Here is a 55,173-nt window from a genome sequence, read left to right as displayed (position 1 = left end):
TTATCTATGACGTACTTCGCGCAGGTTTCTTGATCGGTTTTTAGATTTTCTACTAAGCTAGTAAAGGCGGTTAGTCCGTGATCGGCTACTAGTTTAGCCTCTAGCATCCTAGTTGCGGTTCTGCCTAGCGTAGAAAATACCGCCTCAAGCGGAAGTCCCGTGTCTTTTAAAAATTTATCTACGATCTTCACCACGCGCTCGTTACCTTTGGCGTAGTTTATGACGATGCTGGCTATCGGTCCTACCTGCATAGGTTTGCCGTCATAGCGAGGGGCTTTGATCCAGCTATACTTGCCCTTTTCGTCAAACACTTTGGTATCCACCTCTTTACCGTGGCCGTCTAGAGTTTTCATATCTTTTAGGCCGGTGTAGTTTGGCTCGGTCTCGCCGTCGTACGGATGCAGCGGAGCCGAGTTTTTATACCATGCGCGAGTGGCTTCCTCGGTGATCTTGTCGCCGTTTACTTCGTAAACCTTACTGATGTCGCCGTTTAGGATAACTCCGCCTTGGATCAAGTACTCGTTTTTGCCGACTAAAAACTCGTCGTAAGCGAATAAATTTGATACGCCGACGTCTTTTAGTACGCTTGGCTCGCTGCCGTATGCTTTAGCGGCCATAACTAGATCTGGATAATACGCTCGGTTGATAAAATCTGCCGCTTCTTGAAATTTGGTTAGATATTCGCCTAGTCTTGCAGGATCTAGCAAGTCCATGACGCAGGTCACGCCGCCTACGGTGAGGCTTTGAGGATGAGGCTGTTTTGCGCCGAATATCGCCATCATCTGCGCTACCGTCCTTTGTATCCTTAGGCACTCTAAATAGTGAGAAAGCGCGATCAAATTTTGCTCGGGCGTAAATTTATAGGTCGGATGTCCCCAGTAGGCGTTGGCAAAAGGCCCTAAATTTCCCTTTTTTACGAAGGCCTCGACGCGCTCTTTTACCTCTTTTAGCTTATCTGCGCCCGTAGCGTAAGGCGTGTCGCAGTATTTAAACGCCTCATCGCTAGCCTTGTGCACGTCCGCGCTTAGAGCCGAGACCACGTCTACCCAGTCAAGTCCGTGAAGCTGATAAAAATGCACGGGATGATCGTGCATATAAAGGGCGTTGTTCATCAAGGTGCGCGTTAGCTGCGCGTTTAGCGGAGGCGTGATACCTAGCGCGTCCTCGACGGCCATGATGCCCGCGCGGTAGTGCGAAAACGTACAAACGCCGCAAATCCTCTGCGTGAAAAATCCCGCATCCCTCGGATCGCGCCCCTTTACGATCTGCTCTATACCGCGCCAAAGCGTCGAGCCCGAGTAGGCCTCTTTAACTACGTTATTTTCATCTACGACGACCTCTACGCGCAGGTGGCCTTCTATCCTAGTTATGGGATCAATTACTATTCTTTGCTCGCTCATTTTTACGCCTCCTCTTTGTCTTTAGCAAAAATGCTTATCGCGGCGTGCGCTGCTATACCGATGCCTGCGAGCGCCAGCACTCCGATGCCGATTTTATCGCTGACGTTATCGGCGCCTAGACCCAAAACGGTGTTAAACAGCCTATCTGCCATCGGCTCCTCAAAAGGCCCCATCGTATCCCAAAAATCAGGCTCCGAGCAGCCTATACAGCCGTGGCCTGCTTGCACCGGCCAACTGGTGTGCTGATTAAATCTCTCGCGGGAGCAGTTATTAAACGTATATGGGCCTTTGCAGCCGACTTTATAGAGGCAGTAGCCGTTTTTCGCGCCCTCGTCGCCAAAGGTCTGTACGAACTCGCCCGCGTCAAAATGCCCCCTTCGCTCGCATAGATCGTGGATCCTAAGCCCGTAAGCCCATTTTGGACGGTTAAATACGTCAAGCGCTGGCAAAGTGCCAAAAAGTATGTAGTGAAGGACGTTGCCCACGATATTTTTCTCGCTCGGAGGACAGCCCGGGACGTTTATGACCGGTTTTGAGGTTACCTTTGATAGGCCGACGGAATTTGACGGATTTGGCTTTGCGGCTTGTATCCCGCCGAAACTCGAACAGGTGCCGATAGCAAATATCGCCGCGGCGTTCTCGCTCGCGTGCTTTGCGTGATGAAGGCCGCTAAGCCCCAAAGGACCGACGGTTAGATAGTTCTCCGTATCGCCCGTAGGTATGCCGCCCTCGACTAGCAGGATGTATCTGCCTTTGTATTTTTCGATCGCGCTTTCTAGGTTTTCTTCAGCCTGCCATCCTGCTGCCGCCATCACGGTTTCGTGATACTCGAGGCTGATGTAGTCAAAAATCAAGCTATCTATACTCGGCGCATCGGTACGAAGCAAGCTCTCGCTACATCCCGTACACTCGGCCATGTGTAGCCATATCACGGGCAATCTATCGCTAAGCTCGGCGGCTCTAGCCACTGTAGGCGCCATCGACGCAGGTAGCGCCATAAACGCCGTCATCGCGCCCGCCCATTTCATAAAATCGCGCCTGCTAAATCCGCTTTTCTTTAAAGCTTCGCCGATCGATCCGTTTTTTAGAGTCGGAAGCGCGGCAAGCACGTTAAGCCTTTCGTTTATCCTAACTAGGACGTCATCTCTCATGCTCTCTCCTTTGGGGTAAAATATGCATTTTTTGCATATTTGATAACGGATCAAATTTGGTCTTGATTATTATCAAATAGCTTTAAATATTGAAATATTACAACTAAAATTTAAAATTCTATATTTAGTAAAAGTATTAGTCTCTATAATTAAGAGTATTATTACTTTGGTATTATTTTTGCTAGAAAAGTCCAAAAAATAATTAAAGTATAAAAAGATAGATTTGACAAATTATTTTTAAATTTTGATATTTTAAAATTAAAGTAGCAATATTTCATAAATTTACTAATTTAGTTTCAAGGCATTAATTTTTTGCGTTTTTAAAATTTCAAATGCAAATTTACGGCGTCAAATTTTACCCTGGCCGCCTTGCATTTCTAAAATTCGCGCGCTTATTTGCATTATCTGAGCAAATACCGCTCCCTTTTGCGTCTCAAGCGAGGCCGCCATATCTTTTGCGTATGGATTTTTGCTCGCTTTTACTCGCTTTATCGCGGCTTCAAGCTCTTTTAGTCGTTTTTGTAGTTTTTCTAGCTGCTTTTTTAGGATATCGGCGCTGCTTTCGCCGCTAGGAGAATTTGACGCGTCGCTCAAAATATCGCCCCTATCGCCGCTTTTTAAATTTAGCGCGCCCGCGTTTAAATTTGCCGCGCTAGCCGCCGCTGAGCTTTTGCCGACGCTAATCAAATTTGAGTTTAAATTTATGTTTAGTTTTACATCCATCGCCGTGCCTTTAAATTTAAAAGTATATCGGCAAATTTGAGTAAAATTTAAGGCGCAACCGTAAATTTCGCTCTTAAATTTACGGATTTTACTTAGGCTCAGCAAAATCGCCCAAATCCCGCCGAGCCCAAAAACTCAAGCGACCGAATTTATTCCTTCGGCGCGATCATATCCTCAGGCACCACCCACGCGTCAAATTCCTCGGCGGTCAGTATACCCGATTTTATCGCCTCCTCGCGCAGCGTCGTGCCGTTATGGTGCGCGGTTTTGGCGATCTTGGCGGCATTTGCGTAGCCGATGTGCGGATTTAGCGCGGTTACGAGCATCAGGCTCTCATGCAGCAGTTTGTCGATTTTCGCGGCATTTGCCGTGATGCCGCAAGCGCAGTGTTTCTCAAAGCTGTTCATCGCGTCGCTTAGCAGGCGGATGCTTTGGATGAGGTTGTACGTGAGCACCGGCTTAAAGACGTTTAGCTCGAAGTTGCCCTGGCTTGCAGCGACGCAGATCGAGACGTGGTTGCCCATCACTTGCGCCGCTACCATCGTGACGGCTTCGCACTGCGTCGGATTTACCTTGCCCGGCATTATCGAGCTTCCCGGCTCATTTTCGGGGATGTTTATCTCGCCGATGCCGCATCTTGGCCCGCTTGCCAGCCAGCGCACGTCGTTTGCGATCTTCATCAAATTTGCCGCCAGGCCGTTTAGCGCGCCGCTTAAAAACACCTCGGCGTCGTGGCTGGTTAGGCCGTGAAATTTATTTGGATGGGATTTAAATTTAAACGCCGTGCTCGTTAGCGCGTTTAGCTCGTCGCTTACCATCTCGCTAAATTTCGGGTGCGAGTTTAGCCCCGTGCCCACCGCGGTGCCGCCGATGGCAAGCTCTTCTAAAAACGGCATAGTAGCTAGGATCTGCGCCTTGCTCGCCTTTAGCATATGCGCGTAGCCGCTAAATTCCTGCCCGAGCGTGAGCGGCGTGGCGTCTTGCAGGTGAGTGCGGCCGATCTTTACGATCCCCGCAAACTCGGCAGTCTTTTTATCCAGCGTCGCTTCAAGCTTTTGGATTGCGGGTAGTAGCTTTTTTTGAAGCTCCAGCACAAAGGCTATTCGCATCGCCGTAGGATAGGTGTCGTTTGAGCTTTGGCCTTTATTTACGTGATCGTTTGGGTGTACGAATTTTGCGTCCTTAGCGTCCAGCGCCGCCTTATCGCGAAAATTTAGCCCCAAAATCTCCATTGCGCGGTTTGAAACGACCTCGTTTAAATTCATATTCGACTGCGTGCCCGAACCCGTCTGCCACACTACTAGAGGGAAATTTCCATCCAGCTTGCCGTTTAAAATTTCATCGCACGCCTGCGCGATCGCTTCGGTGCGAGGCTCGTCTAGGCGGCCCAGCTTGCGATTAACCAGCGCGCACGCCTTTTTTAGATAGGCAAAACCCTCTATGACCTCCCTTGGCATCGTCTCCAGCCCTACTCCAATCTCGAAATTTTCATGGCTGCGCTGCGTCTGCGCACCCCAATATTTCTCATTCGGAACCTTTACCTCGCCCATCGTGTCTTTTTCTATTCTATACTCCATGCCTTTATCTCCTTTACTTAAATTAGTATTTGAAATTATATATCAATTATCATAAATTTAATCTTTCGAGATTTTACGCGCAAATTCGATATAATCGCGAAATGAAAAGAGTTTTAGCTAAATTTATCAAATTTTCCGCCGCCTTTGCCCTGCTTTGCTTCGTAGCTTTTTTGGCGCTTGACTTTGCTTATCCGCTCGACGTCAAAGCGCTAAAGCGGGAAAATTCGCTCATACTTTTCGATAAAGACGGTCGGATCGTCGCCCTTCGGCCTAGCAGCGACGAAATTTGGAGATTTGAAGCCAAAAACATCCCGCAGACGCTAAAAGATAGCGTTCTTTTGTTTGAGGACAAATTTTTCTACTACCACATCGGCGTAAATCCATTCGCCATGATCCGCGCGGCTGCGCATAACCTCACGCATAAAAACCGCATCGGAGCCTCCACGATCACGATGCAAGTCGCGCGCATGATGAAGCGAGAGGAGCGCACCTACGCGAATAAATTTAAAGAAATCTTTACCGCGCTTCAGCTTGAGTGGCATTACAGCAAGGACGAGATTTTAAATTTTTACTTTAATCTCGCTCCATACGGCGGAAATATCGAGGGCGCGGCGGCTGCGGCGAGGTTTTATTTCGGTAAAGAGCTTGGCGAGCTTAGTATCGCCGAGTGCGCACTTTTAAGCACGATCCCAAAAAACCCCAACGCCAACCGCCTAGATAAAAAATCAAACATCAACGCGCTAAAAAACCGCGTCGCAAAGCTGCTTTATAAAGCAGGCGTAATAGATCAAAGCGCATTCCAAAGAGCGCAAAGGGAGCCATTTAAAAACAAACGCTACGATGCCGTTTATAAGGCTAAACACTACGCCGCGCAAGCTCTAAAAAACGGCGTTACGCACTCGAATTTAGATCTAAATTTGCAAATTTTACTCGAAAACGCGCTAAAAAATACGGCAACCTCGCTAAAATCAAAAGACGCCTACAACGCCGCGGGGATAATCATCGATAACAAAAATATGAGCGTGGCCGCATACGTGGGCTCGCACGACTGGCACGCTCCGCAGGGACAAAACGACGGCGTAACGATGAGTAGAAACGTGGGCTCGACGCTAAAGCCGTTTATATTTTCGCTAGGGCTTGACGAGGGCTTCATCACGCCAAAAAGCCAGATGATAGATACTGAAATTTTCCTCGGAGAGTACGTACCCAAAAACTACGACAGCAGGTTTTTTGGTATCATCTCGGCGACCGAGGCGCTGGCACTTAGCCTAAATATACCAGCCGTTAGCCTAAACAACAAACTAGGCAAAAATTCGCTCTACGAGCTGCTTTCTAGAGTGCATTTGGTGAGCAATTCAAAGGATTTTTACGCAGATAGTATCGCGCTTGGAAGTGCGGAAATGAGCCTGCTAAGCTTAGCCCATCTCTACACTATCTACGCAAACGGCGGCGAGCTAAAACCGCTAGAGGTTGCCGGCAAAACGATACTAGGCTACGGACGGCTAATCAGCCCGCAAAGCGCGTATCTAACCTCAAAAATGCTCTCAAGCGCGTCAAGAAGCTATCTGGGCGTCGCATGGCAATACGCAAAAGACACGCCTCAAATCGCCTTTAAAACCGGCACCAGCTACGGCTCGCGCGACATCTACACGATCGGCGTAAATAACGACTACACGGTCGCGGTGTGGTTTGGTAACTTTAACGGCAAAAAGACGCAAAATTTAAGCGGATTTAGCGACGCCTCGCGCGCAGTTTTTGACGTCTTTAAACTGCTGGCTCAAAAGCAAAAATTATCTTTCATGAGCGCGCCAAGCGGCATAGAGAGCAAAAAAACCTGCCTTGACGCGTTTAAATTTAAAGAGTGCAGAGACGAGGAAGACGACTGGCGGATAGAGGGAGTAGAGCTAAAGGATATCTGCGAGAGTATCAGGGGCGATGAAGTAGGATTTTTGCTCAAAAACGGCGCGATCACTCAAGAAGATATCAAAGATAGTCCTTGTTACTATAAGTTTAAAAGCTATAAACCTCTCGTTGCAACGCCGTCAAATAATCAAATTCTGCTAAGCGATGAAAATTTAACTAAAGTTATGCTAAAATGTTACGCATATATCGGCGATGAGATATATCTCAAGATCGACGAAAACGAATGGGAAAAAGTAAACAACGCGAGCGAAAATACATTAAATTTAACGCAAGGCAAACATAAGCTCGGGTGTCTGGACGAAAATTCGAATTTAAGCGAAATCAATATCGAAATAAGGAGGTTTTAATGCGTTTCAAGTTAGTCGGCTTAAGCCTAAGCTGCATTTTGGCAGCAAATTTAAGCGCCTTTACGCTTGACGGTTCAAGCAGGACATTAGACGACGATTCGGTGAGTCTTGGCGTCAAATACGCACAAAGCGAACAATCGCTCATCGGTAAAGTCACGCACAAAAAGATAATCGAGTGCTCTCCAGAGGTAACCGGAGCCTTTGAGTACGGCTCAAACCAGATTTTCTTTTACCCTAAAAAGCCTCTAGCAAAAGGCGTAAGCTACTCGTGCAAAAAAGGCGAGAGCAAGGCCAAATTTTACGGCGGAGACTTCGTACTATCAAATATGATCGAGTACTCCGGAGATACCTTTTTAGCGGTATTTAACGATGATGTTAGCGAGGATGAGTTTGCCGCAAATTTTAAAATTTACGACAAGCAAAATTTAGCTAAGCAAAATATCAAATATAAAATCGTAGCCAAAACGCCTAGAAGCTTTCAGATAAAGCTACTTGAAAGCGGCGACAATTTGGTATTTGCGGTCTCCAAAAATCTCAAAAACGCTTCGGGCGTAAATTTAGCCGACAACTTTGAAGTCGTGCAAAAAGTAGCCGGCCCGGATGAAAATTTCGTCGATAAGCCAAAAGCCAAGACTATGTTTTTAAACGAGGTCGAGGGCGTTAGCTTAGATAACGGCAAACTAGCGGCCAGACTCTATCTTAAAGATTGGGTAGACTCCGACAATATTAAAAAATTCATCAAGGTCGAGGGCGTAAATAGCTTTGAAGTGAGCGATATGGAGTACACCAGCCATCAGGATGCCGACGGCGAGTATTACTACTATTATATAGACATTACCAGCAACGACTTCAAACCGCAGACAACATACAAAGTCACTTTCTACAAGGGCTTTGGCGACGACTACTCGATGCTTCGAGAAAACTCTATCTTTAACGTCGCATTCGGCGATCTAAAGCCGTTTTTAGAGTTTACCGATAGCGGCACGTATATGTCTAGCCTAGGCGAGATCGGCGTAAAAAGCGTAAATACAAACACCGCTAAAGTCGTCGTCGAGAAGCTAAAAGAGCAAAATTTAAGATACTTTTTAAATTTCACCGAGACTCCTTTAGATAACTATGCCGAAGAGGTCGCTAGCAAAAACTACGAGATCGGCGGCGCTCAAAACGAAATGCAAAAAAGCAAGATCAAGCTTGACTTTGCCGAGGGCGGCGACGGAGTTTATCTAGTCACGATCTACTACGACAAAGATAAAAGCGTCCAAAAAGCGGTCTATCTAACCGATATCGGCCTAAGCATGAAGGTTTCAAAAGACGAGGTATTTTTATTTGCCAACCGCTTGAGTAAAAACGAAGTGGTCGCAAACGCGGATGTCAAAATCTACTCCGTCAAAAACAATCTCATCGCAAGCGGTATCACAAACGACGAAGGCGTGTTTAAATTTAACAAAAAAGACATCGGCAAAGACGTCTCAAGCGCAGTTTTAACGCTGGGCAAGGAGCAAAGCTTCATCGCTCTATCGCAAAATAAACGCTTAAACGAGGAGTCGAATTTAGACGCTAAAGATAGAAGCGAAATTTATAATGCATATTTGCATTTTGCTAGCAACATCATCCGCCCACAGGAGAACATAAAAGGCGAGATCATCATCAAAAACGCGCTGTTTAAGAGCCTCTCAAACATGCCAGTTAAGCTAAAAATCAGAGATCCGCAAAACAAAGTGATCCTAGATAAAAGCATAAATACGACCGAGCTTGGCGTAATAAATTTCGACGAGCCTGTAAACTCGGGACTAACGGGAACGTTTAAATTTGAAGTGATCTTTGCAAATAAAATCATCGATAGTTACGACTTCTCGGTCGAGTCATTTACTCCGCAACGCATCAAAAACGAAGTTAAGCTGGATAAGCAAATTTACGCTCTAGACGATCTAATAGACGTAAAACTGCAAAGCAACTACCTTTTTGGCGCGGCGGCGGCTAATCTAGAAGGCGACGTAGCATTAAATTTGTATCAGCTAGATTACAAAAACGATAAATTTAAAGAGTATAAATTTAGCAACGGCGAATACGCCGCAAACGGCCTAGATCAGTTTACTAAGCCCGTAACTCTAGACGGCGAAGGTAAAGGCGCAACTGCGTTTAAGCTGCAAAACAAAGGCAAAATCGCGAGCATTTTAAAAGGCACCGCGGTATTTACCATTAACGACGACGGCAAAAACGTGAGCGCTAGCAGCGACTTTAGCGTCTATCCTTTTGACGTGATGGTCGGCGTCAGAGCAAACGACACCTACATCGACGCAAACTCCAAGCTAACGCTAAATTTCGTCAGCGTCGATCCGCTCAAGGACGAGGAGCTAAAAGATAGACAAAAAGCCGTAGAGATCAAAAAAGCCATCTGGGACTACAACTACAACAAAGAAGGCTATCTAAAATGGAGCAAACGCTACGAGAAGGTATTTAGCGATACTCTAAGCGGTAGCGAGTTCGTTTATGACTTTAAACAAAGCGGCGACTACGTAGTCGTGGTTTCCGATATCCTAAGCGGCCACTCGTCAAATTTAGATATCTATGTTAGCGGCTGGGACTACGGCGGCACCTTGCAACCGACAAAAGAGCTAGCTAAAGCTAAAATCAAGCTAAACCAAAAAGTCTATAAAAAAGGCGACTCGCTAAACGTAGACGTTAGCTCCGTGCTAAAAAGCGGTATCGGTATCATCACGGTAGAGTCCGAAAACGTCAAAAAGTATAAAGTCGTAAATATCCAAAACAACGTCGCAAACGCTAAATTTGACCTTGATTTCGACTTTGAGGGACTTTACGTTACGGCATCTATCATGCGTGTAGCCGATAACGACACTATGCCGTTTAGAACCTACGACAAAGTTTATGTAAAAGCGGACAAATCATACCGAGCGACGAACGTCAGCATCGAAGCGCCTAAAGTCGTGAAGTCAAACTCCAAATTTAAAGCTAGCGTAAAAACCGAGCCAAACGCAGAGGTTACGCTATTTGCGGTAGATGAAGGCGTGCTTCAGATAACAAATCAAAAGCTAAAAAGCCCTCTTGATTTCTTTGACAAAATTTTAAACGACGGCGTGCTTGATTATGATATCTACTCAAATTTGAGCGGATTTAAAAAAGACGGTAAAGTACTAAGCTTCGGCGGCGACGCGGCTGCTGCTCTCATGGAGATGAGAATGGCAAAATTTGCCAGCCCCGTCGATAAGAAAAACGTCAAAACATACATCAAAATGCAAACCGCAAAAGCGGGCGCGGACGGCGTAGCAAACTTTGACGTAGAGGTACCGAGCGACTTTAACTCCGAGATAAATTTAGCCGCGCTTAGCGTCATCGGCGATAAGCTAGGCTTTAGCGTAAATGCCGTTAAGGTAAAAGACGATATCATCCTAAAACCTACGCAAACGGCCTATTTGATCCAAGGCGACCAGGTAAACTACACGCTAAGAGTGATAAATACGACTAAAGAGCCAAAAACCGTTGCTCTAAGCATAGATACGAACCTAAACGCACAACTAGCCGTCGATAGTATCGAGCTAAAACCTAACGAAAACGCGAAGTTAAATTTCACGATCGACGCTAACGCTACGGGTAAATCGTATATAAATTTCACCGCAAACGACGGCAAAAACGGCTATACCTACTCGCAAAAGCTTGACGTCATCCACGCCTATCCGCTTAGCACCTACGCTAAAAATTTCCAGGCTACAGTGGAGAAAACATTTAAGCTTGACAGCGAGTTTAAACGCATCAGGATCGACGCTTCAAGCTCTATAAAAGGCGTACTAAGCGCAAATAGCGACAAGCTCGTAAACTACCCTTACGGATGCGCCGAGCAGCGCTCAAGTAAGCTTTTTGAGCTAAATTTCCTAGTGCTTGGCGGAGATGATTCTAAAGAAGCTAAAGCAAAAGAAGCCGATAGAAGAAGATTCGTCGAAGCGGGCATACAAGACGTCGTCAATATGCAAAAAACAGACGGCAGCATTGGCTACTGGAATCAGCTAGGCTACACAAACAACTTTGCCTCTATCTACTCCATCGATATGCTATTTACCCTTGAAAAATCAGGCTTTGCACTTGATAGCCACGTAAAAAATAAAGCGATCGACTGGTTAAGGGCGTTTGGTAGCAACGACAACTTCCAAGCTCTTTACGCAGCCTACGTCCTAAGCACGCAAAAGAAACTCGATAGATCAAAGCTAAACGCTCTATACGATCAAAAGAGATACCAAGGCAGCGCGCTTGAGGGCTACTTGATGGCTGCGATCCTCAAAAACGAGGGGTTAAACAAAGAGAGCGAAAAAGTGCTAAAAGAGCTAAATAAATCGACCTATAACCGCGAAAAAGAGCTAGCAGATAACTTCGGTTCAGAGATCAGAAACAAGGCCTTTATGCTGCTTTTACACGCTAATCACTTTGAGAAAAACGCATTTAGCGACGAGCTAGCCGACTACCTGATCGCTCGCGTCGATAAGCTACATTCGACGCAGGAGCGCGCGTTTACGCTAAGAGCGCTAAGAGCCTATATCAAAGACGTCTCAAGCGAGAACAAATTTAAGCTTATCGCCGACGGACACGATCTAAATTTCGACGGTCGCGGAGCTATCAACATCGCTCCTAAAAAGCCTGAGATCACTATCGTACCTGAAAACGGAGCAGCCGTGTATCTAGGCGTTAGCGCGTCAGGCTACAAAAAGCTAGACGTAAATCACAAATTTGACAAAAAAGGGCTTGATATCTACAGAACCTTCGTCGGTAAAGACGGCAAAGAGATCGATATCAACGCGCTTAAGGTAAACGACGTCATCTACTCGAAGCTTTCTCTCAAAACGAATGAGTTTATCAGAAATGGCGTGGTAAACGAAACGATCAGCCCTTGCCTTGAGGTGGTAAACGAAAACATCGTACCTAACGTAAGAACGGAAGCCACGAAAAACTCTTTAACTCTCGAGCATCAAAACATCGAGGACGACAGAGTTTTGAGCTTTTACAGCTTGGACGCTAGCAAGGATGCGCACGTGCTCTACACGCCTCTTCGCGTCGTCATGAGCGGTAAGTGCATGCTACCTGCGGTCATCACGGAAAACATGTACGACGAGAGCATGAGCGACTACGATCTAGCTCAGCACGAATTTATCGTCAAATGATCCTTTGCGAAGCGGTTTTTTAGCCGCTTCGCTTTCTTTGCCTATTCTTAAAAACAACCTATTTTAAACATACTATTAGCAAATTTGTAGTAAAATCCGACATTTTTTAAACAATTATTAAGGATAAAATATGGCGGAATTTTACGACGCAAAAGAAGTAGAGGATAAATTTTATAAAATTTGGGAAGAACGCGGATATTTCGAGATAGACGCGAACAAAAACATCCGCAAAGATGGCCGTAAATTTTGCATCATGATGCCGCCTCCAAACGTAACTGGCTCGCTTCACATCGGGCACGCGCTAACCTTCACGCTACAAGACATAATGACGCGCTACAAAAGAATGGACGGCTACAAAACGCTGTGGCAGCCGGGCCTCGATCACGCAGGTATCGCCACGCAAAACGTCGTTGAAAAGCAGCTCCTAGCCCAAGGCATCAAAAAAGAAGAGCTCGGACGCGAAAAATTCGTAGAAAAAGTCTGGGAATGGAAAGAAAAAAGCGGCGGTATGATCGTGCATCAGATGCGAAAACTAGGTATCTCTCCGGCATGGTCGCGCCAAAGATTTACGATGGATGAGGGACTAAGAATAGCCGTCAAAAAGGCTTTCGTAAATCTCTACGAAAAAGGGCTCATCGTACGCGAAAACTACATGATAAACTGGTGTACGCACGACGGCGCGCTCAGTGACATCGAGGTCGAGCATAAGGAAAACAAAGGCAAACTTTATCATTTGAGATACTATTTTGCAGATAAGCCAAGCGAATATGTTGTAGTTGCTACCACTAGGCCTGAAACATATTTCGGCGACACTGCCGTCATGGTAAATCCAAACGACGAACGTTATAAAAATTTGATCGGCAAAAAAGTCGTCCTACCGATAATCGGTCGCGAGATCGAGATTATCGCCGACGAGCACGTCGATATGGAGTTTGGAACCGGTCTTGTTAAAGTAACCCCGGCGCACGATACTAACGACTATGAGGTCGGCAAAAGACACGATCTAGAGTTTATCACCGTTTTTGACGAAAAAGGCATCCTAAACGAGCAGTGCGCACAGTTTAAGGGGCTTGAGCGACTAGAGGCTAGAGACGCCATCGTAGCAGAGCTAGAAAAGCTCGGAAACGTCGAGAAGATCGAAGACTACGAAAATCAGGTCGGCTACTGCTACCGCTGCAAAAACGTCGTCGAGCCATACATCTCAAAGCAGTGGTTCGTCAAAAAACAGATCGCGGACGACGCGATCGCAAAGGTCGGCGAAGGCCTAGCTAAATTTTACCCGGCCCACTGGATAAACAGCTTTAACGCCTGGATGCGCGAGCTTCGCGACTGGTGTATCTCGCGCCAGCTATGGTGGGGGCATCAGATCCCGGTATTTTACTGTGATGAGTGCGGACACGAGTGGGCGGACGAAGGCGAACCGACGCAGTGCCCAAAATGCAAAAGCGCAAATTTCCATCAAGACCCGGATGTCCTAGATACCTGGTTTAGCTCGGGGCTTTGGCCGTTTAGCACGCTTGGCTGGGGCAACGGCGAGGAGCTAAAAAACGAGAAATGGTTTGACGGCGATTTGGCCGAATTTTACCCAAACAACCTGCTAATCACCGGCTTTGATATTTTATTTTTCTGGGTGGCCAGGATGATGTTTCAGGGCGAAAACGCGCTAGGCAAGCTGCCGTTTGACGACATCTATCTGCACGCTTTAGTTAAAGACGAGCAAGGTAGAAAGATGAGTAAAAGCCTAGGCAACGTCATCGATCCGCTCGTTAGCATCGATGAATACAGCGCCGACGTCCTGCGATTTACGCTTGCGCTACTTGCCGTGCAGGGACGCGACATAAAGCTAAGCGACGAAAAGATGAAGCTCGTGAGAAATTTTACGAACAAGCTTTACAACGCGAGCAAATATCTGCTGCTAAACGAGTCTAAATTTGCAAATTTAAGCGACGCCAAAATCGAAACAAAGCTTGGCAAATACATGCTAAGCCGCTTTAACGAGTGCGTGCGCGAAGTGCGAGAGAACATCGACGCCTACCGCTTTAACGACGCGGCAAACGCTATTTATAAATTTTTATGGGACGAGTTTTGCGACTGGGGCATCGAGCTTAGCAAAGCCGATAAAGGCAGCGTAAGGGAGCTTGGAGCGATATTTAAAGAGGCCATGAGACTACTAAGTCCGTTTATGCCGTTTATCTCAGAATACCTTTTCCACGAGCTTAGCGGCTCAAATTTAGAAAGCACGGGCTCGATCATGATAGAGGCGTATCCGCAGGCTAACGAGCGCGACTTGCAGATAGAAAAGACCTTTGAGCTGGTGATCGAAGCCATCGTCGCGATCCGCCGCGCAAAGGCGACCATCGAGCAAGGCAACTCAAAGATCGCAAAAGCCTTCATCAAGCTAAACGGAAACAAAAATTTGACTGAGGCGACAAACTACGTCTCGCTGCTAGCTAAATGCGAACAGATCGAGTTTTGCGACGCTAAAATAGAAAACGCCGCGCGCGACGTGAGCGAAAATTTAGAGGCATTCGTACCGCTTGAAGGCGTGGATATGAGCGCTGTGATCATGCGACTGCGGTCGCAAAAAACCAAACTGGAAAAAGAGATAGCAAAGCTATCAAGCATGCTAAATAACGAGAAATTCGTGGCCTCCGCCCCGCAAGCCGTAGTAGAAGCCAACCGCGAAGGACTGGCTAGCGCGACGCAAAAGCTAGAAAAGGTAGATAGCGAGCTAGCAAATTTGGGAGCGGTTGATTGATATTTTTTGGTTTTTGCGTTAGGACTTGGCAGATCCAAACGGTGCCTTGAGCGGTTAAATTTAAACTACGGCATGCCGTTTAATGCGCAAAAATTTTAAAAAATAAAAGGATAAAAAATGAACGAAAAAATAAAAATAGCGGTTTTAGGATATGGAAATTTAGGTCGCGGCGTAGAGCTTGCCGCGCGAAATAGCAAGGATCTGCAGCTTTCGGCCGTTTTTAGCCGCAGAAATCCGAGCGAAGTAAAGACATGCGGCGCTCCGGTATTTAGCGTGGACGAAATTTTATCGCACAAGGGCAAATTTGACGTTTTGGTGCTTTGCGGCGGTAGCGCGACGGATCTGCCGACTCAGACGCCAGAGTTTGCGCAGAGCTTTAACGTCGTCGATAGCTTCGATACGCATGCAAAAATCCCTGAGCACTTCGCCGCGGTAGACGCCGCAGCAAAAAAGGGCGGAAATGTAGGCATTATAGCCGTAGGCTGGGATCCGGGTCTGTTTTCGCTAAATAGACTGTTTAGCGAGAGCGTGCTAGAAAACGGCAGCAGTTATACGTTTTGGGGTAAAGGCGTGAGCCAAGGTCACTCAGACGCTATCCGCAGGATCGAGGGCGTCGTGGACGCGCGCCAATACACCGTGCCGATAGAAAGCGCCTTGGAGCGAGTTCGCGCAGGCGAAAATCCAAAACTTAGCACGCGCGAAAAACACCTGCGCGAGTGCTATGTCGTGGCCGAGGACGGCGCCGATAAAACGCGCATCGAAAAAGAGATAAAAACGATGCCAAACTACTTTGCCGACTACGACACGAGCGTGCATTTCATAGATCTTGCGACGCTTAAAAAAGAGCACGGCGGCATCCCTCACGGAGGATTCGTTTTGCGAAGCGGGGCGACGGGCGAGCGCGGCGAAAATAAACATCTGATCGAGTTTTCGCTAAAGCTTGACTCAAATCCCGAATTTACCGCAAGCGTACTCGTAGCCTACGCCCGCGCGGCGTATTGCCTAGCGCAAAGAGGCGAAAGCGGCGCGTTTAGCGTGTTTGACATCGCTCCTGCGCTTCTTTCGCCAAAGAGCGCGGACGAGCTAAGGCGCGAAATTTTATAAATTTACGCGTTTTCAAAAACAAGGAAAATTAGTGATAAAAATAGAAAATTTAAAGAAATTTTACGGGGCGACGCAGATCATAGATGACGTCAGCCTAACCGTAGAAAAAGGCGAAATTTTCGCCATCGTAGGCCACAGCGGCGCGGGTAAATCTACCCTACTTCGCTGCATAAACGGCCTAGAGGACTATCAAAGCGGCAGCCTAAAGGTATTTGACAAAGAAATCTCGGCGCTAAAAGATAGGGAGCTAAGAGAGCTTAGGCGAGATGTTGGGATGATATTTCAGCATTTTGCGCTGATGGCTAGAAAAACGGCGTTTGAAAACGTCGCGACTCCGCTTAAATTTTGGGGTTACTCAGACGGCGAAATCAAAAAAAGAGTGAACGAACTACTAGAGCTCGTAGGTCTTGCAAACAAAGCCGCAAGTTATCCCGGCGAGCTAAGCGGCGGACAAAAACAACGAGTCGCCATCGCCCGCGCTCTTGCGCTAAGCCCAAAAATTTTACTATCCGACGAGGCGACTTCGGCGCTTGATCCAAATACGACAAATTCGATACTCGAGCTTTTAAAGCAGATCAATCAAACGCTAAATATCAGCGTCGTTTTGGTCACGCACGAGATGGAGGTAGTAAAAAGCATCGCGCGCCGCGCAGTACTACTAGAAAGCGGCAAGATAATCGGCAGCGGCACGATCGAGGAGCTATTTTTAAAACCCGACGAAAAGATGAAGGAATTCCTCGGAGAGGATGAAATTTTGCCGAGCGAGGGCGTAAATATCAGGCTCTTTTTCCCAAAAGAAGTCGCGCAAAACAGCGTCATCACGCATATGGCGCGCACGCTAAATATCGACTTTAACATCGTCTGGGGCAAGCTTGAAAAGCTAAACGAAAACGTGCTTGGCTCGCTCGTCATCAACGTCGATCCTAAAGACGAAGCGCGCGTGACCGAGTACATCAAGCAAAGCGGCGTATTATGGGAGGTGGCGTGATGTTTGGCATAGATTTTTCTAAATTTCCCGACGTTTTCGAGCGTATTTTGCTCCCTGCTATCGGCGAGACGCTTTATATGAGCGTTGTTTCTACGCTTTTAGCGTTTTTGATAGGCCTAGTGCCCGCTATCTTGCTCGTCCTTTCGGCGCAGGACGGTCTAAAACCGAACAAACCGCTATTTATCGCGCTTGACATCACGGTAAATACGCTAAGAAGCTTTCCGTTTATCATCCTCATCATCGTGCTTTTCCCGCTCACGCGCCTGATCGTGGGTACTAGTATAGGCACTACCGCGGCTATCGTTCCGCTTACTATCGGCGCGGCGCCGTTTATCGCTAGGCTCATAGAGAGCGCGCTAAAAGAGGTCGATAAAGGCATCATCGAGGCTGCCAGAAGTTTCGGTAGCTCAAATTTTCAGATTATTTTTAAGGTGATGTTCGTTGAGGCGCTGCCCGGCATCGTAGCATCCATCACGCTCACGCTTATCGTTATCATCGGCTTTTCGGCGATGGCGGGTGCGGTCGGCGGCGGCGGACTGGGATCTGTTGCGATAAACTACGGATATCAGAGATTTCGCCCGGATATCATGCTCTATACCGTCGTGATTTTAATCATAATGGTTCAAATTTTCCAATCATTAGGAAATTTTATTTATAAGATCACAAAGAAATGATTTTTTACGTCTGATTTTATTTTCTTTTAAACTTTTTTTGCATAAAATCCCGAAATTAATTTTACAAAGAAAGGATAGAAAATGAAATCAGATATGTGCGAAATGCGTCGCTTCACTGAACTTAAGTCGTCGAAAGACTAACGCTAAGCGCAAAATTTCTTTTTAAGCGCTTAGTTTCGCTAAGCATTTAAAAAGAAATTTAAGCCTCCGCTCATATCCTTTTTTTAAATGCTAGCCAAATTTTAAAAAGGATATAAAATGAAAAATCTACTCAAATACTCTCTAGTTGCTCTAAGCCTAACAGTCGCCGCAAATGCCGCCGAGAAAATCGTCGTAGGCGCTACGCCGGTTCCGCATGCTGAAATTTTAGAAGTCGTAAAACCTATCCTTGCAAAAGACGGCTTTACTCTTGAGATCAAAGAATTTAACGACTACTCTACTCCAAATTTAGCCACCGAGGACGGCGATCTAGACGCTAACTACTTCCAGCACCTACCGTATCTTGAGGAATTTAACAAAAACAAAGGCACTCATCTAGTTAAAACGGTTGGCGTTCACCTTGAGCCTATGGGCGTTTACTCTAAAAAGATAAAAGATATAAAAGAGCTAAAAGACGGTAGCACCGTAGCTATACCAAACGACCCGACAAACGAGAGCCGCGCGCTTGACGTGCTAGCTAGCGCAGGTCTTATCAAGCTAAACGACAACCCTCTAAAAACTCCGCTTGATATCACGGAAAACCCGAAAAAGCTAAAGTTTGAAGAGATCGAGACCGCTCAAGTACCTCGCACGCTTGATGACGTTACTATCGCAGTTATCAACACGAACTACGCCCTAAACGCCAACCTAAACCCAACCAAAGACGCGCTCGTACTTGAGAGCAAAGATAGCCCGTACACCAACTACGTCGTGGTCAAAGTCGGCAACGAAAACAGCCCGAAAATCAAAGCTCTAGACAAAGCCGTCACGAGCCCGGAGGTAAAGAAATTTATCGAGGAAAAATATAAAGGCGCGATAATCCCGACGTTTTAATCAAATTTAGCCCCGCCCGCTCAAATTTAGCGGCGCGGGCAAATTTAGCAAAACGACGAATCCAAATTTAGTTTAGAGACCGCTCTTAAAACAAAACGGCGTAAAAGCTTTTACCTTTTTAGCGCCGTTTTTTATCAAAAAAGGAATAATAATGCAATTTTCAAAAATACTTCTGGGCGCGCTTTTGGCTAGCGGCCTGTATGCTAGCGACAAAACCATCACCGTAGGTGCATCTCCCGTGCCGCATGCCGAGATTTTAGAAGAGGTCGTAAAGCCGATCCTAGAAAAAGAAGGCTACAAACTAGACGTCAAAATCTTTAACGACTACGTGATCCCAAACATTGCCGTCGAAAACGGCGAACTCGATGCCAACTACTTCCAAGGCCTGCCGTATATGAAGTCGTTTAACAAAGACAAAGGCACTCACATCGTGCCGACCGTGGGCGTTCACGTCGAGCCTATGGGCGCGTATTCTAAAAAGATAAAAAGCCTAGACGAGCTAAAAGACGGCGATATCATCGCTATCTCAAATAACGCCGCAGACTCGACGCGCTCGATAAATTTGCTAGAAAAAGCCGGCATCGTAAAGGCTAAAGAGGGTGAATACAAATCCCCGCTAGATATCATAGAAAATCCGAAAAATCTCAAATTTAAAGAGATGGAGTCCGCGCAGACGCCACGCTCTCTCGACGACGTCGCGCTAGCGTTTATCAACGTAAATTACGCCCTGGACGTCGGCCTCAAACCGACCAAAGACGCACTGATCCTAGAAGATAAAGATAGCCCGTACACCAACTACGTAGCGGCCAAGGCCGGCAACGAAAATAACCCGAAAATCAAGGCTCTAGATAAAGCGATATTAACTCCCGAGGTTAAAGACTTTATCGTAAAGCGCTACCAAGGCGCGGTGATACCGAGCTTCTGATTGCGTCAAATTTGAGCGATTTAATATCGTAAAATTTAGCTTTAAAAATCGCCATAGACGCTTTTTACTTAAATTTTAGGGCTCAAATTTGAAAAACCGAAAATAGTCGAGAAAAATCTCCAAAAACAAAACGGCGTAAAAGCTTTTACCTTTTTAGCGTCGTTTTTCAAAATAAAAAAGGAAAATATAATGAAAGTTTTTAAAATTTTAGCAAGTTTGGCGCTAGCCTTTAACCTCTATGCAGCAGATAAAGATCACACTATCGTAGTAGCCGTCTCGCCTGTACCTCACGCAGAAATCATGGAGTTTATCAAACCAGTCCTAGCAAAAGAGGGCTACGATCTAGTCATCAAAGAGATAAACGACTACTCGATCCCGAATTTAGCGACGCAAGACGGCGATTTGGACGCAAATTTCTTTCAGCACTGGCCGTATCTAAAAAATCACAATGAAACAAAAGGCACGACTCTGATAACCGCCGCGGCGATACATCTTGAGCCGCTGGGCTTTTACTCAAAAAAGATAAAGAGCCTAAGCGAGCTAAAAGACGGCGCTAAAGTCGCGATCGCCTACGATCCGACTAACGGCAACAGAGCGCTAAATATCCTGCAAAAAGCCGGCCTCATCGAGCTAGATAAGAGCGCTGAGCTCGCCACGCCAAAAGACATCGTGAAAAATCCAAAACATCTAAATTTCGTCGAGCTTGAGGGCGCGCAGATACCTCGCACGCTAGATGAAGTCGATCTTGCCGCCATAAGCACGAATTTCGTCCTTGATATTGGTATGAATCCTAAAAAAGACTCGCTAGCTATCGAAGGTACCGAAAGCCCGTACGCCAACATCATCGCAGTCAAAGCGGGCAACGAAAATAGCCCGAAAATCAAAGCTCTCGTTAAAGCCGCTACAAGCCCTGAAACGAAGGAGTTTATCCTAAAAAGATACGACGGAGCCATCCTGCCAGTGTTTTGATTTCTTTTGGTTTGCGCTTTGACGCAGGCTGTGAATTTGGGTCGATTAAACTCGGCCAAAAAGTTGAGTCAAATTTCAGCTTTAAACATCAAATTTGACTCTCAAGCGGACGCGGTTAAATTTACAAATCAAATTTAACCGCTACGCGCTGTTTTACCCGTCCTAAAGCTAACCAAAAATGTAAAATTTAATCCTATCTAGCACTCGTCCCTCGCACCGACAAATTTGTTTTGCAGCCGCCTAAAGCTAAAAATTTAACGTAGTTTGCTAAAATCATAATTTTAAATTTAAGGAGAAAAATGCTAGGCGATTTTATAAATTTCATCGTCCAAACCGTCGGCGAGTGGGGATATGCGGGCATATTTTTGATGATGTTTTTAGAGAGTTCGTTTTTCCCGTTTCCAAGCGAAGTGGCGATGATCCCGGCGGGATATCTAGCGCATCAGGGACAAATGAGCCTAGTGCTAGCGTGGTGTGCCGGCACGGCAGGTAGCCTCGCAGGAGCCGTGTTTAACTACTATCTGTGCTACTTTTTCGGGCGCGAACTCGTGCTAAAATATGGCAAATACGTCGGCATCACAAAGGTAAAAATGCGAAAATTCGAGGCGTTTTTCAAAAGGCACGGCGAGATTTCGACCTTTAACTGCCGCCTGATCCCGGGCATCCGCCAGTACATCAGCCTGCCGGCGGGCCTTGCTAAGATGAATCTTTTTAAATTTAGCCTCTACACGACTCTGGGTGCTGGCATCTGGGTCGCTATACTACTTGCAGTGGGCTGGTATCTAGGCAAAAACTACGACAAGAGCGCGTTTAGCCATATCGTGGTCGCCCTACTCGCCGCAGTAGGCCTTCTCACTGCGCTTTATATTGTTTACGTAAAACGCCTAAGCAAAAAATCAAAAATCGGCGCAAAAGAACTAGAATAAACCGCCGAGCAAACCAGCCGGTAAAGCCGAAATTAAAATTCGGCTTTACGTTGTAAGCTCTGCTTTATCAAATTTAACTGCAAAAACATTAAAATTTTAACTTCACCGCTATTAATCAAAAAGCAACAGAGCGTTTTTTATCTCTCAAATTTACAAAAAAATAGCATTTTTTAGAGACTGTATAAATAGTTTATGTGTTCAAATTTTACGCCTTAAAGCAATAAATTTGATTACTTTTAAAGCTTCTTTGGTGAAATTAAAAAATGAAAATTTAGCCGTTTTTGCGTCTTTATTTTTCAAATAATACCCGCGCAAATCAAGCGCTAAAAGCGCAACAAGGGAAGGAAACATGTAGATGTTTATTGCGATAAGCACGATACGAAGCGCAACGGTATGCTGTAAAATAGCTTGTAAATTTAAGCTATTTTCGATACTGATATAATAAACGCCGATCACTGCAAAAAGCGCGGCGATGCGTAAAATTTTAGATACGATTTCGTTGCCGAGTTTTGAGATATTTTCACTAACGGCTAGCGATAAAAATAGCCAGCAAAGTATCCAAATAAGCGCAAAAACCACGTCTAAAAATAAATTTTCATCGTAACGCTCACGTACGACTATAGCAAAAGCGGGCGAAAAAATCAGGCTCAAAACAAACCAAAAAAGCGAACGAAACGCAAGCAGGACAAAGCACGCGTAGACAAAAGCGCTAGAGGCAAATAAAAGCCACTCGACCCTAAAAACGAGTGCGAGCCCGTAAACGCCGACGCAAAGCACAAATAGGCCGCAAAAGAGCGAATAGTAGCCCTCAAGCAGCCTCGTAGCTCTTAAATTTATATTTTCAAAAAAGTTTAGCACGCGTGGATCATGAAATTTTCTTTTGTTTCGGGCGAAAGACCTTCATCACGCTCTCGTCGGTCTCGATAAATGCGCCGCCGATCAGGTCGATGCAGTACGGGATCGCAGGAAATACGGGCTCTAGGCACTCTCTGATCGCCTTTGGCTGGCCGGGTAAATTTACGATGAGCGCGTGCCCTCTAATACCTGCGGTTTGGCGCGATAGAATCGCGGTGGGGACGTATTTTAGGCTAGTTGCGCGCATTAGCTCGCCAAAGCCGGGCATCATCTTTTCGCACACGGCCTCGGTTGCCTCGGGCGTCACGTCGCGAGGAGCCGGTCCCGTGCCGCCTGTAGTTAGCACCAGATCGCAGCCTAGCACGTCTATCATATGCTTTAGGCGCTCTTTTATGAGTTCGATCTCGTCAGGTATCACCTCGTAAAAATACTCGCGCTCGCTTTTTATCCAGCCGTCTAAAACCTCTTTTATCGCCGCGCCCGATAGATCGTCGTATTTGCCCTCGCTAGCACGGTCGCTCAGCGTCAATATGCCGATTTTCGCTTTCATTTTTTCTCCTTAAATTTAGTTGTAATACTCTTTTATTATCCTGCTAAGCGCGTCTTTATCTATACTCTCGTAAATTTCTATATATTCGCTGATGCGCTCCAGCTGCGTTTTCATCCCCGCTAGAAACGTCCCGACTTCGGCGTATGCCTCTTGCAGTAGCTCCTCGGCCTCCGCCGCACTTGGCGTAAGGGTACGCCCCATACCGTACTCAAAGACCATATTTTGCGCGATCTCGCGGGCCTTTTGGATGTCGGCATTGGAGTTTGAAAACGTATCGTCTTTGACCATCTTTAGCGCGCTCATACCTGCCAAACAGACCTTGATACGGGCAAACATCTGCGAGCGCGACTCTATCTCTCGCTCCGGACGCATAAACTGCTCCTCGACGAGCGAAATTTTTTCAAATTCTATCCCAAACCAATACGCCGCCAAGGCCTTTGCGCCCTGATATAGCGCTTGGATGCGCTTTTCCTCGTCGTTGTAGCTTAAAATCCTCTTTTTACCGAGCAGGACTTTGTTTAAAACGCTTTCAAAATCGCTAAATTCGATTATCTCGCCGCCGCGTCTTAGTGCATTTATCGCGGCTTCATTTACCAGCGTAGAAAGCGCCGCCCCGCTAAAGCCGACGCTGATACGCGCCACGTCCTGAGCCTCTACGCTCGTGTTTTTATCTTTTAGATAGGATTTTAAAATCTCGACCCTATCGGCAAAATCAGGCATCGAAAGAAAAATTCGCCTATCAAATCGCCCCGAGCGCAGTAGCGCCTCGTCTATCATCTCGATGCGGTTGGTCGCGGCGATCACGATGACGCCCGAGTTATCCTCAAAGCCGTCCATCTCGGTCAGTAGCTGATTTAGCGTAGCCTCGCGCTCGTCGTTTCGATTACCGCCGCGTACCTTGCCCACGGCGTCGATCTCGTCGATAAAGATGATAGAGGGCGCATATGTTTTAGCCTTTAAAAATAGCTCATGCACGCGTTTTGCGCCCATACCGACGTAAATTTGCACGAAACTCGCGCCGCTTTGGTAAAAAAACGGTACTCCCGCCTCGCCCGCGACGGCCTTTGCTACTAGCGTCTTGCCCACTCCGGGAGGCCCGACCATCAGCACGCCTTTTGGCATTTTGATGCCGAATTTTTTATATTTCGTCGGATTTTTTAGAAAATCCACTATCTCGCTTAGCTCAAATTTAACGTCCTTTATACCAGCCACGTCGTCAAATTTGACGTTTGAGATAGCAGGAGCAACCGAGCTAGCGGCGGCATTGTCATATTCGTAGACGTTTGCTTTTTGATTTTCGTTTTGAGCGGCGAGTCTTTGTTTTTTAAATCTTGCATAAACCGCAAGCCCCGCAAAACAGATAGCAAGCAGCGCTAGCACGGCTAAAATTTCATCCAGCACGGGCGTCTCTTTTTTTAGATCGACGGGCACTTTTTGCACCAGAGTGCGCATGTCCACGCCGTCTTTTACGATGATGTATTTGTTGCCGCCCTTAGTCGTGAGCTCCAGCTCGCCGCCGTTTACGGTCGCGCTTGCGATCATGTCGCCCTCTAGCAGCTTTTCGTAGCTTTCGTACATTATATTTTTAGGCTGGCTTCTGCCTACCGCAACGGCTAGCAAAACCGCCAAAATAGCCGTCAAAATCACGATGATCTTTTGTTTATTTAGCTTAAATTTGTGCATAGTCGCCCTCGCTTTTTACTTCAAATTTATCTATGACCGCCCACTCTTTTAAAATTTGCTTATCCGTTTTGATTTTTACTTTGTTATAAAACTGATCGAAACCTTCGTAAAATTCGCCGTTTAGCTGCTCGACGAGTACGTTTAGGCTCCCGCCTTTTTTAGCGTGCTCTTGCCTAAATTCAAAATTATTTTCCGCTACGATTTGCTTTAAAATTTTAAGCCTAGCCTTCGCTACGTCGCCGCTAACGTCCATTTTCATATCCGCCGAGTGCGTACCGGTTCGCGGCGAATATGCAAAGCAGTGCAGATGCGTGAGCGGAAATTTTTTAAAATTTACCAGCGCCTCGCTCCAGATCTCCTCGCTCTCGCCAGGATGCCCCACGATGTAGTCGGTTCCTAGCGCAAAGCCCATCTGGCTAAGCTCCAAAAACAGTTCCAAATCCCTAAAGGCTTGATTGCGCCGCCTCATGATGCGCAGCATCGCCTCGCTCGTATGCTGAAGCGCGATGTGCAGATGCCGCTCTAGCCAGCTCTCTTTTAAAATCTCGCGAAAGCTCTCGTCTATCTGGCTAGGCTCTATACTGCCTAGCCTTATGCGCTTTATGCCGCCTATTTTACCGAGCCTGCCTAGCAAGCGGCCTAGGCTTGAGCCCGTATCCTTGCCATAGCTGCCGATGTTTGTGCCAGTTAGCACTAGCTCGTTGTAGCCGTTGTAGGCTAAAATTTTGGCCTCTTTTAAAATCGCTTCCTCATCCATACTGCGCGCCTTGCCGCGAACGGCGGGGATGATGCAGTAACTGCAGGCAAAGTCGCAGCCCTCTTGGATCTTGATAAAGGCTTTGGTGTGATTTTCGTAGTTCGTTACGATATTTTTGTCGATACTTTTTAAATTTCCCAGCTCGAAAAACGGATCTTGCGACTTTAGCAGCGCGTTTATATCCTCTTTTTTACTCGCGCCTATCACGCCGAAAACCGCGCTTTTGTTAAACAGCTCCTTACCCTTACTCACCGCGCCGCAGCCAGTTAGTATTACTCTAGCGCCACGCTTTTTTATGCCGTTTATATAGCTGCGCGCGCCGCTATCTGCGGAGTTTGTGACCGTGCAGGAGTTTACCACTACGATGTCTGCTTCGTTTTCGTCGCTAACGATATCGTAGTCTTTGACGTAGCTTTTCATCAGCTCGGTGTCGTAGATGTTCGTGCGGCAGCCGAAGGTTTTAAAAAATACCTTCTCTCGGCGCGGCTCTTGCGGGGTCAAATTTGAGCTTGATTTCATATTTCCTCGCCGCCTTCGCCTATCGGCTTTGACTCGCCTGCTTTTACCCGTCTATCCATGTAAACGGTCTGCGTAGGATAGGCTATCACGATGTCGTCGTGGCTAGCTATAGCCTCCATGATCTCCGCGCTTATCGTGCTTCGCAAAGATAGCGTGGCGAAGGTGTTTGCCATATACCAGACCGAAATTTTCACACCGTAAGGCTCGATAAAGGTAAACACGCGCGGCTCGACGTTTGGATTTTTGATGCTGTATTGATTTCGTAGCTTGCTCATTTGTTTTTTGGCGATTTCCGTGTAGCCTTTTGAGTATTTTCGCGCGATATCTTTGATGATGTGAGCGGCTTTTTTGTGATTTGATTCAAAGCTGCAAACAACGTCGATACCGTCCCAGACGGTCTTCATGCCGTGGTGCGAGTAGTTTGCGATTAGATCGGTGAAGATATAGTTATTTGGCACGAATATAATTCGCCCCGCCCTGCGATTTGAGTTTACAGTCACGATCGTAACGTCCTCGTAAATAGTCATCCTAAGCAGCGAAATGTCGATGATGTCGCCCACGACGTCCTCTCCGTCTTTGCGTACCTTTATGCGGTCGCCGACGTGGAAACTACCGCCAAAAACCACCACCGTCCAGCCGAGCATACTCATGAACATATCTTTCATCGCGATAGCGATACCGGCAGACGCAAAGCCCAGCACCGTAACTAGATAGGTCACGTTTTCGATATAGGCAAAAAGCAAGATCATGATGATGAGCGTGATGTTTACGAGATTTATAAATTTATTCGCCGTATAGAGGCGCTCGTTGTCGGTGATCGTCTTTTTGATGATAAATTTGAACAAAAACGAAAGCCCGATCACGACCACGATAAATATACCGATGTCAAGCGCCTTTTTCATCTGCGCCTTGATGTCCTCGCTAGTGCGGTTTATCGCCTCGTTTACGCGCTTTTCATACACGCCGTAGGTTGTCTTTGCGATGTCGGCCGCGGCGTTAAATTCCGCTAGCTCCTGCCTAGCCTCGGCAAGCTCCGCTTGAAAGCGCGCGTCGTCGCTCAAATTTACGATCTGGGTTAAAATTTGCTCTTTTCTAGCCAGTTCATCGGTCGTCTTAGAAAGCCCGTCTAGTCGGCGCTTGTACTCGTCTTTTTCGCTTCTAAGCTGCTTTATATGCGAAAAACCCGAGATCACGGCGACGGGATTGGTTATCTTTTGTAAAATTTCTATCTCGGGAGCCGTTATCATGCTAGAAAATGGCGCTTTTTGAAACTCCCTTAAAAGCTCGATCTGCTCTTTTAGCGTGCTTTGCTTTTTTTGTAGCTCGAGTACTTTTTCGGTATTTTTAGCCTGTTTTTTTATCGCAGCTTCGATTTCGTCGAGCTCCGCGCTTAGCTTTTGAAAGGTGTTGTAGTTTGAGTAGCGAGTCGCCCAGATGTTATCTGCTAGCTCGTCCTCGATAAAGGCCAAAGATGCGTTTAGCTCGGATAGCTGGGCTTCTTTTGTCCCGTTAAAATCGCTAGGTATATCATCTAGCGCATGGGCAAAGATCGCAAAAAATAAAATAAATAAAATTTTTCTCATTCAAACTCTCTTAAAACGTCCATCACGAGCTCGCGCGGCACGTCTTTTCGTATCTCGTATGCGCCGATACCTCGCGGCAGGATAAATTTGATCGCTGAGTTTTCCGCCTTTTTATCAAGGAAAAACGCCTCGTAAAAGCTACTTGCGTCTGACACCTTGTAGCTTATCGGCAAATCAAATTTGACTAAAAGCTCCGCCACGCGCGCCTTTTGCTCTTCGCTCATGAGGCCAAGCTTCACCGCTAGCGCGTTAGCCATATTCATGCCAATCGCCACCGCCTCGCCGTGTAGATACTTTTTATAGTTCGTTTCGTTTTCTATCACGTGAGCGAAGGTGTGCCCGTAGTTTAGCACCGCGCGCACGCCCTTTTCGCGCTCGTCGGCCTCTACGGCGGCGGCTTTTATCTGCACGCAGCGGTAGATCAAATTTTGCAAATTCGCCTCATCCGTCAAATTTGCGCTCCCCATCCACGAAAATAGATTTTCGTCAAAGGTTATCGCCATCTTTGCCGCTTCTGCAAGTCCCGCTGTAAATTCGCGCTTTTCAAGCGTTTTTAAAAATTCAGTTTCGCAGTAAACGGCGCTAGGTTGATAAAACGAGCCGATTAGATTTTTGCCGAATTTGTTATTTACGCCCGTTTTTCCGCCTACGCTAGCATCTACTTGGGCCAGCAGAGTCGTGGGGATGTTTATAAATTTGATCCCGCGCTCAAAAATGCTCGCCGCAAAGCCCGCCATATCGCTCACTACGCCGCCGCCAAGCGCGATGATCACGCTACTGCGGTCAATGCGGCTGACAAAAAGCTGCTCTAAAATCGCCTCGATAGTTTGCATATTTTTATACTCTTCGCCGTCTGGGACGCTGATGATGAATTTTTGCGGACAGTCGATGCGCGAGAGTAAATTTTGCAGATAAAGCCCGCCTACCTTTGCGTTGGTCACGATTGCGACTTTAGCGTCAAATTTAAGCTCTTTTAGCTCGTTTATATAGACGCCGTAGCCTGGCTTGCCGTCAAATTTTATATCTATTTTCATCTTATTCTCCGCTTTTATTTTATCCAAAATAGCCTAATTTATCGGTATAAAAATTTGATAGTTATCGCTAAGGCGCGAGTACAGACGGTTCATGTCGTTTGAAAACGCCGCAAAGGCGTCTTTTTTGCTGATCTTTTTCGTAAACGGTACGAACTGGAGCAAATTTCGCTCTTTTTTTAGCCTTAAAATCGGATTTGAGTTTTTGTCCTCGACGACCTCGATCTTACGCCCGAAAATCTTAGCTAAACTATCAAAATGTTCCTCCATCTCCTCGTCTGCGCCGTTTCGGCCAAAGTGATAAAGCGTGATCGGCATATCAAGCTGCGAGCAGCAGTCCATGATGACGGCTGATTGGCTCTCTATCTCGTCGCCAAAACCGCTACTTAGCACCACGCCCTTTTTGATCTCGTCGATGTCGCTTTTACCGATGGCGGCGACTGGTTTTTTTAGCTCGAAAAGCAGCCTTTTGTGCGCGGCGAAAAATTTATTGTCCGTCACCACTAGCCCGACGTCGTTTTTAAAAACATCGTCTTTTATCTGCCCTACTCCGCCTCCGAAATAATCAAACATCACCGTCGCCATCTCGTCGTTTACGGATTTTAGCCTTTCGTAGGCTAAATTTAGCGCAGGATTTACGACCTTGACGAAAAGGCGCCTATTGTTTAGCTTTTCGTGCAGTTTTAGACTCTGCTCAAGCAGCCTTATGCACAGCTTTTCGCCCATCTTTTTCATGTCTAAAAACAGATAAATATTATGCCCAAACGGGTTTGGAAACTGCCCCGTTTCTTTTTTTACGCTTCTAAATACGCTTAAAAGCACGCTTGGTTCGCCCACTATCAGCAAAACGTCGCCGGGCAGGATCATTAAATTTGGCTTTGCGATCATGAAATTTGAGCCGCGATAAATCATCGCGATGCGCCATTTTTTCTGCGTTATGGAGCTTATGTGGCGGTACATGAAAGAGCTTCCTACGGGCACCTTTACTTCCATTATCTCGCCCTTGCCAAGGCCTAGATTATCGGCTACGACGGGGATGTCCGGTAAAAAATCCATAAGCCTAGCCGTTAGCACCGCTCGCGCGTCCAAGACCGTTAGGTGCGAGTCGTCCTCCAGTCCACCAAGCCCCCAAAGATCAAGCATCAAAATTTCCGTTTTTTTGCTGATTTGACGCAGGTTATTATAGACGCTGACCGTATCAAAGCCGTCTTTTAGCATTATCATAAACTGGCTAAAATAGCCGCTGGCTACTTGCCTCAGTCTATCAAGGCTCGTCGGATCAAACCGGTAAAAGGTAAAATTTTCTAAATTTACGTCCGAGTAATCCTCGTCTCCGCAAGCGATAACTACGTAATGATGCGTGCTGCTTCTGCTTACGAATAGTCTTTCTAAGAAATGTTTCGCTACAATGCCGTCCGCAACTATCAAGATATTTTTCATTAAAACTCCAAATTTAAAGGGACTATTATATCAAAATGACTTTTAGTATAGATAAAACGGACGGTGCGGCGCGCGCGGGCACGCTAATCACCGCTCACTCGACGATCAAAACGCCCGTGTTTATGCCTGTGGGTACCGTCGGCGCCGTAAAAAGCCTAGACGCCGTGGATATGATGCAGATTTTAGATGCCCAAATCATCCTAGGCAACACCTATCACCTCTACCTGCGCCCCGGCAGTAAGGTCGTAAAAGAGCTCGGCGGCCTGCACGGCTTTACCAAATTTAACCGCTCGTTTTTAACCGATAGCGGTGGCTTTCAGGCCTTTTCGCTAAGCAAAATCTCAAAACCAGATGAAAATGGTATCAAATTTAAAAGCCACATCGACGGCAGCGCGCACTATTTCACGCCGCGCTCGGTGCTAGATACCCAGTACGACCTAAACTCCGACATTATGATGATCCTAGACGACCTAGTCGCGCTCCCGGCTGAAAAAAAGCGCGTGGAGCTAAGCATAAAACGCACGATAAAATGGGCGCGCGAGGCGATAGATTATCATAAATTTAAGCAAAGTAAAGGCGAAGGCCTCACGCAAAATATATTCGGCATAATCCAAGGCGGCACCGACGAGGCGGCGCGTAAATTTTGCGCCGAAGCGCTGTGCGAGATGCCCTTTGACGGCCTTGCCATCGGCGGTCTTAGCGTAGGCGAAAGCAACCAAGAGATGTACGACACCGTGCAGGCCGTGATGCCATACATCGACGCGGCGCGTCCGCGCTATCTCATGGGCGTAGGCACTCCAGAAGACCTCGTAGAAAACGTAGCTCGCGGCGTGGATATGTTTGACTGCGTAATGCCGACGCGAAATGCGCGCAACGGCACGCTATTTACGAGTTTCGGTAAGATAAATATCAAGTCTGCGAGATTTGCCACCGACCGCGCTCCGATAGATCCCCAGTGCGACTGCTACGCGTGCCAAAACTACTCGCGCGCCTATCTTAGCCACCTATACCGAGCGGGCGAGCTGACGTTTTTCCGACTAGCGAGCTTGCATAACTTGCATTATTATCTAAATTTGATGCGGCAGATGAGAGAAGCGATAATGGTCGGCGAATTTGAAAAATTTAGGCGAAATTTCTACGCCAAACGCGGTAAAGACGCGCCGAGCATATAAGGCAAAACCGTGAGCGAGCGCGATATCTCGGGGTACTTTTACGACGAGGAGTGCGAGTACGTCTATCTCGTCACGGACGGTAGCGAACAAAACTATAAATTTATCTTTAAAGATGACAAAATTTACGCCCAGGACGGCAGCGAGGGCGGAGCGGAGGAGTTTATCCGCGTAGTAAAAAAGATAACGAGTGAGTTTCGCGCCAAGATCGCCGAGCACTCCGCCCAGCTTGAAAGCTATGAGAAAATTTACGCAGGCAAGAGGGATTTTACTAAATTTATAAAAAAGCACGCGGTCTTAAAATACGAAATACGCAAATTTCAAAACAAAATTTCACACTTTTACGAGGCTCTGGCGATCTGTCAAAACGAAAGGCCCGAGCTAAAAAAGCAGCTCAAAAACTACGTCTACGAAGCCGGCGTGCTAAAAAACGCAGCCTGCGAAAACGCCGCTAGGATAGACGATATCTACGCGCATATACAGAGCCTAAAAAACGACAAAATAAACCGAAATATCTATATCCTGACGCTACTTTCGGCGCTATTTTTGCCGCTAAATTTTATCACGGGATTTTTTGGGATGAATACGAACGGGATGTTTTTAAACGGCTTTCAAAACGGCACGGCGATCGTCGCCGGATCTATGCTTGCGGTTTTTGCGACGCTAGCGGGACTGTTTTATTTTCTAGGCAAACGGCGCGAGTAAATTTGCAAGGTCATTTGCGGCTAGCTAAATTTAACTAGCCGCCAAATTCGCCGCAAATTTAACGCACCCAAAAAAACGTAAATCAGGCGCGCAGCATAGTCAAATTTACTCCGCCTTTCCCGCCGTCGCTTTATAGATACCGATTTCGTCTTGCAAAATTTTATATTTTTGAGCTAGCAGGCTGATCCAGCCTTCAAGCAGCGAATTTTGAGCCTCCAGATAGTTTTTTAGCTCGGTTTTGCCGTAGTCGTATTTGAGCTTATATATGTCGCTGATAGAGCTTAGATTTCGCAAATTTTCGTTTAAATTTCGCAAAACAGCCTCGTCTTTTTGCAGATTTTTATAGCCGGCGTCGATCTCGTTTAGCGCGGTCGTTAGCGTCTGTGCGTAGTTTAGCTTCATCGTTTCAAACTCAAGCTCGGAGATTTTTAGCTTTGATTTAAGCTTGGAGTAGTTTAAAAACGGCAAATTTATCGCGATATTTCCGCTTAAGAAATTTAGCTTAAGCCCCTCGCTCGCGCTATCGCCGCTACCGCTAAGACCTGCGCCTACCGTGATGCTTGGATAGAAGTTCTTTTCGCTAACCTTAACTCCTAAAAGCGCCTCTTTGATACGCGAGATCGCGGCTTGCAAATCAGGACGCGCGCCGATAACGTAAAGCGGCACGTTTAAATTTATGCCCTGCGGCTGGATATCGCTCAAATTTCCGCTCAAATTTAAATCAAACTCGGGCCTAACGTTTAGCAGATTTCTTAGCGTTTTTTCCGCCGCGTCAAGGCTCTTGCCAGCGTTTAAAATTCTATTTTTAGCCGAAATTACCGAGCTTTTGACCTGTTTTAGGCTTAGCTCTTCTTCTTTGCCAAGCTCAAATTTAGCCTTTATGATGGCTTCTAACTCTTCGTAGTTTTTTAGCGTTTTTTCATATAGGTTTATGCTCTCTTTTTGATATTTCGCTTCAAAATACGCATCCGCGACGGAGTTAATGAGCGCGAGTCTGGCGGCCTCTAGGTCGTATTTTGTCGCATTTACCTCCCACATGGCGGCGTCTGCGGAGTTTGCGAGCTTGCGCCACAGATCGATCTCGTAGCTTAGCGAGATGCCGCTTTTATAGCTCTCATTCCAGCTGCCGCCCGTTTTTATATTTTTCCCCGTTTCCGCGCCCAAATTTGCGTTAAAGCTAGGCACGAGATCAGCCTGCAAGACGCCTGCTTGAGCTAGGGCTTTATTTACCGCGACGGCCGATTTTGCCAGATCTATATTATTTTTTAGCGCGAGGCCGATTAGCTCGTTTAGGCGCGCTTCGCCGTAGCCCGTCCACCACTCGCGGTTTATTTTTATATCGGCGCTTGCGTCCTCTTTTAGCAAAATTTGCTCGTAGTTTTCGTTTATCTGCGTTACCGCGCAGCCGCCGAGCAAAAAGGCGGCTAGGATTATGGAGATTTTTTTCATTTTATTCCCTTGTTAGAGCGTCGATCGGATTTAGCTTTGAGGCGCTGCGAGCGGGCATGTAGCCAAATATCACGCCTATCGCGCTAGAAACCGCAAGCGCGACCACGATAGAGGTCTGCGAAAATATCATCTTTATATCGGGCGCGAAATTTTCCGTTAGATAGCCGATACCAAAGGCCGTTCCGACGCCGATGAGTCCGCCGATGAGGCATAGCAGCACCGCCTCGATCAAAAACTGCTCGAGGATATTTCCCTGACGCGCGCCGATCGCCATCCTGATGCCAATCTCTTTGGTGCGCTCGGTTACGGAAACTAGCATGATGTTCATCACGCCGATACCGCCCACTAGTAGCGAGATAAAAGCGATACAAGAGATCAGCAGCGTCATAGTCCTCGTAGTCTCCTCGATCGTCTTTTTGATCGTATCGGAGTTTCTGGTGAAAAAGTCCTTTTTGCCGTGCTTTGCGGTTAAAATTTCCGTTAGACTCTGCTCTGCGATCTGCGCGTTTACGCTGTCTTTTACCTTAACCGTGATAGATGACAGGTGCCTATCGCCGGTTAGTTTGTTTATGACCGCGGTATAGGTAGAAAACGTGCGCAGAGTGCTGGAGTCTGCGAACATATTGTCGTTTTTAGCTACTACGCCGATGATTCTAAATGGGCGTTTGTTAAAAAGCACGGTCTTGCCCAGCGGATCTTCGCCTGCAAAAAACTGCTCCCTGGTGGGCTGATCTATCACGATCACGGACGCCGACTCTGCGACCTCTTGGGCTGTAAATACCCGCCCGGCCTCAACCTTGTAGCCCATCACGTTTAGGCTCTCCTCGCTGCCGCCCCTGATCGTAGCCGAGGCTGACTTGTTGCCGTAGGTGAGCGTGCCGCTAGCGGAGGCGTTTGGCGTGACGCTATCTAGATAGTCTTGCTTAGATAGCATTGCCGCGTCGCTCACGGTTAGGTTTTTCACTCGCTCCGAGCGCATATCGCCAAAACCCTTGCCGTTTAGGATATCGATCGTGTTTGTACCGATACCGCGGATATCGGAGAGTATCTGCTCCTGCGAGCCCTGCCCTAGCGCTACGACGCAGATGACCGAAGTGATGCCGATGATGATGCCAAGCATCGTTAGCACCGAGCGAAGTTTGTGGCTAAGGATCGCGTTTATCGACATTTTAAAGCTCTCGATAAACTGATCTTTGTAAAAGCTAAAGATATTTTTACGCTTTGGGCTAGGTTTTTCGGAGGCGAAAATTTCCTCGCTTTTTACCGTATCGCTCAAAATTTTACCGTCTTTTATCTCGATGACGCGGTTTGCGTATGCGGCGATATTTGGGTCGTGCGTGACGATGATGATGGTGTGGCCTTGCTTGTGCAAATTAGTTAAAATTTCCATCACCATGAGGCCGCTTTTGCTATCTAGCGCACCCGTCGGCTCGTCTGCTAGGATGATCTCGCCGCCGTTTATGAGCGCTCTAGCGATCGAGACTCGCTGCTGCTGTCCGCCGCTAAGTTTGCTAGGCAAATTTTGCAGCTTTTCGCCAAGACCGAGCCCCTCTAAAAGCTCGCCGGCCTTTTTCTCTCGCTCTTTTTTAGAAACGCCCGCATACACGCTAGGCAAAGCCACGTTTTGCAGCGTAGTTAGGGTAGATAAAAGGTTATAGCGCTGAAATATAAAGCCGAATTTTTCTCTGCGTAAACGCGCCAGCTCGTCGCCTTCAAATTTAGATATGTCGCGCTCTTCTAGCAGATACTGCCCGCCGCTTGGATTATCTAGGCAGCCAAGGATATTCATTAGCGTAGATTTACCCGAGCCGCTTTGACCGATGATAGCGATAAACTCGCCCTTTTTTATGGTTAAATTTACGTCCTTTAGCGCGTCAAATACGTTATCGCCGAGTTTAAATTTCTTGCTTAAATTTTTAAGTTCTATCAAATTTTTCAAGACTTAGCCTTAGAACTTCATTCTTCTTTTTTCTTTTTCGAGCATTTCGCTGATTTCAGCCGCCGAGTTTTGCTTCGTTACGACCTCCTCGCCCTCCTCTACTCCGCTTAAAATTTGAGTTTTTAGGCTATCGATTAGTCCCGTTTGCACCTCTCTTCGCTCGGCCGTTTCCAGTCCGTTCTCGTCTCTTTTTAGCACGTAGACTACGCTTTTGCCCTCTTCGTTTTTGACCGCTATTGAGGGCACTATGACGGCGTCTTTAGCGCTATCTAGGATGACGGTGTTTTGCGTAGTCATACCGATCCTTAGCGTGCCGTCAGGATTATCTACCACGGCCTTAGCGTAGTAGTAGATCGCCGAGCTGCTAGAGCTTGAGGTAGTAGAGCCCGAGCTTGAGGTAGTTTTGTATTTGCCGTTACTTAGCGTGGTTAGACCGGGATCAATCGAACTTATCCGAGCGTAAAATTTACGATTCGGCTCGGATAGTATCGAGTATTCGACTTTTGAGCCGACTTTGATTTTAGTTATGTCGCCCTCGGCGATCTCCATTTTTAGTAGCACTTTGCTTAGATCGGCGATATTTACGATAGTTGGCGTAGTTTGGTTTGAGTTTACTGTTTGCCCCTCTTCTACCTGCACGGAGACCACGACGCCGTCTTTTGGAGCCGTGATTTTAGTGTAGCCAAGATCGATCTGAGCGGTGTTTAAAGAGATTTTAGCCTGCGCGACTTGCGCCTCGATCTCTTTTAGCGAGGCTTCATTTGCGGCTAGGGTATTTTTGGCGTTTTCAAACTCCTCTTTTGAGGTTGCGTTTTTAGCAAAAAGCTCTTGCTCGCGCTTAAATTTGGTCTTTGAGATTTCAAGCGCGACTTTGGCCGAATTTAACTTCGCTTCGTAAATCCCAAGCTGGGCTTTTTTGGTATCTACGTTATTTTGCTGAGTCGCGGAGTCGATTTCTGCTATCATATCGCCGGCTTTTACGACGTCGCCGAGCTTTACGTAGAGCTTTTTGATCTGGCCGCCTACCTGCGCGCCTACGTCGATTAGCTCGGTAGCGTAGATTTCGCCGTTACTCTCGATGCTTTTTACGAGCTCGCCGCGAACGGCTTTTGAGGTGATAAACTGATCGACTTGCGGGACGTTAAAATTTTTATCGTAAAAGTAGTAACCCGCCCCCGCCAGTACGGCGAAAACCGCGATAAATTTGATAAGTTTTTTCATTATTTCTCACTTTTTTAAATTTAACGCGAGATTATATACAAAAATGCGTTAAGGCGATGTTAAGTAATTCAATTAAATTTTATTTTTCTTTAATGCGAGCCGCCGTATAATCGGTTTTTTGAAATTTATAACTCGGATTACGCAAATGTTTACGCAATTATTATCCATTTTTATCATTATCGCTTCCGGTTACGGGGCGAAAAAATTTAAAGTCTTCGAGCAAAAAAACGCCTCCGTATTCATAAACTACGCGCTTTGTTTCGCTCTTCCGGCGCTGATTTTCGATAAAATTTACCACGTAAACATCGACACCACGCTTATCAACGTCATCGCCACGGGTTTTGCCTGTTCGATGCTGGGCGCTGCGGCGATATTTTTCGCGTGCAAATTTTTAAAATTTAACAAAGCCACGACCGTGAGCGCCGTACTGTTAGGAATGTTTGGAAATACCGTATTTATGGGTATGCCTATCATCAAGGGCTTTTTCGGCGAGGACGCGATGAACGAAGTTATCTTTTACGATCAGCTAGCCACCTCGATCCCGATTAGCATTTTTGGGCCTTTTATCCTGGCTTTTGGCGCTCCGGCAAAGGTTTCGCTCGTGCAAAACGTTATGAAAGTGATCAAATTTCCCCCATTCGTCGCGCTTATTTTGGGCTTTTTGCTTCGCGGCGTTCCGCTTCCAAAGGTGCTATTTGACGCGCTTACGCTTTTTGCGCAAAGCGTCGTTCCCGTCGCTCTTTTTGCGATCGGCATCGGACTTGGATTTCGCAGTATCAGGAGTTGCTATAAATCAACCGCAGTGGTAATCGCAGGCAAGATGTTGCTAGCGCCTTTTATTTTTATATTAGTCACGATAGTTTTTGGCGTAAATTTCGGTCAAATTTGGATGATCGGTATCCTGCAGTGCGCCATGCCGCCGATGGTGCTAGCAAGCGCGATGATCATGAAAGCTGAGCTTGATAGCCAGCTAGCAGTCGCCGCCGTGGCCGTGGGAGTGGCGTTTAGCTTTATTAGCCTGCCGCTTTTATCGTACGTTTTTAGTTTGATGGCATAAATTCACGCTCGTTTCACGTTTCTTGGCTAAACTTCCATCATAAATTTTCTTAAAGGAGATGCTATGAAAAAGTTAGCTTTAGTTGCGCTTAGCGCGTTGTTCGTTACAGGTTCTATCTTTGCCACCGAGATGAAAGGCGATATGATGGAGAAAAAAGATACCATGATGGAAAAGAAGGACACCATGATGGAGAAAAAAGACGATATGATGATAAAAAAGGACGAAATGAAGGGCGATATGAAAGAGATGAAAGACGATATGGGTAAAAAGAAAGACGATATGAAAGATATGAAAAAGGATAAGATGTAATGACGCAAATTTTGCTCGTAGAGGACGATGAGACGCTAAGCGAACTCATCAGCGAGTATCTGAGCGAACAAGGCTACGACGTGACCGTTCGCGCCGATGCTAAAGCAGCTCTAGATACCGCCTACGAGCGAAATTTTGATATCCTCATCCTCGACGTCAAGCTGCCTAAAGGCGACGGTTTCTCCCTTTTGCGCGAACTTAGGCGGCTTGGCGACGACACGCCTGCGATCTTTACCACCTCGCTAAACGCGCTGCAAGACCTAGAGATCGGCTACAAAAGCGGCTGCGACGACTACCTAAAAAAGCCGTACGAGCTAAAAGAGCTTTTGCTTCGTATTCAAATTTTAATCAAGCGCAAATTTTCTCACGTAAATGACGAATTTATCGAGCTTAACGACGGATATAAATTTTATCCAAGCTCCAAAACGCTCCGGCAAAACGGACAAATCGTAAACCTCTCAAACAAAGAAAGCGAGCTTTTAGCACTATTTTTGGAAAATAAAAACGCGCTACTGAGTAAAGAGACGATATTTGAGAAAATTTGGAACTACGGCGAGGAGCCCAGCGAGCTGAGCCTGCGGGTTTACGTCAAAAACTTACGCCGCATTTTAGGCAAGGACGCGATCATAAATAGGCGCGGCGACGGCTATATCTATGTCTGAGCGCTCCGCCGTTATAGCAAAAATCCTCTCGCTTTATCTCATCACTAGCACCCTATTTTTGGGGTATTTTTTTACGAACGACTATAAAATGAAAAAAGAAGCCCTCATCTCAAACGAGGTAAAAAATCTAAAAGAGATCAAGATGGGTATCTACATGAAAGCGCGCATGTACGGGCTTGGCGCAGTAAAAAGCTTTACCGCCGAAAAAGACGTCAAAGCCTGCATCGTAGCTAAAAGCGGTCAAATTTTATACGGCGAGGCGGGCTGCGCTAAATTTGACGACGCCCAGAGTAGCACGGTCGTATCAGACGGCAAGGTGACGATATTTGAGACTTTGCAAAATATGGACGAAGGCGGCGCGGACGAGCTAGCGACGGCAAAAATCGCGCTAAGCGGTAAGAATGTCGCGAGCGAGCTAAATTTGCTTCGACTGCGTACGGCGCTGAATTTGCTTATCGTTTTAGGCGTCATCATGATAATCGCCTTTTATCTAGCAAAGACCGCGCTAGCGCCGCTTCACGCCAAGATCGCCGCGCTAAATCGCTTCATAAAAGACTCCACGCACGAGCTAAACGCACCCCTTAGCGTGATACTAATGAGCATCGAAACGGCGGATAAAAGCAGCTTAAGCGAGCGCAATCTAAAACGCATAAACAACATCCAAACCGCCGCCAAAACGCTAAGCCGTACCTATGAGGACCTCACGTATTTATCCTTTGGCGCCTCACGCTCCGTACCAAAAGAGGATCTAAATTTGAAAGATATTTTAAACGAGCGACTCGAATTTTTTGCTCCGTTTTTTGCTAAACGGGGGCTTGATTTAAGGCTAAATTTAAAAGACGCTCTCATAAATGCAAACGGCTATGAGCTAAAACGTGCGGTGGATAACCTACTAAGCAACGCCGTAAAATACGCAAACCAAGGCGGCTACGTCGCGGTTAGTTTGCAAGACGGCGAGCTAAAAATCTCAAATAGTGGCGAGGGGCTAAGCAAAGAGCAGCAAGATAAAATTTTCGAGCGATACACGCGGTTTAACGAAGACCAAGGCGGTTTTGGAATAGGGCTAAATTTAGTCAAAAGAGCCTGCGAAAACAATGCTATCGCCGTAACCTGCGAGAGCGAATCCGGCAAAGAAACTACCTTTACGCTTAGGTGGACTCATTAAATTTGACGATTTTAAGGATGCATATTTGGCTAGATAAAATTTGCGAAAAAGCCAGCCGTAAAAACAGCCTAGCTTTAGCCACAAATTTTACCCAAGCAACCAAATTTGCTAAATTTTAAAATTTTCTATCTCGTTAAAATTTAGATACCGATAAATTTGTGCCTCTTTGCCCGCAAGCTTTTGGGGCACTATGCTCATGTATTCTGAGACGCTAGGCAGCCTGCCCAGCACGGCGCAAACGGCCGCTAGCTCGGCGCTGCCTAGATACACGCGCGCGCCCATGCCCATACGGTTATCAAAATTTCTCGTCGAGGTCGAAAACACGGTCGCGCCGTCATTTACGCGGGCTTGGTTGCCCATGCAAAGTGAGCAGCCGGGCACCTCCGTGCGAGCGCCCACAGCGCGAAAGATATCGTAGTAGCCTTCCTTTTTGAGCAGGGCCTGATCCATCTTGGTAGGCGGCGCGATCCAAAGTCTGGTCGGCAGCATGCCGAGCCCCCGCAGAGCCTCGCCCAGCGCACGGTAGTGGCCGATATTGGTCATACAACTACCCACAAACACCTCGTCGATCTTATGCGGGCGCGAGCTACTAGCCAAAATTTCGCTCAGAGTCGCAACGTCGTCGGGGTCGTTCGGGCAGGCTAGGATGGGCTCTTTTATCTCGTCCAAATTTATCTCGATCACCTCGGCGTAGCGCGCGTTTTTATCGGCTCGCAGCAAGCTAGGCGCCGCTAGCCACTCGCGCATTTTCGCCGCACGGCGCTCCAGGCTCGCCCTACTCTCATACCCCGCTTCTATCATCGCCTCGATGAGAGCGACGTTTGAGCGGACGTATTCGGCGACGCTCTGCTGGCTCAAATTTACCGCGCAGGCCGCCGCAGAGCGCTCGGCCGAGGCGTCGCTTAGCTCAAAGGCCTGCTCGACTTTTAGATTTTCCAGCCCCTCGATCTCTAAAATTTTACCCGCAAATACGTTTTTCTTGCCCTTCTTTTCGACCGTGAGCAGCCCGCGCTTGATCGCGTAGTATGGGATCGCATTTACCAGATCGCGCAGCGTCACGCCCTTTTGTAGTCGCCCGCTAAATCGCACGAGCACAGAGCCTGGCATATTTAGCGGCATAGCTCCAGACACCGCCGCAAACGCGACTAGTCCGCTACCCGCAGGAAAGCTCACGCCGATAGGAAACCGCGTATGAGAGTCTCCGCCAGTGCCCACGGTATCAGGTAGCACCATGCGGTTTAGCCACGAGTGTATGACGCCGTCGCCGGGCCTTAGGCTCACTCCGCCGCGCGAGCTCATAAATTTAGGCAGCGTCCTTTGCGTTTCAAGGTCGCTAGGTTTTGGATAGGCCGCCGTGTGACAAAAGCTCTGCAGCACGAAATCTGCCGAAAACCCAAGACTAGCTAGCTCCTTGATCTCGTCGCGCGTCATCGGTCCCGTAGTGTCCTGCGAGCCTACGGTGAGAGTTGCCGGTTCGCAGTACTGCCCGGCTCTAACGCCCCCCACGCCGCAGGCCTTGCCGACGATCTTTTGAGCTAGCGTGTAGCCCTCGCTCTCATCCGTTTGCGGCTGCGCGGGCCTCGCAAATATATCCTCCGCGCCCAAATTTAGCGCCGCTCTAGCCTTAGCGCAAAGCGAGCGGCCGATGATGAGCGGTATGCGCCCGCCCGCTCTGATCTCGTCAAATATCGTGTTTGGCGAAAGTGTAAAACGAGCGACCGGCTCGCCTTGGGGCTTGGCATTTTCGTTTAAATTTTCAAATTTAGCTTCGCCGCAAATTTGAACCGCGTCAAATTTACCCTCGGCGCTCAAATTTACCCGCCCGACGCGTAATATCTCGCCCTCATACGGGTAGATATCCACGACGTCGCCCGTCTCTAGCGCGCTCGCGTCGGCCACGATCGGTAGCGCACCGCTATCCTCGGCGGTGTTGAAAAATATCGGCGCAATAGCCGTGCCTATCACGATGCCGCCCGTTTTTTTGTTCGGCACGCCCTCTATCTCGCGCCCGAGGTGCCACTGGATGGAGTTTATGCCGCTCTTTCGGCTACTGCCCGTGCCCACGACGTCGCCCGCGTAGACGACTTCTAGCCCGCTTTTTTTAAGCTTGCGGATTATTTCTAGGCTGCCGGGCTGACGCTTAACGAGCATCGCGTTTGCGTGCAGCGGGATGTCTGAGCGCGTGTAGGCCTCACTAGCGGGACTTAGATCGTCGGTGTTGGTTTCGCCGGCGACCTTAAATATGACCGCTCTGATACGCCTAGGCAGGCTCTCGCGCGCCCTAAACCACTCCGCTTCCGCCCACGAGCGCAAGACTTCAAGCGCAAATTTATTGCTTTTAGCAAGCTGCGCTACGTCGTTAAAATAATCATGCACGAAAATCGTCTCTTTTAGCACGTTACAGGCGGCCTGTGCTACGACCTCGTCGCCGTTTTTTAGGCTCTCAAGCAGCACGATGACGCTGTATCCGCCAAGCATCGGTCGCAGCAAATTTACGGCGGTTATTTTGTCAAGACCGCTTATCTCAAGCCCGTGATTTATAATCTCGTTTAAAAACTCCGCCTTTACCTTCGCCGCGTCGTCTACGCCCGGATTTACGCGATTTGCGAGTAAATTTACGAGCCGCTTTACTCTCTTTTGATTTTCGTCTAGCCTTGCAGCTATAATCGCTTCGCCTTCGCCGTCCAGCTCCATCGGCGGCACGCGACCTGAGAGCAAGCCTAGATACTCCCTCTCGTGCGTGCTTTCGAGCTTTAAAAGCTCGCAAACCTTCCTCGTTTGTTCCTCGTTTAGCGGTAGCGGCGGCACGCCTAGGGCCTCGCGCTCTTTTACATGCTTTTCGTATTCGGTAAAAAAATCCATCGTTTTTCCTTAATCCATTTTTTAAACGATACGATTTTAGCGAAAAACAGATAATAATATAAACTAAATTTCGCTAAATTTGCGTTACTTGATACCAAAGGAGTAAATTTTGCAAAAAGCTTATTTTAACTCGCCTATCGGCGTTTTGGAGATTTGCGGCGACGAGAGCGGTGTTTGCGAGATAAATTTCGTACGAGATTTTGTCCGCACTGACGTAACGGACGCAAATTTAAAGCTCTGTTTAAGCGAGCTTGAGAGGTATTTTAAAGGCGAGCTTAAAACCTTTAAAACGCGGCTAAATATCGGCGGCACGGCGTTTCAAAGGTGCGTTTACGAAAATCTGCAAAAGATACCGTATGGCGAGTGCGTCACGTACGCCCAGCTGGCAGCGATGACTGGGCGACCGAGGGCGTTTCGCGCGGCAGGCTCGGCAAACGCAAAAAACAAAATCCCCATCATCGTGCCCTGCCACAGAGTCGTCGCCTCAAACGGCCTTGGCGGATACAGCGGCGGCGAAGGGCTGGCGACTAAAATTTGGCTTTTGGAGCATGAAGCGAAATTTAAAGATAAGATCTAACGTCTTTTAAATTTGATGGTGCAAATTTGTCCAGACAAGCGCAAATTTGATCGCTTAGTTTCAGTTAAGCTCAAGCCTGACTACACGAAGTGCGGCACCGTTTTTAGTCGGCAAAACGCGAGATAAATTTGCCGACTAAACCTAGCAAATTTACCAAAATCTAAATCTAGCAAGCAAATAAACTCAGCCCGTTTCAAAACTCAAATTTAAACACAAAGTTGCCGATAAATTTGAGGCAAAAATCTATCTGCAAAAAGGCAAATTTGGCTCAAAACCACGTCGCTTTGGCTTTTTGCGCCGTCTTGCCAGGCAGCAAAAATTTTAAAAATAGCAAAATTTATCGCCCAAAACCCCGCTCAAAAACAACAGCCAAAAACATCTCTTAAGCCGGCGCAAACCGCTAAATTTTATTATTTTTACCCTTGGCTTGCGCGAGATCTCTACGATTTAAAAACCATACTATAAACAGAAAAAAAGGCAGCTATTTTTAAGCATGCATAGATCGAATCCATGCGTCTCTGTGGCGTTTGCAGTTCATATTCGTAGCTATATTTGACGTAAACCTTGCCCGCATCGTCTTCTAGCTGCAAAATTCTATTTCCTAGCGGCACTACCTTGCTATATATAACCGCCCTCTTTTTTATGAGCGGTCTATACGACTCGTCATCTCTGCTATCTATGTAGTATGACACCGCCGAGCCGTCATCCAGCCTTAGTTTTAGCTTCCCGTCGCCCTTTAGACCGTAGCTTGCAGACTCCACCGTCCCTACGTTTTTCGTTAGTTCGTTTAGCGGTTTAAAATCGCTATAAAAAATCATATCCTTGATAGTAAACAGGATCAAAGTAAGACACAAACCGACCAAAACCATCAAAAATGCCGAAAAGATACTTCTTAAGGCAGAGCCGTTACCGTAAAATCCCCTTTTTATAAAAACTACATATAAATATGAGTTTTTGATTTTTTCTTTAAATTTCTCCGAATTTAATTCCCGTTACTTGATGCTATTTATCCGCAAAAACCAGCGTAAACACGCCGCTAGCGATCAGTGCGATACCGATCCACTCTCTAAAGCTCGGGCGCTCGCCCAAAAATATAACCGCAAAAACAACGACCAAAACGACGCTAAGCTTATCTACGGGCGCTACCTGCGACGCGGAGCCTATCTGAAGCGCCTTAAAATACGCCAGCCAAGACGCGCCGGTCGCAAGTCCGCTAAGCGTTAAAAATACCCAGTTTCGCGCGCCAAGCTCGCCAAGAGGCTGCCACTTTTTAGCATAGGTTAGAAACAAAATCAGCGCCGCAGTGATAACGAGAGTCCTGATAAAGGTCGCGAAATCTGAGTCGATACCCTCAAGCCCAACCTTGGCGAAAATCGCCGTAAGCGCGGCAAAAACCGCCGAAGCTAGCGCCCATAAAGCCCACTCTTGCATGATTTATCCTTTGCGAAATTATAGTCAAATTTTACGGCAAATTTAGCTCAAAAGGGTACAAATTTAAAATAAAAAATAAGAGAAAGCTGCAAAGCGATTAAAATTTATACTGGTTTTGCTGACATCTTAATGCTGCAAATTTGAACCAAAAATCACCTTAAACCTCAGCGCCGACTTCCTTAAATTTATCCACGAAAAAGGCGATTTTTTCAAACGCTTCTTGCTTTGCGCTTAGATATTTTGGATTTAGAGGGCTCATTTTAGGCAAACTTTCATTTAAATCGGTTCCGTTTGGGCTTGCGTATCCGCGTTTTAACGATACGCTAATATATCTTTTTGCCGCATTTTCGTTTAAATTTAACGAGCTAATCAGTTCTTTTACTTCGCGCAACATCTCACCTTTTGCAAATTTAAAAAATGCCTCAACTACGCCAGCTCTATCTTTTAACTCGTCCAGATCGGTATTATTTATAAAGTCCACTATCAATCCCTCTTTAGAGCGGTTTTCTAGGCTAGCGCGAATGATCCTGCGGATCTCTTCGGTAAGCGCGATCTTATCCTTAATCTTTTTATTGTGCTCGAATATTAACCCCAAAATGTAGTCTAAATTTATCTCCTGCGACCTTAATAAGTCAATCTCAAAAACTACGTCGTCCCAGTCTATCTTTTGCGCCTCTTTGCGTTCGCCGGCTCTTTCTTTTCTTAGCCAGTCTCTTATGTCGTTGTAGGTAGAGCGGTAGTCTTGGAGCGCTCGCATGCTAGGCACTTTTATGCTTTGCATCTCCTGCAAGTCCTCTTCGCTTAGATAAAATTTTTCTTTAAATTCGCGCACAGCATTCTCGTCGTCCAAATTTACCCCTTGCAAAGCCTGCAACGCTGCAAATTCATCATAATTTTGCAGAGCATTTTCTACGCGAAGATACTCGCCAAAAAGCTTAACAAAATCCTTTTTATCCTTTTGCGTTTCTATCGCGCTAGGATCTGCGAAGCGCGTCTCAAGCTCACTCGTAACTTCTAGAAAACCTCGTCTAGCCTCGCCGGTAGCGGCATCGGTAAAGCCCTGCATATATTCTTTATAGCTCTTTTCTAGTATCACGTTTTTGGTGCTATTTTTACCAAAAAGCGTGATGGCATCGATCGTAGCTTGCTGCAAGTCTCTAAAAGTCACGATATTGCCGAAGGTCTTAGTGGCATCTAGGATTCTATTTGTACGAGAAAACGCCTGTATCAAACCGTGATAACGTAAATTTTTATCCACAAATAACGTATTTAAGGTAGGTGCATCAAATCCTGTTAAAAACATACCCACGACTACAAGCAGATCGATCTCTTGCTTCTTCATACGCTCGCTTAAGTCGCGATAATAATCCTGAAACGACCTACCCTCGATGCTAAAATTCGTCCTAAAATAGGCGTTATAATCTTTTATAGCCACATTTAAAAATTCTTTTGAGCTCATATCCATCGTCTCGGGTTCAAAATTTTCGTCCGCTATCTCGCCAACAACGCCTTGCTCTTCGTTTTGCGAAAATGAAAAAATCGTCGCTACTTTCAGCGGTCGCTCTTTGTCTTTTTGCAAATTTTTAAACGCCTCGTAGTATAGCTTCGCGGCCTCGATAGAGCTTACCGCAAACATAGCGTTAAAGCCTTTGCCACTTGCGTTTAGGCGGTGCGTTTTTTGTTTGAAACGATCCAGGATATACTGCGAAATCTCTTTTATACGATCGGGGTGCAAAAATGCCTCTTTACTCTCCGCAGCGCTTAGTTTTAGCTCGTCTTTTTCAGTCTCAAATTCTCTAAATTTAGGCCTTACGTCGTTATAATCAACCTTAAATTTAAGCACTTTTTCATCCCTTACGGCATCGGTTAATATATACGAGTGAAGCTCGCTTCCAAATACGCTTTGCGTCGTCTCCGCTCCTAGCGCATTTTGCGGAAATATCGGCGTACCAGTAAAACCGAACTGAAAAAATCGCTTAAATTTTTTCTTTAAATTTTTCTGTGCCTCGCCAAACTGCGAGCGATGGCACTCGTCAAATATAAAAACGACCTCCTTTTGATATACCGCCAGCTCGCTTTCGCTTTTCATCAGATTATTTAGCTTTTGTATGGTCGTTACGATTATTTTGCCGTCGTCCTTTTCCGTGTTTCGTTTTAGTTCGGCGCAGCTTGCGGAGCCGTTTACGCTATCTTTTGAAAATTTTTGATACTCCTTCATCGTCTGATAGTCTAGATCTTTACGATCTACTACGAAAAAGACCTTATCTATAAAATCAAGCCCCGTAGCGAGCCTCGCTGCCTTAAAGCTGGTTAGCGTTTTGCCTGATCCCGTCGTATGCCAGACATATCCGCCGCCATCCGGCTTTGCGTAGCATTTGCCAAGATGCGAGCTGTTTATCTTCCACAGTATGCGCTCGGTCGCTGCGATCTGATACGGGCGCATGATTAGCAAGGTATCGCTCGCATCAAATACGCAGTATTTTATCAGTATGCTTAAAAGCGTATTTTTGGCTAAAAAAGTCGCGGTGAAATCCTTTATGTCTTTGATGGGATAATTTTTAGAATCCGCCCAATTAATAGTAAAGTCAAAACTATTCTTGTCGCGCTTTGTGGTATTTGCAAAGTACCGCGTATCCGTGCCGTTTGAGATAACGAAAATTTGCAGGTATTTAAATAGCGAATTTGACGCATTAAAGCTCTCTTTGGCATAGCGGTGTATTTGATTGAACGCTTCTCTTATCGCCACGCCACGCTTTTTTAGTTCGATTTGCACGAGCGGCAGGCCGTTTACTAGGATAGTAACGTCGTATCTATTTGCGTGCGCGCCCGTCTGCTCAAATTGATTAATGACTTGCACGCTATTTCGCGCGATATTTTTCTTGTCCAGTAAATATATATTTTGTATATGCCCATCATCAAAAACAAAATCATAAATGTGATTATCTTGGATTTTGCGAGTCTTTTCATTTACGCCGTCGTTTGGCGCATCAAGATATTCGCCAAGCAGCCTAGTCCACTCAGAAGGAGTAAATTTAACCTCGTTTAGGCTTTCCAGTCGCTGCTTTAAATTTTCCAGTAGCTTTGCGGGCGAGTTTATATCTTTTGCATATTCGTAGCCTTGTGCGACTAGGTCGTTTATCAGCTCGCGCTCCATATCCGCTTCACTCTGATAAGTTGACGGCTGGATTATCTTTTCATATTCGTCCAGGACGATAAATTTTGGAGATTCTACTATCGGTTTAGTTTGTGTCATTTGTTTTCCTTTGCTAGTTGCTATTAAAATGATACATGGAGTTAATTTCCTGCATTAAAAATTTTAGCACCCTTTTGTCATTATCAGTTGGCTCAGTACTTTCTTCAGCAGAATGCTTAGAATGGCTTGAAATATTAATCAATCTTGATTCATATGGCCTTGAATCACCGCCAGTGGTATCAGGCAAGAGATCGCCCCAACTTTTATACCCAAGGAAAGTAGAGGTTTTTTCCAAAATATTTCTTAGAAAATTAAAATGGTACTTCTTGATTTGATTATTCTCAATGGCTTTTTCTATCTCGGCTTTTAAATACAGATGATAAGCAAAGGGCGAATCGTTTTCTTGTTCTTCTAAAACATATACCCCGTCTTCATTATTTTTTAAAACAAATTTATAGGCTTTTAGTCCATTGTACAAAACATTATAAAATAGAGGATTATGCGTAGTAATGATAAATTTTATATCAGATTCGCTCCCCTTTATTCTCTCAGCTAAATTCACAGCTATTTCTATTAGATTGTTCTCGTCCAGTGAACTAACTGGGTCGTCTATAAAAATATATTTTAGATCATCAAATTCGTGAGTTGATCGGTTGTCTACTTCAGCAATATTTAATTCATCTATTACTTGTTTTATTAATACATAAAAAATACTCCAAACAAAAATACTTTCTTCTCCTTTTGAAATTTTAATATTATCTTCGGAGGCATTGTCATCTATAAAAGAAAAAGAAACTTCTGAAAAACTTGCATCAAATCTAGGTTCAAGCTTTTTGCCTGCATAAAACTGAAAAGTATCAATAACTTCCCTATCTAATCCTTGTTCTTCAAATATCCATCTAGTAAAAGAATTTGACTGTATCTTTAATTTCGGCTCAGTATCATTATTCCAATAAAATAAATCCTGCGTAAAGGCATTGTAATAAATAATTTTCTTTTTATCGGAGTAGTCGTTTTCGTCAGTTCTTGGTTCTATTAAATTTTTAAATTCTACAGATAAGCGGGTCTTGCCCGTACCATTAAAAGCATAAATTAATTGTGCTTTTTTATTCAAATTTTTAAGCTTATTTGCTATTTCGTTAAGAGAGCCAGCAAACACTACTATATCTCCTTTTCAATTTCTGTAAAATTTAATAGCTTTTCCCTGTAATACTCATACTGCTTGCGCCTTAGCTCTATCTCGTGCGGCAGACCTTCGCTTATGGAGTTTACGAGCGTATCAAATTTGTCTAAAATTTCGACGATTTTACACTTGGTTTCGATGGACAATACTGGAATTTTAAAATTTTCAGTTATAGATAATGAAATTTGCGGAAGAGCTCCCATACTTGTTGAAGCTCTCCTAAAATAATCTACATTATTCTTTAGATAATAATATAAAAATTTAACGCTAATCTCATTCTCTGATGCATAACCCCACATTTCATTTTTAAAAGTAAAAGGTTTATCGTAATAAATAAAATCAATAACACCTCTAGATTGAACTATTACTGAGGGTACTCTTGTGATGTTTGGGTTTAAAATTTTATCCTCGGTTGTATCTATAACCGTTTTGCCGCCAGCGAAAATGCGAATATCTCCATCAATTACCTCAATATCTCTCATTTTATTTGCTGTTATAGGAGTTCCTCTTATTCTACTAAAAGCTTTTCCAAGTTCTTCAAATTTGACACTATTATCAAAGTTCAAAAGATAGTTATGGTAAAATTCATATTGCTTTTTCCTAGCTGTAAGCTCTGCTGTAAGCTCTGCTGTAAGCTCTGCTGTAAGCAGCGTGAAACAATCCAAAATACGGACTATTTCACGCTGAACTTCCAGGGGAGGTACAGGAATTTTAACTTTATCAATATCGCTTTTGTTGAGCGCAGGAATACTTCCTCTAGCAACCAAAATATCCATATTTTTCTTTTCAATCGACTTTAAAAAATAGAATATAAATTTAGTTAAAACATACTCCTCGTCTTTTGAAGTATAAGGATAGCATAATCCACCAGCCCAAAATTTACAATCAATAAATTTTACAAAACCCGCATATTCGCCTCGTGAGGCAATTGTAAAAGCATTGGCTTCATTATTGTACTTATCATAAAAGCCGTAGTAATCCCTACTTGAATTAACAACGGGATATGCTCCTTTGTCCACTAAATCTTCTTGTTTAAGCGTGCCTTTTGCTAAACTCTTGCAAATAACTCCAAGTTCATCAAATTTTACCCCTTCAGAGTAAAATTCATTTATCAAATCAAAAATTTTACTCATTTCTTGCCTTTGTTTTTTAGCTTTAAATTTATACTTTTGACGGCGTTTATATATTCTTTCTCGACCGGAGTTAGGTTGTTTTGTCGGTATTTTGCATATTCGGTGTCAACTTTTTTCATAGCCTCGCTATGGCTTACCGAGCCGGCATTTTGCAAAACACCTTTGCCGTAAAGGCTAAATTTATCCAGCTCGCTTACCCAATCTTTCATATACATCGGCTCGCGCTCGTGCGCCTTCATCTCGGCAAGATCGAAAAACGCCGAAACCAAGCGGTTTAATCTAAAAATCTCATCCTCGCTTAGGTAATTTTTCGCCGTTTTAGCCTCGTTTAGCGTCGGCGTTTGGCCTTTAAAATTCGTAAGCCCCATAAATTCTTTATCGCCGTTTACTCTACTAAAAATAATCTCGGAGGCGGTTTGCTCGCTAACGGCGTAATGAAGCTTGTTTTGAACTATTTTAAAAAATTTAATACTCTCGTCGCTTTTTGGATCGTAGTCATAGCTAGTGGCGTAAAGGTCGAGTACTTGGCGATATATCGCTTTTTCGCTACTACGGATATCGCGAATGCGTTCAATCAACTCTTTGAAATAATCGCCGCCGCCCGTGCTTTTTAAGCGTTCGTCGTCAAGTACAAAACCTTTTTTTATATATTCTCCTAAGCACTGCGTCGCCCACTGACGAAACTGCGTACCGCGAGATGAACGAACGCGGTAACCTACGGCTATAATCAAAGGCAAAGGATAATAAGCCATTTTACGCTTTATATTGCGCCCGCCTTCATTTTGAACTGTCAACTGAAAGTTGACAGTTGCTTTTTCATCTATCTCATTTTCTAAAAAAATAGCCTTTATATGCTTGCTAATATTTTGTTTAGTCGTCTGATAAAGTTCCGCGATTTCAAGTTGCGTCAGCCAAAGCTGTTCATCAAATTTTTGCAAAGAAAATTTTGACTTGCCGTCGCTTGCCGTGTAAATAATAGCTTTCATATTTCGCCGCCCGAATTTATTTCCGCAACGATTTCGTCGATTTGTTCGCGTAAATTTGAAATTTTGGCTACCGTTTGTTTTATTTGCAAATTTAACTCGTCTATATTAATAACCTCGCGCGTATCTTTTGCCTCGACGTAAGAGCTTACGGCTAGATTATAGTCGTTTTGGGCTATTTTTTCATTATCTACGAGTGCACATACATGGGCAATATCTTCTTTTTTAACAAAAATTTCTATTATTTTCGCAATGTGTTCGTCTGTCAAAATGTTTGTTTTTTTATCGTAAAGATCGCTAGCGTCAATAAACTGCGTTTTAGTCTCTGTTTTATGTTTTGAAAGAACAAGGATATTAACAGCTATCGGAGTGCCGTAGAAAAGATTTGGCGCGAGCGCGATGACGGTCTCAACGAAATTTTCTTTTACGAGATATTCGCGGATCTTTTTTTCCGCACCGCCTCTATAAAAAATACCCGGAAAACTAACTATCGCGGCCCTACCTTTTGCCGAAAGATAGCTAAGCGCGTGCAAGATAAAGGCAAAATCCGCCTTGCTTTTAGGGGCTAGCACGCCGGCAGGCGCAAATCTATGGTCATTTATCAACGTCGGATCGTCGCTACCGATCCAGTTGATAGAGTACGGAGGATTTGAAACGATAGCATCAAAAGGTCTGTCATCTTGAAGCTTCGGGTCTAGTAGCGTATCGCCAAGCTCTATGTGAAATTTAGAGTAGTTAACGTTGTGTAAAAACATATTCATACGCGCTAGATTGTATGTCGTGTGATTTATCTCCTGACCGAAAAATCCATCCTCAACCTCATGTTTGTCAAAACGCTTTTTAGCCTGCAAAAGTAGCGAGCCCGAGCCGCATGCTGGATCATAAATTTTATTTACGCGCTCTTGTCCGTGCATAGCAAGCGCGGCGATGAGCTTTGAGACATTTTGCGGAGTGAAAAATTCACCGCCGGATTTGCCTGCATTTGCGGCATATTTTGAAATGAGGAACTCGTACGCATCGCCAAAAAGATCGATATGATTGTCCTTAAAATCGCCAAAATCAAGTTCGGCCACACCTTTTAAAACCGCTGCGAGTCGCCTATTTTTCTCGGCAACGCTGTTTCCTAACCGGTTGCTCGTAGTATCAAAATCAGCAAAAAGCCCCTTTATGTCCTGCTCCGACTCATATCCAGCCGCAGAACCTTCGATACTTTTAAAAATTTGATCTAAATCAGTATTTAAATTTGCATTATTGTCGGCATTTTTTAATACATTTTTAAATAGCTGACTAGGGTAGATAAAATATCCCTTCGTCACAATGGTATCATGCTTTATCGCTTCAAGCTCCGGTGAATCGTCAGGCAAGCTTGCATAGTCAAAATCATCATCGTCGCCCTCTATGTAATCCGTAAAATTCTCGCTGATAAATCTGTAAAATAGCGTACCAAGGACGTATTGTTTAAAGTCCCAGCCGTCAACAGCACCTCTTACTTCATTTGCAATACTCCAAATTTGGTTTTGCAAGGCCTTGCGCTGCGTCTCTTCACTCATTTTTTACTCCTGAGTTTTTAATGCTTATTTTAACCATAAAATGATAATTTTTTAATTATACGAAGGTTTTTGTAGTATTAAATTTTTGTTTTAGAAAAACAGTAAAATTTATTTGGAATGTAATTTTATAAACTAGCTTTTGTTTTAAATTTAAATAAATAGAATTAAAAGTAGGCATAAAAAACGAGAGATCAAATTTAGTAGCGCCTCGCAGCCAAAATAAAAGGAGTCAAATCAAAACGGCAAGCCAAATTTATCCAAACTTGCCGTTTTGATGGAGTTGATTAAAATTTCTTTTTCCTAACGTCTTCTACGATAGCTTTTGCCATGTTGTCCACTTCGCTAGTTACCCTGCTCGTGGCGTTGGCTATATTAACGTTTTGTTTAGTGAGCTCATCGACCTGGGCAATGCTTTGATTTATCATATTTATAGCTTCGCTTTGCTCTTTGATGTTTTCGCTCATCTCGTTGATCCCTTGAGCCAGGACGTTTGTGTTGGCTTCGATTTCGCCGAGACTCTTTTGAGTGCGTTCGGCAAGCTTTCTAACCTCATCGGCCACGACGGCAAAGCCGCGTCCGTGCTCGCCTGCGCGCGCCGCCTCGATGGCTGCATTAAGTGCTAGCAAATTCGTCTGATCGGCGATGTCGCGGATGATCACGATGATATGCTTGATCTCATCGCTTTGCCTAATGACGTCGACGGTTTTTTGACTAATAGCGTTCATCGAGCTACTCATCTGCTCTACGGCTGCGGCGCTTTCTTGGAGAGAATTTGACTGCGTGCTAGCGCCCTGAGCTACTTGCTTCATGGATTCGTCTAGCATATGGACTTTTTCTTCTAAAATTTGAGCTTTTTCTAGGTTAAACGCGAGCATACCGGCTATCTCTTCGCCAAGTTCGTTCGTAACGAGCTCGACGTCGCCTTTGGCGTCTGCGATCCTTGACGTGAAATCAGATTTTCTAAAATCGTTAAAAGCTTTTTGGATCACGTTTAGATCGCTACCGACTTTGTGCTCCAAAACATCTAGCATTTTATTTAAAACGTCTTTTAGCTCGACTAGTTTCGGATTGGCCGGGTTGTCGGTTATCCTAGCTCTTAAATTTCCGTTTTCTATCTGTTTTGCAGCCTCTACGGACTGAGATACCGCTCTAGCGTCTTGGCTGGCGTTGTCGCAAATTTTAGCTATATTGTCGTTTATTAGCTTGCTCATTACGCCAAATTCGTCTTTTGTGTTTACTTTTGAGACGACAGGCTCTTTTGTCTCAAAATTTAAAAATTTAAAGAAGCTAATCAAAGCGCTAGTGATCGTATTGATCGGGCTAAGTGATCTTTTGAGCAAGAAATGTACGATTGCCGATAAAACGACTATAAATATAGCAGCCAAGATAAGCTGAATCTTTAAGATAGGCAATGTATGCGAGGTAAAGATATTTTGATCCATCGCCGTTACAGCAAGCCAGCCTTTATCGTTTAGCTCCAGCATATAGGCGTAAACGTCCTCGTTTTTATTGTTTTTATACGCTACCAGTCCGTTTTCATCAAATTTCTTTTCTTGGTATTGCTTGATGAGGCTTTTGGCTATATCATGAGGTTTGCCGACTAGATCTTTGTCTGGGTGTATGATGATATTGCCGTTTTTATCGACGACGAAAGCGTAACTGTATTCGGTTTTGCTGATTTGAGATATGTTATCGCTTAGCGCCTCGATAGATGCGTCTATACCGGTCACTCCGACGTTTTTGATAGGCGCGGCAAATGTTATAACCATCGCATTTAATGAAGCGGCCATATATGGATCGGTATAGGTCGGCCTGCCTTCGGCTTTAGCTTGCTTGTACCAGCCTCTTACCCTCGGATCGTATCCTGCTTTGTTTTGGCCGTTTGATCTAAACATAGCACCGTCCTCATATCCGGCATAAATGAGAGATATTTCTTTTCCGGATACGGCTTTTGCCTGAGATAAAGCGAAATTTATACCGTCCGCGTTTCTTTCGCCGTCGCTTTTTTCGGCTATTTTAGCTAGGCTCTCGGCCATCTTTTCTATGGCGTATTGATTGCTCTCAAAAAAGTTAGTCAACATGACTTTAACGTCTTTTAAAATTTGCTTTTGAGTTTGAATCACTAGGTCTATGGTTTTGTCGTGAGCCGTATTGTAGCTAGCTAAAGATATCGCAGAAAACGATATAAAAAGCGCCAGGATGAGCATCAACGATATTTTATTCGCGATTGAGCGCATTTACTTTCCCCTTTTTATAAAATTTAAAGGCGCGATTTTATAACTTTTCGTATTAAATAATACTATTTTTAAAATTATAAATTAGATATTAAATAATAATTTAAGGTTTTGATTTTTTATTTTATCTGGGTTAAATCAGCAGCAAGAGCCAAATTTAGGGGGCCAAACCCCCTAAATTTGACATTCTAAATTTAAAATTTATTTTTCCTAACGTCCGCGACGATATTTTTAGCCATATCGTCGATCTGCAAGGTGATATCGTTTGTGG

Annotated in this window: 40 protein-coding genes and 1 pseudogene; 17 read left to right on the top strand and 24 right to left on the bottom strand. The window is 45.5% G+C overall.

The window, feature by feature from the left end:
- The 4 genes from ACTTJF_RS06590 to fumC form a co-directional block, all read right to left on the bottom strand.
- On the bottom strand, positions 1-1,400 hold a 1,400-nt coding region (locus tag ACTTJF_RS06590), incomplete at its 3' end, for a nickel-dependent hydrogenase large subunit (RefSeq protein WP_442551278.1).
- 2 nt (positions 1,401-1,402) lie between these two features.
- Entirely contained in the window at positions 1,403-2,551 is a 1,149-nt protein-coding gene (locus tag ACTTJF_RS06585; RefSeq protein WP_442551277.1) for a hydrogenase small subunit, read from the bottom strand.
- Positions 2,552-2,899: 348 nt separating this feature from the next.
- Complete coding sequence (locus tag ACTTJF_RS06580) at positions 2,900-3,274, bottom strand: hypothetical protein (RefSeq protein WP_442551276.1); 375 nt, start codon at positions 3,272-3,274, stop codon at positions 2,900-2,902.
- Positions 3,275-3,423: 149 nt separating this feature from the next.
- Positions 3,424-4,851, bottom strand: a complete 1,428-nt coding sequence (gene fumC / locus ACTTJF_RS06575; protein ID WP_442551275.1) for a class II fumarate hydratase — start codon at positions 4,849-4,851, stop codon at positions 3,424-3,426.
- Positions 4,852-4,952: 101 nt separating this feature from the next.
- Here fumC and pbpC point away from each other — a divergent pair, with 101 nt between their 5' ends.
- The 10 genes from pbpC to ACTTJF_RS06525 all read left to right on the top strand — a co-directional run bounded on the left by pbpC (position 4,953) and on the right by ACTTJF_RS06525 (position 21,662).
- Complete coding sequence (gene pbpC / locus ACTTJF_RS06570) at positions 4,953-7,121, top strand: penicillin-binding protein 1C (RefSeq protein WP_442551274.1); 2,169 nt, start codon at positions 4,953-4,955, stop codon at positions 7,119-7,121.
- Positions 7,121-12,286: an alpha-2-macroglobulin family protein gene (locus ACTTJF_RS06565; RefSeq protein WP_442551273.1), complete on the top strand. Its 5,166-nt coding sequence runs from the start codon at positions 7,121-7,123 to the stop codon at positions 12,284-12,286. The genes pbpC and ACTTJF_RS06565 overlap by 1 nt, the downstream gene beginning before the upstream one ends.
- Before the next feature lie 130 nt (positions 12,287-12,416).
- A complete protein-coding gene (locus ACTTJF_RS06560) occupies positions 12,417-15,044 on the top strand; it encodes a valine--tRNA ligase (RefSeq protein WP_442551272.1) in 2,628 nt (875 codons plus the stop codon).
- A gap of 117 nt (positions 15,045-15,161) precedes the next feature.
- Positions 15,162-16,148, top strand: coding sequence for a diaminopimelate dehydrogenase (locus tag ACTTJF_RS06555; protein WP_442551271.1), 987 nt, complete (start codon positions 15,162-15,164; stop codon positions 16,146-16,148).
- A 31-nt stretch (positions 16,149-16,179) separates the two neighbouring features.
- A complete protein-coding gene (locus ACTTJF_RS06550; protein ID WP_442551270.1) occupies positions 16,180-17,136 on the top strand; it encodes a methionine ABC transporter ATP-binding protein in 957 nt (318 codons plus the stop codon).
- On the top strand, positions 17,136-17,810 hold the full coding sequence (locus ACTTJF_RS06545; protein ID WP_298790247.1) for a methionine ABC transporter permease: 675 nt from the start codon (positions 17,136-17,138) through the stop codon (positions 17,808-17,810). Before ACTTJF_RS06550 ends, ACTTJF_RS06545 begins: the two co-directional genes overlap by 1 nt.
- A 258-nt stretch (positions 17,811-18,068) precedes the next feature.
- Positions 18,069-18,842 (top strand): MetQ/NlpA family ABC transporter substrate-binding protein, encoded by a 774-nt coding sequence (locus tag ACTTJF_RS06540; protein WP_315058457.1) that lies wholly within the window; start codon positions 18,069-18,071, stop codon positions 18,840-18,842.
- A gap of 151 nt (positions 18,843-18,993) precedes the next feature.
- Positions 18,994-19,767 (top strand): MetQ/NlpA family ABC transporter substrate-binding protein, encoded by a 774-nt coding sequence (locus ACTTJF_RS06535; RefSeq protein WP_442551269.1) that lies wholly within the window; start codon positions 18,994-18,996, stop codon positions 19,765-19,767.
- Between the two features lie 189 nt (positions 19,768-19,956).
- Positions 19,957-20,736 carry a MetQ/NlpA family ABC transporter substrate-binding protein gene (locus tag ACTTJF_RS06530; RefSeq protein ID WP_315058451.1) on the top strand — a complete coding sequence of 260 codons (780 nt, stop codon included), beginning with the start codon at positions 19,957-19,959 and terminating at the stop codon, positions 20,734-20,736.
- Between the two features lie 299 nt (positions 20,737-21,035).
- Entirely contained in the window at positions 21,036-21,662 is a 627-nt protein-coding gene (locus tag ACTTJF_RS06525; protein ID WP_297941027.1) for a DedA family protein, read from the top strand.
- Positions 21,663-21,860: 198 nt separating this feature from the next.
- Here ACTTJF_RS06525 and ACTTJF_RS06520 read toward each other — a convergent pair whose 3' ends face one another.
- The 7 genes from ACTTJF_RS06520 to ACTTJF_RS06490 are packed head-to-tail and all read right to left on the bottom strand — an operon-like array spanning position 21,861 to position 30,080.
- Complete coding sequence (locus ACTTJF_RS06520; RefSeq protein ID WP_442551268.1) at positions 21,861-22,520, bottom strand: nitrogen fixation protein NifR; 660 nt, start codon at positions 22,518-22,520, stop codon at positions 21,861-21,863.
- 7 nt (positions 22,521-22,527) lie between these two features.
- Positions 22,528-23,067 carry a molybdopterin adenylyltransferase gene (gene mog / locus ACTTJF_RS06515; RefSeq protein WP_442551267.1) on the bottom strand — a complete coding sequence of 180 codons (540 nt, stop codon included), beginning with the start codon at positions 23,065-23,067 and terminating at the stop codon, positions 22,528-22,530.
- A gap of 15 nt (positions 23,068-23,082) precedes the next feature.
- A complete protein-coding gene (locus ACTTJF_RS06510; RefSeq protein WP_442551266.1) occupies positions 23,083-24,750 on the bottom strand; it encodes an AAA family ATPase in 1,668 nt (555 codons plus the stop codon).
- Positions 24,737-26,026 carry a tRNA (N(6)-L-threonylcarbamoyladenosine(37)-C(2))-methylthiotransferase MtaB gene (gene mtaB / locus ACTTJF_RS06505; protein WP_442551265.1) on the bottom strand — a complete coding sequence of 430 codons (1,290 nt, stop codon included), beginning with the start codon at positions 26,024-26,026 and terminating at the stop codon, positions 24,737-24,739. The genes ACTTJF_RS06510 and mtaB overlap by 14 nt, the downstream gene beginning before the upstream one ends.
- Complete coding sequence (locus ACTTJF_RS06500; protein ID WP_442551264.1) at positions 26,023-27,609, bottom strand: mechanosensitive ion channel domain-containing protein; 1,587 nt, start codon at positions 27,607-27,609, stop codon at positions 26,023-26,025. Before ACTTJF_RS06500 ends, mtaB begins: the two co-directional genes overlap by 4 nt.
- Positions 27,606-28,643, bottom strand: a complete 1,038-nt coding sequence (gene aroB / locus ACTTJF_RS06495) for a 3-dehydroquinate synthase (RefSeq protein WP_442551263.1) — start codon at positions 28,641-28,643, stop codon at positions 27,606-27,608. The genes ACTTJF_RS06500 and aroB overlap by 4 nt, the downstream gene beginning before the upstream one ends.
- A gap of 33 nt (positions 28,644-28,676) precedes the next feature.
- Positions 28,677-30,080 carry a COG3400 family protein gene (locus ACTTJF_RS06490; protein WP_122862887.1) on the bottom strand — a complete coding sequence of 468 codons (1,404 nt, stop codon included), beginning with the start codon at positions 30,078-30,080 and terminating at the stop codon, positions 28,677-28,679.
- Positions 30,081-30,115: 35 nt separating this feature from the next.
- Here ACTTJF_RS06490 and tgt point away from each other — a divergent pair, with 35 nt between their 5' ends.
- Together tgt and ACTTJF_RS06480 are read left to right on the top strand one after the other, a co-directional pair.
- Positions 30,116-31,252, top strand: a complete 1,137-nt coding sequence (gene tgt / locus ACTTJF_RS06485) for a tRNA guanosine(34) transglycosylase Tgt (RefSeq protein ID WP_442551262.1) — start codon at positions 30,116-30,118, stop codon at positions 31,250-31,252.
- Between the two features lie 9 nt (positions 31,253-31,261).
- Positions 31,262-31,954 (top strand): CorA family divalent cation transporter, encoded by a 693-nt coding sequence (locus ACTTJF_RS06480; protein ID WP_442551261.1) that lies wholly within the window; start codon positions 31,262-31,264, stop codon positions 31,952-31,954.
- A gap of 105 nt (positions 31,955-32,059) precedes the next feature.
- Here ACTTJF_RS06480 and ACTTJF_RS06475 read toward each other — a convergent pair whose 3' ends face one another.
- From ACTTJF_RS06475 to ACTTJF_RS06465, 3 genes are read right to left on the bottom strand one after another with little or no spacing between them, the layout of a single operon-like run.
- Complete coding sequence (locus ACTTJF_RS06475; RefSeq protein ID WP_442551260.1) at positions 32,060-33,403, bottom strand: TolC family protein; 1,344 nt, start codon at positions 33,401-33,403, stop codon at positions 32,060-32,062.
- 1 nt (position 33,404) lies between these two features.
- Positions 33,405-35,333, bottom strand: a complete 1,929-nt coding sequence (locus ACTTJF_RS06470; protein WP_442551279.1) for a MacB family efflux pump subunit — start codon at positions 35,331-35,333, stop codon at positions 33,405-33,407.
- 18 nt (positions 35,334-35,351) lie between these two features.
- Positions 35,352-36,563 carry an efflux RND transporter periplasmic adaptor subunit gene (locus tag ACTTJF_RS06465; RefSeq protein WP_442551259.1) on the bottom strand — a complete coding sequence of 404 codons (1,212 nt, stop codon included), beginning with the start codon at positions 36,561-36,563 and terminating at the stop codon, positions 35,352-35,354.
- Between the two features lie 145 nt (positions 36,564-36,708).
- Between ACTTJF_RS06465 and ACTTJF_RS06460 the strand changes: the two genes are divergently transcribed.
- From ACTTJF_RS06460 to ACTTJF_RS06445, 4 genes are all read left to right on the top strand, one after another.
- Positions 36,709-37,620, top strand: coding sequence for an AEC family transporter (locus ACTTJF_RS06460; RefSeq protein WP_315015178.1), 912 nt, complete (start codon positions 36,709-36,711; stop codon positions 37,618-37,620).
- Between the two features lie 63 nt (positions 37,621-37,683).
- Positions 37,684-37,929, top strand: coding sequence for a hypothetical protein (locus ACTTJF_RS06455; protein WP_442551258.1), 246 nt, complete (start codon positions 37,684-37,686; stop codon positions 37,927-37,929).
- Positions 37,929-38,591: a response regulator transcription factor gene (locus ACTTJF_RS06450; RefSeq protein ID WP_122862881.1), complete on the top strand. Its 663-nt coding sequence runs from the start codon at positions 37,929-37,931 to the stop codon at positions 38,589-38,591. Before ACTTJF_RS06455 ends, ACTTJF_RS06450 begins: the two co-directional genes overlap by 1 nt.
- Positions 38,584-39,756, top strand: a complete 1,173-nt coding sequence (locus tag ACTTJF_RS06445; RefSeq protein ID WP_442551257.1) for a sensor histidine kinase — start codon at positions 38,584-38,586, stop codon at positions 39,754-39,756. The genes ACTTJF_RS06450 and ACTTJF_RS06445 overlap by 8 nt, the downstream gene beginning before the upstream one ends.
- A gap of 108 nt (positions 39,757-39,864) precedes the next feature.
- On the opposite strand, the gene ACTTJF_RS06440 is transcribed toward ACTTJF_RS06445, so the two are convergent.
- Positions 39,865-42,618 (bottom strand): bifunctional aconitate hydratase 2/2-methylisocitrate dehydratase, encoded by a 2,754-nt coding sequence (locus tag ACTTJF_RS06440; RefSeq protein WP_442551256.1) that lies wholly within the window; start codon positions 42,616-42,618, stop codon positions 39,865-39,867.
- A gap of 109 nt (positions 42,619-42,727) precedes the next feature.
- Between ACTTJF_RS06440 and ACTTJF_RS06435 the strand changes: the two genes are divergently transcribed.
- The gene (locus ACTTJF_RS06435; RefSeq protein WP_442551255.1) at positions 42,728-43,195 is read left to right on the top strand and encodes a methylated-DNA--[protein]-cysteine S-methyltransferase; all 468 of its coding nucleotides are present in this window, start codon (positions 42,728-42,730) and stop codon (positions 43,193-43,195) included.
- A gap of 440 nt (positions 43,196-43,635) precedes the next feature.
- Here the strand turns inward: ACTTJF_RS06435 and ACTTJF_RS06430 are convergent, their stop codons facing one another.
- The 9 genes and pseudogenes from ACTTJF_RS06430 to ACTTJF_RS06390 form a co-directional block, all read right to left on the bottom strand.
- Complete coding sequence (locus ACTTJF_RS06430; protein WP_442551254.1) at positions 43,636-44,013, bottom strand: hypothetical protein; 378 nt, start codon at positions 44,011-44,013, stop codon at positions 43,636-43,638.
- Between the two features lie 184 nt (positions 44,014-44,197).
- On the bottom strand, positions 44,198-44,626 hold the full coding sequence (locus ACTTJF_RS06425; RefSeq protein WP_442551253.1) for an EamA family transporter: 429 nt from the start codon (positions 44,624-44,626) through the stop codon (positions 44,198-44,200).
- 157 nt (positions 44,627-44,783) lie between these two features.
- The gene (locus ACTTJF_RS06420) at positions 44,784-47,879 is read right to left on the bottom strand and encodes a type I restriction endonuclease subunit R (RefSeq protein ID WP_442551252.1); all 3,096 of its coding nucleotides are present in this window, start codon (positions 47,877-47,879) and stop codon (positions 44,784-44,786) included.
- A 13-nt stretch (positions 47,880-47,892) separates the two neighbouring features.
- Positions 47,893-48,978 carry an AAA family ATPase gene (locus tag ACTTJF_RS06415; protein ID WP_442551251.1) on the bottom strand — a complete coding sequence of 362 codons (1,086 nt, stop codon included), beginning with the start codon at positions 48,976-48,978 and terminating at the stop codon, positions 47,893-47,895.
- A 2-nt stretch (positions 48,979-48,980) separates the two neighbouring features.
- A complete protein-coding gene (locus tag ACTTJF_RS06410; protein ID WP_442551250.1) occupies positions 48,981-50,135 on the bottom strand; it encodes a restriction endonuclease subunit S in 1,155 nt (384 codons plus the stop codon).
- On the bottom strand, positions 50,132-51,121 hold the full coding sequence (locus ACTTJF_RS06405) for a virulence RhuM family protein (RefSeq protein WP_442551249.1): 990 nt from the start codon (positions 51,119-51,121) through the stop codon (positions 50,132-50,134). The genes ACTTJF_RS06410 and ACTTJF_RS06405 overlap by 4 nt, the downstream gene beginning before the upstream one ends.
- Positions 51,118-52,668, bottom strand: coding sequence for a type I restriction-modification system subunit M (locus ACTTJF_RS06400; protein ID WP_442551248.1), 1,551 nt, complete (start codon positions 52,666-52,668; stop codon positions 51,118-51,120). Before ACTTJF_RS06400 ends, ACTTJF_RS06405 begins: the two co-directional genes overlap by 4 nt.
- 284 nt (positions 52,669-52,952) lie before the next feature.
- Positions 52,953-53,477 (bottom strand): methyl-accepting chemotaxis protein, encoded by a 525-nt coding sequence (locus ACTTJF_RS06395; protein ID WP_390886754.1) that lies wholly within the window; start codon positions 53,475-53,477, stop codon positions 52,953-52,955.
- Positions 53,478-54,131: 654 nt separating this feature from the next.
- Positions 54,132-54,875 (bottom strand): annotated as a pseudogene (locus tag ACTTJF_RS06390) (cache domain-containing protein); the annotation flags it as partial.
- Between the last annotated feature and the right edge of the window lie 298 nt (positions 54,876-55,173).

This window comes from Campylobacter sp. (assembly GCF_052170435.1).
Lineage (GTDB): Bacteria > Campylobacterota > Campylobacteria > Campylobacterales > Campylobacteraceae > Campylobacter_A.
The sequence above is the reverse complement of the archived record's forward strand: the minus strand, read 5'-3'. Positions and strand labels throughout refer to the sequence as shown.

Excerpts from the sequence above, each read along its gene's own strand:
- ACTTJF_RS06585 (WP_442551277.1), bottom strand. The coding sequence starts at position 2,551 with ATGAGAGATGACGTCCTAGTTAGGATAAACGAAAGGCTTAACGTGCTT.
- ACTTJF_RS06580 (WP_442551276.1), bottom strand. The coding sequence starts at position 3,274 with ATGGATGTAAAACTAAACATAAATTTAAACTCAAATTTGATTAGCGTC.
- fumC (WP_442551275.1), bottom strand. The coding sequence starts at position 4,851 with ATGGAGTATAGAATAGAAAAAGACACGATGGGCGAGGTAAAGGTTCCG.
- pbpC (WP_442551274.1), top strand. The coding sequence starts at position 4,953 with ATGAAAAGAGTTTTAGCTAAATTTATCAAATTTTCCGCCGCCTTTGCC.
- ACTTJF_RS06565 (WP_442551273.1), top strand. The coding sequence starts at position 7,121 with ATGCGTTTCAAGTTAGTCGGCTTAAGCCTAAGCTGCATTTTGGCAGCA.
- ACTTJF_RS06560 (WP_442551272.1), top strand. The coding sequence starts at position 12,417 with ATGGCGGAATTTTACGACGCAAAAGAAGTAGAGGATAAATTTTATAAA.
- ACTTJF_RS06555 (WP_442551271.1), top strand. The coding sequence starts at position 15,162 with ATGAACGAAAAAATAAAAATAGCGGTTTTAGGATATGGAAATTTAGGT.
- ACTTJF_RS06545 (WP_298790247.1), top strand. The coding sequence starts at position 17,136 with ATGTTTGGCATAGATTTTTCTAAATTTCCCGACGTTTTCGAGCGTATT.
- ACTTJF_RS06540 (WP_315058457.1), top strand. The coding sequence starts at position 18,069 with ATGAAAAATCTACTCAAATACTCTCTAGTTGCTCTAAGCCTAACAGTC.
- ACTTJF_RS06535 (WP_442551269.1), top strand. The coding sequence starts at position 18,994 with ATGCAATTTTCAAAAATACTTCTGGGCGCGCTTTTGGCTAGCGGCCTG.
- ACTTJF_RS06530 (WP_315058451.1), top strand. The coding sequence starts at position 19,957 with ATGAAAGTTTTTAAAATTTTAGCAAGTTTGGCGCTAGCCTTTAACCTC.
- ACTTJF_RS06525 (WP_297941027.1), top strand. The coding sequence starts at position 21,036 with ATGCTAGGCGATTTTATAAATTTCATCGTCCAAACCGTCGGCGAGTGG.
- mog (WP_442551267.1), bottom strand. The coding sequence starts at position 23,067 with ATGAAAGCGAAAATCGGCATATTGACGCTGAGCGACCGTGCTAGCGAG.
- ACTTJF_RS06510 (WP_442551266.1), bottom strand. The coding sequence starts at position 24,750 with ATGCACAAATTTAAGCTAAATAAACAAAAGATCATCGTGATTTTGACG.
- mtaB (WP_442551265.1), bottom strand. The coding sequence starts at position 26,026 with ATGAAATCAAGCTCAAATTTGACCCCGCAAGAGCCGCGCCGAGAGAAG.
- ACTTJF_RS06500 (WP_442551264.1), bottom strand. The coding sequence starts at position 27,609 with ATGAGAAAAATTTTATTTATTTTATTTTTTGCGATCTTTGCCCATGCG.
- aroB (WP_442551263.1), bottom strand. The coding sequence starts at position 28,643 with ATGAAAATAGATATAAAATTTGACGGCAAGCCAGGCTACGGCGTCTAT.
- ACTTJF_RS06490 (WP_122862887.1), bottom strand. The coding sequence starts at position 30,080 with ATGAAAAATATCTTGATAGTTGCGGACGGCATTGTAGCGAAACATTTC.
- tgt (WP_442551262.1), top strand. The coding sequence starts at position 30,116 with ATGACTTTTAGTATAGATAAAACGGACGGTGCGGCGCGCGCGGGCACG.
- ACTTJF_RS06475 (WP_442551260.1), bottom strand. The coding sequence starts at position 33,403 with ATGAAAAAAATCTCCATAATCCTAGCCGCCTTTTTGCTCGGCGGCTGC.
- ACTTJF_RS06465 (WP_442551259.1), bottom strand. The coding sequence starts at position 36,563 with ATGAAAAAACTTATCAAATTTATCGCGGTTTTCGCCGTACTGGCGGGG.
- ACTTJF_RS06460 (WP_315015178.1), top strand. The coding sequence starts at position 36,709 with ATGTTTACGCAATTATTATCCATTTTTATCATTATCGCTTCCGGTTAC.
- ACTTJF_RS06455 (WP_442551258.1), top strand. The coding sequence starts at position 37,684 with ATGAAAAAGTTAGCTTTAGTTGCGCTTAGCGCGTTGTTCGTTACAGGT.
- ACTTJF_RS06450 (WP_122862881.1), top strand. The coding sequence starts at position 37,929 with ATGACGCAAATTTTGCTCGTAGAGGACGATGAGACGCTAAGCGAACTC.
- ACTTJF_RS06445 (WP_442551257.1), top strand. The coding sequence starts at position 38,584 with ATGTCTGAGCGCTCCGCCGTTATAGCAAAAATCCTCTCGCTTTATCTC.
- ACTTJF_RS06440 (WP_442551256.1), bottom strand. The coding sequence starts at position 42,618 with ATGGATTTTTTTACCGAATACGAAAAGCATGTAAAAGAGCGCGAGGCC.
- ACTTJF_RS06430 (WP_442551254.1), bottom strand. The coding sequence starts at position 44,013 with ATGATTTTTTATAGCGATTTTAAACCGCTAAACGAACTAACGAAAAAC.
- ACTTJF_RS06425 (WP_442551253.1), bottom strand. The coding sequence starts at position 44,626 with ATGCAAGAGTGGGCTTTATGGGCGCTAGCTTCGGCGGTTTTTGCCGCG.
- ACTTJF_RS06420 (WP_442551252.1), bottom strand. The coding sequence starts at position 47,879 with ATGACACAAACTAAACCGATAGTAGAATCTCCAAAATTTATCGTCCTG.
- ACTTJF_RS06410 (WP_442551250.1), bottom strand. The coding sequence starts at position 50,135 with ATGAGTAAAATTTTTGATTTGATAAATGAATTTTACTCTGAAGGGGTA.
- ACTTJF_RS06405 (WP_442551249.1), bottom strand. The coding sequence starts at position 51,121 with ATGAAAGCTATTATTTACACGGCAAGCGACGGCAAGTCAAAATTTTCT.
- ACTTJF_RS06400 (WP_442551248.1), bottom strand. The coding sequence starts at position 52,668 with ATGAGTGAAGAGACGCAGCGCAAGGCCTTGCAAAACCAAATTTGGAGT.
- ACTTJF_RS06395 (WP_390886754.1), bottom strand. The coding sequence starts at position 53,477 with ATGAAGCAAGTAGCTCAGGGCGCTAGCACGCAGTCAAATTCTCTCCAA.